Source organism: Cryobacterium sp. Sr3 (assembly GCF_004402835.1).
Classification (GTDB): Bacteria; Actinomycetota; Actinomycetes; order Actinomycetales; family Microbacteriaceae; genus Cryobacterium; species Cryobacterium sandaracinum.
On sequence record NZ_SOFA01000015.1, the window covers coordinates 1 to 49,339 of the forward strand.

Here is a 49,339-nt window from a genome sequence, read left to right on the forward strand (position 1 = left end):
GGCGGCGCCCGCGGCGGCGCCCGCGGCGGCGCCCGCGGTGGGGGCCGACAGCCTGGCCAGGGCGGTGAGCTCCGCCTGCCCGAGCGCGACCGCATCGAACCCGGCCCGGGAGACGTCCGCGACGCTCTCGATGTCCACCCCGACCGGGCCGAGGAAGGTCAGGGCGAACGCGACGCACCCGACGGCGCGACTGAGGCTGACGTGCAGCGGGCTGGTCCCCGTCCCGGCCCCGGACGACACCGCCACCAGCGGCCGGCCGTGGTCCCGGCCGCCGCAGTGCGGACAGTCTCGCTCGATGCGCACGAGGCGCGAATCAACGCCGAGCGCCCAGGCAGCCGCGGCCGCCAGGAACCGCCGGTCGTCGGCATCCGTGGACCCGCGGGGAGCGACAACGATGAAGACGTCGCCGGCTCGCTCAGGGTTCACGACCCCCAACCTACCTTCCCCGCCGGTGCCCGGTCAGTGCGCGAGCCCGCTCAGCGGGCGGCCCGTCCGGTGCGACACTGGTAGCTGTTAGCTAAGGAGAGCGCGCGTGGCACTGATCGACAACGCTGTATATGTGAAGGGCCGCCGGGCCGCGAACCCGACGACGCTCGACGAGACCTATGAGGTGATGAAGGCCCACCAGGGCTTCGCCTGGATCGGGATGTACCGGCCCTCACCCGACGAGGTGCGCTCGGTCGCGGCCGAATTCAGCCTGCACCACCTCTCGGTCGAAGACGCGCTGAAGGGCCACCAGCGGGCGAAGCTGGAACGCTTCGACGACATCCTCTTCGTCGTGCTGCGTCCGGCCCGCTATCTCGACCAGGAAGAACGCGTCGAGTTCGGCGAGCTGCACGTTTTCGTGGGCCCGGACTTCGTGGCCACCATTCGCCACGCCGAGTCGCCCGACCTCGCGCAGGTGCGCGAGCGCATGGAAAAGACGCCGGAGCTGCTGGCCCTCGGGCCGGAGGCCGTGCTCTACGCCATCCTCGACCAGATCGTCGACGAGTATGGGCCGGTCGTCGCCGGGTTGGAGAACGACATCGACGAGATCGAGGACCAGCTCTTCGACGGCGATCAGGCCGTCGCCCGGCGCATCTACGACCTCTCCCGGGAGGTCATCGAGTTCCAGCGTGCGACGCAGCCGCTCGTGGGCATGCTGGAGTCGTTGCAGAAGGGCTTCACCACCTACAACGTCCCCGCGGAGCTCAGCCACCACCTGCGTGACGTGCTCGACCACACCCTTCGGGTTGTCGAGCGCGGCGACGCGTTTCGCCAACTCCTCGACAATGCCCTCACTGTGCACAGCACCCTTGTGACCCAGCGCCAGAACGAGGAGACCCGGCGGTTGTCTGAGACCAGCCTCGTCCAGAGCGAAGAGGTCAAGAAGATCTCGAGCTGGGCGGCCATCCTCTTCGCGCCCACGCTCGTGGGCACCATCTACGGCATGAACTTCACCCACATGCCCGAGCTCACCTGGGTGTTCGGCTACCCGTTCGCACTCGCCCTCATGCTCGCGATGGGCGTCGGCCTCTACGGCGTCTTCAAGAAGAACGGATGGCTGTAGCCGGCGCCGGCTGGGCAGCACGCCAGGCATCGACCTCGGCAGTCAGGGCCGCCTTCTCCCCGTTCGTCAGGAACGACGCCTCGATCCCGTTCCGGGCGAGCAGGGCCAGCCGGTCCGGTCCCAGGCCGAACTCCGCATCGACCGCGGCCAGGTTGTCGTCGATGTAGCCGCCGAAGTAGGCCGGGTCGTCGGAGTTGATGCAGGCGAGCAGCCCGCGGTCGAGCATCCGCACGATGGGGTGGTCGGCGAGGGTGTCGATCACGCGCAGTCGCACATTCGAGAACGGGCAGACCGTGAGCGGGATGCGGTCCCGCACAAGCCGGTCAAGCAGCACCTCGTCTTCCAGGCTGCGGATGCCGTGGTCGACGCGTTCCACCCCGAGTAGGTCGAGGGCCTGCCAGACGTAGTCGGGCGGTCCTTCCTCGCCCGCATGCGCCACCAGGCGCAAACCGTTCTCGCGGGCCAGAGCGAAGACCTCGGTGAAGAGCTCCGGGGGATAGCCGACCTCGGCCGAGTCCAGCCCGATGCCATCGATCGGCACCCCACCGGTGAGAATCTCTCGCAGGATCTGCAGGGCCTCGGCGGGTGGACGGTCCCGGAGGAACGTCACGATCAGCTTCGTGCTGATGCTCCACTCGTCGACCGACCGGTCCAGGGCGTCGCGCACCCCCGCCAGGGCGGTGACCAGCGGGACGCCCCGGCTCGTGTGCGCCTGCGGGTCGAAGAAGAGCTCCGCGTGCCGCACCCCGGCCGTGCGGGCGCGTGCCAGGTAGGCGCGGGTCAGGTCGGTGAAGTCGATCCGTTCGCGCAGCACGTCCAGGGCCCGGTAGTAGAGGTTCAGGAACGACTGCAGGTCGGCGAAGTCGTACTGGGCGCGCAGCTCCGCCAACGACGCCCACGGCAGAGTCACCGCGTTCCGCGCGGCCAGCTCGAAGAGCAGCTCCGGTTCGAGGGTTCCCTCGATGTGCAGGTGGAGTTCGACGAGGGGGAGTTTCATTGCACCATTCTCGCCGAGGCGAGCCGAATCGCTGACGGCCGCACGCGCATCCGGAAGCCCCGTTTTGAGACAATTCGGGGCTGAATCCGCGCAATTCCGGGCCGCCTGCCGCGGAATCGGAGGGATTTGGCTTATGGTGTCGAGTGTGTGGCGCCTCGATAAGAAACTAGATGACGACGGCATCCTGACGGAGATTCAGGATGCTCCGCCCACCGACCCGCACGATTCCGCGGCTCCGCACGCGGTCAGCTTGGGCGATCCGTCCTTCACCGTGGGCAATGTGGCCGACCCGGTCTGGCAGCGCTGGCGCGACGAACTCGCCGAAGTGGGCGGGCGTTCCCCGCTGCTGCACTTCAGCGACGGACCCCGCACGCGGATCGAACTGAGCGCCACCCATCCGGGCGGTCTGCCCCAGTTCATCACCGGCAAGACGGCTCTGCTCTCCAACCTGATCCGCGACGAGCTGGCCCTGCGCAACGCGCGGCTGGCGGCCGGCGAGATCACCCAGAAGGGCATCGAACTGCGCTCCATGCGCGGCATCGAATCGGTGCACCTGGCCATCGGCCTCGCCGAGTGGCGCCACAACGATGTGGACTACAGCGCTCCCGTGCTGCTGCGCCCCCTCGCCATCCGCCGCTACGGCCGCGATTTCGAACTCAAGCTCAAGGGCCAGCCGTTCCTCAACCCGGAATTGGCCCGCGCGCTGAAGGACCAGTTCGAGATCGTTCTGGATGCGGATGCGTTCGTGGCGCTGGCCGTCACCAACGGCGCCTTCAAACCGCAGCCCGTGATCGACCGGTTGCGCGGCCTCACCTCGCACCTGCCCTGGTTCAACGTGGTACCGCGCCTCGTGGCCTCCGTGTTCGCCGACGTCGGCCGCGCTCTCGCCGCCGATGCGGCCAACCTGGACCATCCGCTGCTCGACGCGATCGGTGGCAACACCAACGCCCGGCGCGCCATCGAGACCGCGTACAACCCGGTCGTCCCGCTCGGCCAGGATTCCCGGCCACCGGCCACCGACATCCTTCTGCTTGACGCGGACTCCGAGCAGGAGAACGTCGTCGCGCAGATCGCGGCCGGCAACTCGCTCGTCGTGAAAACCCTTCCCGGCACCGGCGGCACGCAGACGATTGTGAACGCGATCGGCTCGCTTATCGCTCAGCACAAGCGCGTGCTCGTCGTCAGCGCCCGCCGCTCCAGCCTCGACGGTATCGCGCACCGCTTGGTGCAGGTCGGGCTGCCCGGGGTCGCCGTGACCCCCCGCACCCTGCGCCGGGACCTGATCCAGGCGATCACCCGCAACGAGAAGGCCACCCAGCCCATGGTCGGCGACGTCGACGACGCGCTCGTGCGCCTGCGCAAGGTGCTACTCGACTACCGGTCGGCGCTCACCCGCCGCGACCCGGCGCTCGGGGTGTCCGTTCTCGACGCCCTCGGTGAGTTGGCACGCCTCGCGCAGCTGCCCTCACCTCCCTCGACCACGGCCAGGCTCGACCGACGCGCGCTCGAACGCCTGGCGCAGGGTCGGCCGGCCGCCGCCGCCACCCTGATCAAGGCGGCTGCACTCGGTGAATTCCGCTACGGACCGGGCGACTCGCCCTGGTACGGAGCCTCCTTCTCCTCCACCGCGGACGCCTCGGCGGCGCACCAGCTGGCCAAACGGGTCAACCAGATCGAACTCCCGCGCCTGCTCGAGCGTGCCGCCGGACTCGTCGGCCAGACCCGACTGCGACCGTTCGAGACCATCGCCGAGCTCGGCGTCTACCTGCGGCTGCTGCTCGACATCCGGGAGACGCTCGACAAGTTCCAGCCGGCCGTCTTCGACCGGTCCCTGACCGAACTGATCTCCGCGACCGCGTCCCGCCGGGAGTCACCCGAGATGACCGGCGCGAACCGTCGCCGTCTGCGCAAGCTCGCTGTGGAATACCTGCGCCCCGGCGTGCACGTGAGCGACATGAACGAGAGCCTGCGCCGCATCCAGCAGCAGCGCACCCTGTGGCAGCGCTTCGTAGTCGCCGGCGTCACTCCCGAGGTGCCCGTGGGCATCTCGGATGTGCACGTGGCCTACCAGCGCGTCTCGGAAGACCTCGCGAGCCTCGACATTCCGCTCGGAGCGGCCGGAACCACGCGTCAGCTGTCGAACCGCCCGGTGAAGGAGCTCATCTACACGATCTCCGGCCTGGCCGCCGAGAGCGAGGTGCTGGCGAACCTACATGAGCGCACCGCGCTGCTCGCTACCCTGCGCGAACACAATCTCGACCCGCTGATGACCGACCTGGCCCAGCGCCACGTGTCCGAGAGAGACGTCGCCGACGAGCTCGAACTCGCCTGGTGGCAGTCCGTGCTCGAGACCATGCTCAGCGGCGACAAGGCCCTCCTGAACGCCAACACGCAGGTTCTCGACCGGCTCGAGGCCGACTTCCGCCTGGTCGACGAGGCGCACGCCTCGACCACCGGGCAGCTCCTCGCCTGGCTGCTCGCCGAGACCTGGAAGATCGGCGTCGTCGACTGGCCCGAGGAGGCCGACAACCTCAGGCGCCTGCTGCGCGCCGACCGGGCCACCCCCACCCGCCTGCACAAGGCCGCCCCGCACCTGGGCCGCGTGCTCGCCCCGGTCTGGCTGGCCTCGCCCTACGAGGTGGCGGCACTCGCCGACCAGATGAGCTTCGACACCGTCCTGCTCGTCGACGCCGGCGCCACCACTCTGGCCGAGAACGTCGGCGCCATCCGTCGCGGCCGGCAGATCGTCGCGTTCGGCGACCCGGTCACGCAGACACCGTCGTCGTTCGAGACCGGCATCACGGCCGCCGCCGACGACCGCGTCGAGCAGGAGACCAACGTCGACGCCCTGCACGCCGACTCGGCCCTGGCCCGCCTCGGCGAGCTGCTGCCGACCCTCACCCTGACCCGCAGCTACCGCGCTGGCGGCGAAGACCTCGCGGAACTCGTCAACCACCGTTTCTACGGCGGGCGCATCGACTCCCTGCCCTGGGCGGGCAGCTACCTCGGGCACGGCAGCCTCACCATCAACTACGTGGCCGGCGGGCACGGCATGCCCGACGCCGACTCCGGGGCCGTGGAAAGCGTCGACGCCGAGGTGGCCAAGGTCGTCGAACTCGTCATGGACCACGCCGTCAAGCGCCCGAAGGAATCACTCATGGTCATCACGGCCAGCGCGCGGCACTCCGTGCGTGTGCACCAGGCCGTGCTGTCCGCCTTCTCCAAGCGTACCGACCTCTCCGACTTCATCCTGAAAGACCGGGCCGAGCCATTCACTGTGCTCACCCTCGAGCAGGCCGTGGCGCAGAGCCGCGACCGGGTGATCTTCTCCATCGGCTACGGCCGCACCCCGCACGGCCGTCTCCTGACGAACTTCGGTTCGCTCGGTGAACCGGGCGGCGAGCGGCTGCTGGCCATCGGCATGACCCGGGCCCGCCGGGCCATGGACATCGTTTCCTGCTTCCGCCCCTCCGACATCGACGAGGATCGCCAGCGCCACGGCATCCTCGCGCTCTCCCAGGTGCTCAGCGAGACCGAGGCGCGCCGCAACGAGGCCCAGGTTCCCGACGCGAGCGAGGCGATGCTGGTCGACCTGGCCCGCCGCCTGGAACGCCTTGGCCTCACCGTGTCGCTCGGCCACCGCGGCAAGCTGGCCCTCGCCGGCTCGCACGCGGGCCGTGCCGTCGTCGTCGAAACGGATGCCGTCGTCGGCCGGTCGAGCTTGCGCGAGTCCCTGAGGCTCCGCCCCGAAGTGCTGCGCCGCCTCGGCTGGCACTACCTGCGGGTGCACAGCTTCGAACTCTTCAGCAACCCGGACGCGGTGGCCGCCCGCGTGGCGGCACTCGTCGGCCTGTCGGTGCCGCCGGCGGCTGCCGGATCCTCCGCGCATGGCTCGGCCGCGCCTGGTACGACGGGGCGTGGTTCGACGGCGCCTGGTTCGACGGCGCCTGGTTCGTCGGGGCGTGGTTCGACGGGGCCTGGTTCGTCCGGTCCGGTGCGCCGACCTGGTGCCTGAGCGCGACGTACCCGAGCGGGATGGTCTCGACAAGCTCGACCACCGGGATAAGGTCGGCCACCGGGACGCATCCGTCGTTCCCCGGCAGTCCGTCGTCAAATCGGCCGGCACGTCCCGGCGTGCTCGGCTGACGCCCGCGCCCGACACCGACCCCGATCCGCACCCACCGGTTCTGCGCGAGGAGGGCGGCATCGTGCCCGCCGATCCCGCCGGACCGGGCACCCGCGGCGTCAACGACGAACGGCTCCGTCAGGACCGCCCGCCGCACTGGTAGCCGAAGGGACGGAGTCGGTGACTGCCGTGGATGAGTGAGGCCGCATCGTCGTGGGCGATGGGCCCGCCGAGCCCGTGTGTGTGTGTGTGTGTGTGTGTGTGGCTAACTCAGGACATCCGTCGGCCGCATTCACCAGCCGCCGCGGAGCAGTGCGGAACCGGCGCGGATGCCCGACCCGGCCGGACGGATCTCCTGAGTTGGCCACAACCCCTGCCCGCTGTGCAGCAGCGCTTGTGCCGCTCGGTATCCACCACGCGCTCCGCCCGCGGCCCGAACGAATTCGACGGAGATTCTGCCCGTATCGTCCGGAAACAGGCCGAAATCCCGCTCAAACGTCAGAATCTCCGTCGAATTGGTTCGACCCCGGACACGGCCTTCCGCCTGTACTGAGCAGCGTCAACGGGGGCCGGTCAGAATTGGCTTGCCGGGAGCGATAACCAATCGATGAGGCCTCACTCATCTAGAGCGTGTGCTTCGGACCCTGGTCGAGTGTCGCGCCGGCGGCCAGCAGGTCCCGGATCTCGGTCAGGAGGTCGAGTTCCGTTGTGGGGGCGGCGGCATCGGCGGTGGAGGGAATTCCGGCTGCACGGCGACGCTCCTGCGTGTGCTTGAGGTGGTTGAGCGGCATCACGAAGACGAAATAGACGACGGCCGCGACCAGCAGGAAGTTGATGGCCGCGGCGAGGACGAGACCGAACGACAGGCCGCCCCCGCCGGGAAGGCCGATGACCATTGCCTCCGTCAGGCTCTCCGAGTCGAAGATCGCCGCGATCAGCGGGTTGAAGATGCCCGTGACGATCGCGCTGACCACCCCGGTGAACGCCGCGCCGATGACCACGGCGACAGCAAGCTCAATGACGTTGCCGCGCATGATGAATTCTTTGAAGCCCTGGATCATGGTGATACTCCGGTGAGGTCTCGGCGCCGGGACAGGCGAGTGGTGTGCTGAGGTGCTGAGGTGCTGAGGTGCTGAGGTGCTGAGGTGCTGAGGCGGTGAGGTGCTGGGGGCTAGGAGGCCTTCGCGGCGGACGCGGGCGTGTTGCTGGTGCTGGTGCTTGCGACTTTCGTCGGGCCGGAGCTGTCTTTCGCGGGGGCCGCGGACTTCTCGCTGGAGGAGCCGGAACCGGTGCCGGAGCCGGAATCGCCCGACTTCGCGTCTGAGCTCTTATCTGACTTTTTGTCTGGGGTCTTCGACGAGCGCTCGAGCGAGCGCTTCGCATCCGATCGGGCGTCGTTGCTGTAAAAGCCGGAACCGCTGAAGGTCACGCCGATCGACGAGAAGACCTTGCGCAGCTTGCCGCCACAGGTCGGGCACGTGGTGAGCGAGCTGTCGGTGAATGCTTGCTGGATGTCGAACGCGGTGTCGCACTCGGTGCAGCGGTAGGAATAGGTAGGCACTGGAACTCCGATGGGGGACCGGCCCGTGGGCCGGAATCTCCGATTATGAAATGGCTTTCGTTGAACAGGAAGTAGGGGGAGTGCCGATCAGAACGCGATGATGCGCGTGGGGGTGACCAGGCCGTCGACCGGCTGGTCGTGAACCTCACGGGGCACCTCGTCGACGAATTCGTTGTCGAAGACGACGGCATACACCGGCGGGCACTTCTCCATTGAGCCTAGGGTCTTGTCGTAGTAGCCGCGACCCCAGCCCATGCGCAGGCCGGTCGCATCGACGGCGGCGGCCGGCACGATGATGAGGTCAACGTCGTTGATCGCGATCGGGCCCAGCAGGCTGCCGCCTGCCTCGGGCGCGCCCGAGAGACCCTCGAATTCGGTCTGGTCCTCGCCGACGGTCCAGTCGAGGAGTCCGTCATCGCGGGACACCGGAAACAGCACCCGGATGCCCTGGGCCTCCGCCCAGTTCACGAACGGGCGGGTGTCCGGTTCGTTGCGGGAGGACAGGTAGCAGGAGATGGACCGGGCCGACAGATCCAGAGTGATGCTCTGCAGATTCTGAGTGAATCCGGCCGTCGCGGCCTCCCGCTCGACCGAGGTCAGGTTCTGGCGGCGCTCCCGCAGCTCGGCGCGAAGCGCGCGCTTTCGGTGACCGATAACGGAATCCATATATCTCATCCTAGATGCCGATATCGTAGGGACCATGGGGACACCAATTACCAAAGCCGTCATTCCTGCTGCAGGACTGGGCACTCGTTTTCTTCCGGCCACCAAGGCCATGCCGAAGGAGATGCTGCCGGTCGTCGACAAACCGGCGATCCAGTACGTGGTGGAGGAGGCCGTGGCCGCGGGCCTGACCGACGTGCTGATGGTCACCGGGCGCAACAAGAACGCGCTGGAAAACCACTTCGACCGCATGACCGAACTCGAGGCGATCCTGAAGAAAAAGGGCGACCACAGCCGACTGGAGAAGGTCAACCACGCCACCGACCTGGCCGACATCCACTACGTCCGCCAGGGTGACCCGCTGGGCCTCGGCCACGCGGTGCTGCGAGCCAAGATGCATGTTGGCAACGAACCGTTCGCGGTGCTGCTCGGTGACGACATCATCGACGCGCGCGACCCGCTGTTGTCGAAGATGCTCGCCGAGCAGAGCACGCGCAATACCAGCATCATTGCCCTGATGGAGGTGGAGCCCTCACAGATCCACCTCTACGGGGCGGCCGCGGTCGAGGCCACCGACGATCCCGACGTGGTGCGGGTCACCGGGCTGGTCGAGAAGCCCAGCACCGAGGATGCCCCGTCGAACCTGGCCATCATCGGCCGCTACGTGCTACGCCCCGAGGTCTTCGAGGTGCTCGAGCGCACCCAGCCGGGCAAGGGTAACGAGATCCAGCTCACCGACGCGCTGCAGGAGATGGCGCTGAACCCGGTCACCAGCGGCGGCGTGTACGGGGTCATTTTCCGTGGCCGCCGCTACGACACCGGCGACCGCCTCGACTACATCAAGGCCATTGTGCAGCTTGCCGTCGACCGCGAGGACCTCGGACCGGACCTGCGGCCCTGGCTGCACGAGTTCGTCGCCACTCTCGACTAAAACACGCGCGGTAGATTAACGGAACACCATTTCGGCATTGAGTAGACGGGCACACTGTGGCGATCGCAATACCGACGCTTCATGAGGGTCCCGTCACACTGCGACCGATCCGATTGCGCGACGACCGCAACCTCGACCGTTCCCTGATGGAGAACCGGGGCTGGCTGCGCACCTGGGAGGCCACCAGCCCCTATGCGCCGATGTCCTTCGACACCCGCGCCAGCATCCGCAGCCTGCTTGCGCACTCTCGTGCCGGCAGCGGGCTGCCGTTCCTGGTCGAATACCAGGGCGAGCTGGCCGGCCAGCTCAACGTGTCGTCGATCACCTGGGGCTCCCTGTCGTCGGCCACCATCGGCTACTGGGTGGGCGAGGAATTCGCAGGGAAGGCGATCACGCCCACAGCCGTAGCCCTGGCCACCGACTACTGCTTCGGCCAGCTCGGGCTGCACCGCATGGAGATCTGCATCCGACCCGAGAACGTGCCCTCGCTGCGGGTCGTGGAGAAACTCGGCTTCCGCTACGAGGGTCTGCGTCGCCGGTACATTCACATTAACGGCGACTGGCGCGACCATTTTTGCTTCGGGCTGGTGGCCGAAGAGGTGCGCCAGGGCGTGCTGCACCGCTGGCAGTTCGGCCAGGCGCCGGCCGACGCCGCCCGGGTGACGGACGTCGATCGGGCCGCGGCCGCGCATCCGTTGACGGTGAGTGACCGATGAGTGCAAGAATTGCCCGTGACACACCCTCGATAATCATCACCGCATGGCTACGGCCCTCTTACCTTAGAGATTATGAGTAGCGAGATCCTGGGCGGGGGAGTGATGATTGCGGTCGCGGCTGCCCTGTGGGTGACCTACCTCATGCCGACCTGGGCGCGCCGACGCCAGTACCTCACCACCGAGCGCAACGCTGTTCGCTTGCAGCAGACCATGCGCATTCTGGCGGAGACGTCCGAGGTGCCCCAGCAGGTGCGGCTCGAAGCGAATGCCCGAACCGTCCTGACCCAACGCAAGCTGCTGGCCCAGGCCGAAGACGATGCCCGAGCCGAGGCGAAGGCGGTGACGGATGCCGCCGCGTCCGCCCGGCGCTCCGCCGCGGCCCTGGCCGCCACAAACCGCGCCGCTGCCGCCCGAGAGGTCGCTGCCCAGGCTTCCGCAGTGCGTGCCGGCGCAGTGGGCGCCGGGGTCGTGGCCAGATTGCCGGGTCGCGCTCGCGCTCTGCGTCTGCGCCGAGTGCGAGCGCTGACCTCCCTGATCCTGCTCGGGGGCATCCTCTTCTTCGTCTCCGGGGTTCTCGCGGTGGCAGCGGGCGGAGCCTGGACCGCAGTCCTCGCCGGCCTGGCTACGGTCGCGCTCGCTGTCGGGGCGCTGTCGCGCCTCGCCCGCACATCTCGCCGCGCCCACCAGCACGCTGCCGCCGCGAATGGCTCAGAGGTCAGCTACCCCTCCGCCCGTGTCGGGCAGGCCTTCGAGTCCGTGCACCTCGAGGAGACGCCGGTCGTCGCTCCGAGCTGGACGCCGTTGCCGCTGCCTCGGCCGATGCACCTGTCGCGCGGATCCGTCGCCCAGGCGGCGATGGCATCCGTGGATGCCGCCGCCGAGCTGCGGAAGGTAGCCGCAGAGGCGGAACTCGCCCGCCGGGCCGCGGCGCTCGAGGTGGCCGTCACCCCGCTCACGCGTGCGGCGCCCGGTCGCGAGAATGCTCCGGCTGTGCCCGCAGCGAGCCGGTTCGCGTCGATGGGGGTCGTCGGAGACACCGCTCCCGGCATGAGCGACCTCGACGACGTGCTGCGCCGTCGCCGCGCCGTCGGCTGACCGAACCCGGGCACATTCGGGCTCTAGCGGGCGGTTCGGCGAAACTCGGTCGCCGCGCGTGATATTCTGCATAAGCGGTTAGGGGCTATGGCGCAGTTGGTAGCGCGTCTCGTTCGCAATGAGAAGGTCAGGAGTTCGAATCTCCTTAGCTCCACCGAGATAGTGACAATCGTCAGTCGCAGGCCCCTGGGAAACCGGGGGCCTTCTTCTTTCTGTCTTCGTCTTCAGGCCGACGAGCCATTCCGTCGCCGAACTCGGAGATTTCGGTTCATGCGGCGTGGTGCGCCGGGGTGAACAGCGTGTCGCAAAAATCTCCGAAATGGGAGTTTCTGATCCAAGCCGAGTTCACGTGCCGACCTGCGCCGGCCTCAGCCGCCGAGCGCCGATCGGCCGACGAACGTCTCCATGGTGAGCACGGTCGTGCCCTCCACGTCGGTTGTGGACAGCGCCACGCGCACAGCACCGAGCTCGGCCAGGGAAGAAACGTGGGTGCCGCCGCAGGGGATGCGCACGTCGTGTGCCGGCAGCTCACAGACCCAGTACCGGCGGTCGGTCAGCAGTGGGCCGTCCCGGTCGATGCGCACGCTCGCGTCCGTAGCCACCCACCCGGCGAGAGAGGTGTTCAGCATCGATTCGATCTCGGCCAGTTGGTCGGCCAGTTCCTCCGTGACGAAGCCCTTGCGGCGCAGGGATTTGCCGAGCCGGTAGGTGTCCACGGATTCGTTCTCGCCGATGAGGGACACGTCGATCGCGGTGCCGTCGAAGTCGGGGCTGCCGAGAGCGTCGGTGCGCACGTCCTTCTTCCACCGGTTTGCGAGAGCCAGGTTGAGGGCGAGGGAGGCAAGGTGGCACGCGGTGTGGCCCGCGGACATCCGTCGCCGGTAGCCGGTGTCAACGCCGGCGTCGACCGGCTGCCCCTCGATCAGGGCGGCATGGGGCTGCACGATGTGGGCCACGACGAACGCCCAGCCGGGCGTTCCCTTCGGCACCGGGATGTCCCGGCCGAGATGCAGCGCCGACCCGTCCGTTGCTCCGACGACGCAGTCCAGCACCGGCAGCTCGATTCCCTGGGCGCGCAGCACGGCCCGGTCGGGACCCTGGTCGGGCCAACCCGCGTCAACCGGGTGCACGGGGGTGGTGTCGAGGAGCACGGCGAGCAGTCCGGTCGGGAGCGGCTCGACGTGCAGCACCGTCGCGGTGCTCTCGGTCTGCCCGGCCGGGTAGCTCACTTGGGTGTCCATGGTGGGAAGGGTCATCGGCAGGTCCTTTCGGAACATAAAAGGGTGTTGCCGCGGCTAGCGCGGCAACACCCTGAGTTTAATCGTGGAGCAGGCGCTAGGCCTTGCGCGCCTTCTCGGTCGTCTCGTTCGCCTTGGCATGCTTGTCGGCACGCTTCTCCTTCAAGGACTTGCCGGCAACCTTTTTGGATGCGTCCTTCTTGGGTGATTTGTCAGCCATGTGTACTCCTTCGAACCGAGCCCCAGCGGCACCGTGACTTCGACCCTACGCGGGTTGCCGCGAAACGGCACCTTCCCGCTCGCACCGGCACCCGGGCCTGTGCAACTTGCGCGCCCGGCCGTAGGCTGAGACCGACGCGCCCCGCCAGAGAGGCAGACGTCTCCACCCGGAGAAAGGGATCCAAATATGAGCGACACGACCACCTACGAGGCCATTTTCTACGGACCCAATGTGATCGCCGCCGGCACGCCCCGGAAACTCGAGTACGTGAACGGCGAGTACCAGCAGGAGGTCGTGCTCGAGGAGACGGAAGACGGCTCAACCGTGCGCCGCAGTTTCCGGATCGGCCACGAAACCGAGGAACCGATCCCTTACCGCTTCGTTGAGGAGGATACCGAAGACCCGCAGGGCGAAGCGGATATTCCCAACTAGCCGGGACCGCTTGATTCGTCCACCGGGTCAGATCCGGGTGCCGGGGCCGCGGCCGAGCCGAACGGGCAAAGCCATCAGCGGCCCCACGAAGCGGCGCTGCAGCCTGCGCGCCGGACCCCAGACGAACTGCACCACGTACTGGGCGAGGATGGCGCCCGCCGCCAGCGCGGCGGCCACGGCACCTGCGGTCAGCATGCTGAGCAGGCCGTCGATGTTGCCGTCGGACAGCTGCAGCAGGCCGCGGAACAGGATCAGCCCCGGAACGAGGGGGACGAGCGCGGAAACGACGATCACCAGCGGGGGAGTGCGCACGATCCGGGCCGCGATCGCGGCCAGCAGACCGACACCCATTGCGCTGAGAGCCGACGACCAGACCAGGCCGAAGCCGGCGCTCGCCCCACCCAGATAGAGCAGCTCGGCGACGGCGCCGAGCAGGCAGACCACCCAGAACGCCCGCCACGGCACCTGCACGGCGAGGCCGAAACCGGCGACGATGACCATGGCGGCGGCGAGCATCACGGGCAAGTCGGCCAGAGTCGGCGTGAGGTTGGCATCGACGCGCAATTGGAACCCGAAGCGGGCCACCAGCAGTGACGCCCCGGCCACGCCGGTGACCAGGCCGCCCGTGATCAACAGGGCCTCCATCATCCGTGCCGTGCCGGTCAGGTAGAAGCCCGACAGTGTGTCGTGGACCGCGCCGAAGGTGGTGACGCCGGCCAGGAGCATGATGATGGTCGCGATGACGACCAGGGACGGATTCGCCGAGGTGTCGATGAGTGCGACGATCGCGGCGACAATCGGCCCGATCGCCCCGCCCACCACGTTTTGGTAGAAGACGGGAACCTGCCGGCGGTCGAGCGAGGTCGTGATCAGGTCGATGAAGAAGGTGGCGACGAAGGCGGCGACGCAGACGACCAGGCCGCCGCCGATGAGCACGGCGGCCCCGGCTCCGACGAGGCTCCAGCCCAGCCGGCGGTACAGGGCCGGTACCTGCGGCTTGGCGCTGACAATGGTGGCCAGACGTTTGCGGGCATCGGCGACATCCGGCGGCGAGTCGAGGATCTCGGCGATCAGCTCGGAGGTGGCCGCGAGCTTGCTGTAGTTGAGCGAACGGTACTTGACGTTGCGGCTCCGGGTGATGGACTCGTGCGTGGCCGGGTCCTCGTGGGTGAGCGCGATGATCGTGTGCGTGACGTTGGCCTCGGTTCCCCTCAGCCCGTAGGCGCGGGTGATGGCTTCCATGGCGGCCGTGGCGTCTTCGGCTCCGGCGCCAGCCGCGAAGATGACCTCCGCGAGCCGCATGGTGAGGTCGAGGACCGAGCGGGTGTAGGCGGCGCTGTCGAAGACGTTGATCGCGCGGGTGACATCAGACATCGAGCGGACCCAGCCAGGCGGCAGCCACGGTGGCGTGCGCCGATTCGGCGTCGGACGGGTGGAAGAGCCCGGCAAGAACGTCGCGGTACAGTCGCCCGAGCTCGTTCCCGGCAAAGTACGACGAGCCGCCGCTGACCCGCAGCGCCTGGTCGACGACCAGGCGCGCGGTCTCGGTGGCGCGATACTTCAGGCCCGACAGGAGCGGGAACCACCGCGGGCCGTGGTCGGCCTGAGTGGCGAGATCGTGGGCGAGGGCGTCGAGCTGGGGGTACAGGCCATCCATCATCATCGCGGCCTCCGCGACGCGCCAACGGATGTCCGGGTCCTGCGCCAGGGTTCGGCCGTCGTGCTTGAGCGACGTGCGCCGCTTCGCCGCCAGCACGGCCAGCTCGACCGCGCGCCGGCCGATGCCGGTGTACACGGCCGCCAGCAGGATCTCGAAATTGGCGAAGATCGCAAAGATCAGCGGGTCAGGGTTCGGCCCGGGATCCAGCCGCCGGAAGACCTGCTCCGGGCGGGCGGATGCGCCGGTGAGCACCGTGCTGCGGCTCTGGCTGGCTCGCATGCCCAGGGTGTCCCAGTCATTCTTCTGACTGACGCCCGGGTCGCCCCGATCGATGAACGCCCAGACGATTTTCGGGCCGTCAACGGAGTCCCGGTCGATCCCCATGGTGCCGAGCCGGGTCCAGGCCGGGGAGAGCGTGGTGAAAATCTTGGTGCCGGTGAATCGGTAGCCGCCGTCTGGCTGTGGGGTGGCCGTCGTGATCGAATCGGAGAGCACGAGGTCGTTGCCCGGCTCGCTCACGCCGAAGCCGAAGATCTCGCCCGCGGCGGCGCCGTGCAGCATGCAAGCGAGGCTGTCGTCGCCGCGCTGATGCAGGGTGAGAGCCACGCCCGTCCAGACGAGGTGCATGTTGACGGAGAGGGCCGTGGCCGGGGCGTGGGCGGCGAGCCGGATCTGGTCGTCGGCGACCTGCTGCACGCTGCGCCCGAGGCCACCATGGGAGACAGGCACGAGCGAGCGGAGGTAACCGCAGGCGATCAGGTCGGCCAGATCGTCGGCGGGGAACGTATTGTCCCGGTCATGCTTCGCGGCACGAGAACGGATGCGTTCGAGCAGCTCGTCACCGAGCGGGGAGAGTTCGGTAGACGTGTACACCAAATAAGTTTACGCAGGCGTGCGCCGCTTGCGTGCCAACCGGATCACCAGGTAGACGATTGCTGCGACCAGGCCGAGAGCGAGCAGCCAGGGCAGCGCGAAGCCGATGGCCACGATCGCGGTACCGAGGGCTGTCAGGAGGGCGTTCCAGCCGGCCGCGATGGCATCCCAGAAGTCGTCCGGGGTGCCGGGATCCACTGTGCCGGTCGAGTACAGGTCGAGCGTGATGGTCGAGAAATCAACCTGGTCGGACAGGTAGTCCCGCTGCGCCTGCAACCCCTCGAGCTCGCTCTGCCGCTCGGCCAGCGCGTTCTCGACGGCGATCAGGTCGGTCGTGTTCGTGGCGCTCGTCATCAGGGCGAGTAACCGGTCGACCGAGGTCTGCAGCGAGGTGATCCGGGCATCGAGGTCCTGGGTCTGCTGGGTGATGTCCGAGGCATTGAGTGACACGAAGTTGACGGTGCCGAGCTGCTTCAGCTCCGCGAGCGTGCGGTCGAGCTCATCCGAGGGGATGCGCAGGGTGAGGTTCGCGCTCGCCGGCTGGTTGCCGGTGGCGGGGTTCTCGGTGCGGCTGTCGATCCGACCACCGGCCTGCTCGGTGATGGTGACGGCATCCTGCACGGATGCGATCGGGTCCTTCACGGTGATCGACACCATCCCGGTGGTGATCACGTCGCGCTGGCTGGAGGCGATCTCGCCCGTGCTGCCGTCCGGGAAGGTGCGCGAGTCGAGAGACTCGCCGGGTTCGGCGCCGGGTGTGACGGTCCCCGGATTGACGACGCCCGGTTCGGCGAGGCCCGGGGACGTGGCGGGGCCGCCGGAGTCGGTGGAAGCGCCGGGCACGGAGCATCCGGCCAGCAGCAGTGCACTCAGGAGTACCGCGGCGATCGCGGGCAAACGCTTCATGGCCCCACTGTACGACCGCTGTCGCCGGCTCTGGATCACAATCGAGTCTCGGCATGCGGCGCGCGCTTCGCGTGCATGCGCCGCCTACACCGGTCGCTGAATGGATCGGGGACGCCGTTCACGGCGATACTGGAACCATGACCTGGTGGGCGACCCTCTGCGAACGGCTCGGCTGGACACGCCCGCCGCTGCTGCACATCGCAATCGATGAGGGAACCGGTCCGGTCGTGATTCTCGTGCACGGCATCGCCTCCTCCTCGGAAACGTTCCGGGAACTGGTGCCACTGCTTGTGCCCAGGCACCGGGTCATCGCCGTCGACATCCTGGGTTTCGGCGAATCGCCGATCCCCGAAGGGTGCGAGTATCGGCTCGAGGACCACGTCGAGGCCCTGGCCACCACGATCCGGTCGCTGAAGCTCCGCGAGCCGTTCATCCTGGTGGGCCACTCCCTCGGCAGCCTGATCGCGGCCCGGCTGGCGGCGATGCCCCGCACCCGCGCGTCCCGTCGAACCCAGGTGTCCCGGGTGGTGCTCGTGGGGCCGCCGGTCTATCTGTCGCCGACCGACATCGGTGAACGCTGGGTGCGGGCCCGGGTGAACGCCTACCTGCGCGCCTACGATTTCCTGCGGCTGAACAAGGAGTTCACTCTCGCGAACGCGGCCATCATCGCACGGCTGCTGCCGAAGGGCATCTTCGAGCTGACGGAGCGCAACTGGACCCCGTTCGTGAAATCGCTGGAGCACTGCATCGAATCGCAGACCGTGGTCAGCGACATCGCGGCCGTGCGAGTGCCGGTCGACGTGGTCTACGGTGTGCTGGACGCCTTCATCGCGGCCGGCTCCATGACGGTGATCGAACGGATGCGCCACGTCACCATGCACCGCGTCGAAGCGAACGACCATCTCATCCGGCCGCGGCTCGCCCGGGCACTGGCCCGGGTCATCGACGCGGACGACAGGGCCGGGGCCGGGGCCTTGTCCGCGGCTGCTGCCTCGTCGGTCACTGCTTCCACTTTGACTTCCGTGGCTAGGCTGGAGACATGGACACACGAACCCTCGGAAAAACCGGCCGAATCGTCTCCGTGATCGGGTTGGGCACCTGGCAGCTGGGAGCGGACTGGGGTGACGTGTCGGAGGCCGACGCGACTGCGGTGCTCGCGGCATCCGTCGACGCCGGCGTCACCTTCTTCGACACCGCCGACGTCTACGGTGACGGCCGCAGCGAGCAGATCATCGGTCGATTCCTGGCCGGCAGCGCCGCCGCAGCCGGCATCACCGTGGCCACCAAGATGGGCCGACGGGTCGACCAGCTGGCCGAGAACTATACGCTCGCCAACTTCCGGGCCTGGACCGACCGGTCCCGCACGAACCTCGGCATGGACACCCTGCACCTCGTGCAGCTGCACTGCCCGCCGAGCGACGTGATCGAATCCGACGAGGTCTACGACGCGCTCGACACACTCGTCGCCGAGGGAGCCATCGCCGGCTACGGGGTGAGCGTCGAGACCTGCGACCAGGCTCTCGCAGCCATCGAACGGCCCGGCCTGGCCAGCGTGCAGATCATCCTGAATGCGTTCAGGCTGAAGCCGCTCGAGGCCGTCGTGCCGGCCGCGCGCGCCGCCGGTGTGGGCATCATCGCCCGCGTTCCGTTGGCGAGCGGCCTGCTGACCGGAAAGTACACCCGGGAGACAACCTTCGCGGCGAACGACCACCGCAACTACAACCGCGACGGCAGCGCCTTCGACGTCGGCGAGACCTTCTCCGGTGTGGACTATGAGACCGGCCTGGCAGCCGCCGCGGAGTTCGCGGCGCTCGTGGGCTCCCTGACCGAGGAGCTCACGCCCGCGCAGGCCGCGCTGGCCTGGGTGGCCCAGATTGACGGCATCAGCTCGGTCATCCCCGGGGCCCGATCGGTGCAGCAGGCTCGCGGCAACGCCGCTGCCGGTTCGGTCGCCCCGCTCAGCCTCGGGCTCAACGAGGGCGTGCAGGATATCTACGACCGGATGCTGCGCGAGCAGATCCACCGCCGCTGGTAGCACCTGTCCGGTCGGGAGTGCCCGTTCCGCGGGTCGCTCTCGACCGGAACGGGGACTCTCGCGTGGACCTGTGGGGGCGGCATTGTCGCAAGGCACTGCGGCTCCGGCGAACCAATTCGACGGAGATTTTTGGGTTGAAGCCGGTTTCCGGCTTGTTTGGGCGGGATTCGGTCGAAATCTCCGTCGAATTCGTCAGGCGTGCGGAGAGGGGCGCGGGAGAGTGGCGCGGGGCCCTCAGCGCGACCCGCGGGCACCGATCCGGGTCGAGCCGAGATTCAGTCCAGGTCGTCGGGATCTCTGCCGGTGCGCTGGCCGGCGTCGATGGCGGCGATGGCGGCATGGTCGCCGGCGTTGAGTGTGAAGTCGAAGACGTCGAAGTTTTCCCGGATGCGCACCGGTGTCACCGACTTCGGAATCACCACATTGCCCAGCTCGAGGTGCCAGCGGATGACCACCTGTGCGGCCGTCTTGCCGTGCCGGGCGCCGATGGCGTCGAGGGTCTCGTTGCCGATCGCGCGGCCGCGGGCCAACGGCGACCAGGCCTCGGTGAGGATGCCGTGGGCCGCGTCGTACTCGCGCACGGTGGACTGCTGCAGCCACGGGTGCAGCTCCACCTGGTTGAGGACCGGAACGACATCCGTTTCGGCCAGCAGACGGTCCAGGTGGTGCGGCTGGAAATTGGACACCCCGATCGACCGGGCGCGACCTGAGGCGCGCAGCGTCTCGAGGGCGCGCCAGGTATCGACGAAGAGGTCCTGGCGGGGTGCGGGCCAGTGGATCAGAAAGAGGTCGACGTAGTCGAGGCCGAGTTTGCCGAGGCTCACGTCGAAGGCGCGCAGGGTCTTGTCGTAGCCGTGCTGGTCGTTCCAGACCTTCGTGGTGACGAACACGTCCTCACGGGGCAGGCCGGAGCGGGCGATACCCTGGCCGACGCCGGTCTCGTTGTCGTAGAGCGCCGCGGTGTCGATGTGGCGGTAACCGGCCTCCAGGGCGACCTGCACAGCGTCGGCCGCCGCGGCATCCGCGATCTTGTACACGCCGAGCCCGAGCTGGGGGATACCGTGTCCGTCATGCAGGGGAAGTAACGGTGAGAGCGTCATTCCCCCATCTAACCTCGTCCTACTGCGCCGAGGCGTGAAACGACACGATTGAGGGGTGCGCGGGACGCTCAACCCCGCAATTGTGTCGGTTCACCGCGCGATGAGCGGAGGCGGCTAGGAGACCTGCACCTGGATCGGTGCGGTGTCGGGGAGCGGGCTCGCATCGCGGCCGCGCAGGTCGGGGTGCCAGCGCCGGCCGAGCGCGGGGATGATCGTGCCGAGCCCCGCGAAGCCGGCCGCGACCAGGATGGCCGCCGTGGCGCCGCTCTGGTCGATCATGAAACCGGCGATGGCGGAACCCAGGGCGGCGCCCATCAGCTGGCCGGTGCCCACCCAGCCGTAGGCCTCCGCGGTGTCACTGAACTTGACGCTCGCGGACACGATGCCGAACAGAACGGCAAAGGCCGGCGCGATTCCGATTCCCGCCAGCAGCAGGGTGGCGGCCAGCCACCAGAAGCTGAGCCCGAGGGTGGCGAGCCCGAGGCCGACGGTGACGATGAGCATCCGTGCGGCCAACGCCCAAGGGCCGATCGGGGCGTGGCCGAGGGCGAGCCCGCCGATCAGCGAGCCGAGAGCGAAGATGCCGAGCACCCAGCCCGAGTCCGCGCTGCCGTGCCCGAATGCGGCCACCACACCCGCCTCGACCGAGGCGCAGGCGGCGACCAGCATGAAACCGACGATGGTGCTGAGCATGACCGCCGGGCGTTTGAGAACGACGCCGAGTTTGCGGCGGCTACGTGGGATGCGCACCCGGCCGACCTCGGGCAGCACCAGAAACCAGACGCCGCCGCCGATGAGGAAGAGGGCGGCGAGCAGGATGCCGGCGACCGGGCTGACCTGGATGGCCACGAACGTGGCAATCACCGGGCCCAGCACCCAGATGATCTCCTGGGCCGACGCGTCGAGCGAGAACAGCGGCGTGAGCTGGCGGGAGTTGACGATCTTCGGGTAGATGGTGCGCACGGCCGGCTGAATCGGCGGTGTGGACAACCCGGCTATGAGCCCCACGGCCATCAGAACATAAATGGGCATGCTGACCAGAGCCATTGTCACGATGGAGGTCGCGCAGACGACGAGGGTGGCCGTGATCACCGGACGCATGCCCCAGCGGCCCATCAGTCGGCTGGTGAGCGGCCCGGCGACGGCCTGGCCGATGCTCATGGCGCCCAGCACGAGGCCGGCGGCGCCATAGGAGTCGAAGACCTGCTCGATGTGGATCAGGAACGCGAGCGACAGCATCCCAAAGGGGAACCGAGCTGTCAGTTGTGCGGCGATGACGCGAGCAACGCCCGGAGTCTTCAAAAGGGTCCAATAGCTGCTCACTTACTCAAGTCTACGTCCGCCGAGGTAGCGTGAGCGCGTGCGAATACTGATCACGGCCGACGAATTGGCAGCCATGCTTGAGTCCCGAAGCGACGTTCGGGTGCTGGACGTGCGCTGGAAGCTGGGTGGCCCGCCCGGGCCGGACGAATACCGGGCCGGCCACATCCCCGGCGCCGTGTACGTCGACCTGGAGACCGAGTTGGCCCGGCCCGGCGAACCGGCCGACGGGCGGCATCCGTTGCCCACCCGTGCGACGCTGCAGGCAGCCGCGCGCCGCTGGGGGCTTCGTGACGGCGACACGGCCGTGGTCTACGACGACCTGGGCGGGGTGTCGGCAGCCCGTGCCTGGTGGCTGCTGCGTCACGCCGGGGTGCGCGACGTGCTGCTTCTCGACGGGGCGCTCGCCGCCTGGCGCGCCGCCGGCCTGCCGCTCGCGGTCGGCGAGCTGGCCACGACAGAGCTGAGCGCGGAAACGGTCCGTCCGGGCACGATCACCCTCTCCGACGGGGTGCTGCCTGTGCTCGACACGGATGACGCCGCCGCGCTCGCGCAGACCGGCGCGCTCCTCGACGCCCGCGCTGCGGAGCGCTACCGTGGTGACACGGAGCCGATCGATCCTCGTGCCGGCCACATCCCCGGCGCGATCAGCGCGCCCACGGCCGACAACCTCACCCTCGACGGGCGCTTCCTCCCGGCCGCCGAACTGCGCGCCCGGTTCGAGGCGCTCGGAGTCACGGCGGGCGGCACGGTGGGCGTCTACTGCGGCTCCGGCGTCACCGCCGCGCACGAGGCGGCCGCTCTGGCCATCGCCGGGTTCTCACCGGCGCTCTACCCCGGCTCGTGGTCGCAGTGGTCCAACCTGCCGGGCCGCCCGGTCGCGACGGGCGACCCGCGGGCGTGAAATCCGCGCGAAACACGCTTCCGGTCATACTGAGACACGGGGAAGCCCGTCCACGCTCAGTAGGGCTGGCCCAAAACGTTATCTGCGCACGGAATCCGCGTGAGCGTGCTGTTATATGCTCGCTTTTGTCGAATTCCGTTAACGGACCTCAAAGACGAACCAGACACATCCGACAACCACGAAAAAGGTTACGCAATGCGCGCTCAATACCTGCTCCCGGCTCTCGCCGCCGTCACGGCACTCCTGCTCACCGGCTGCGTGGACAACTCCACGGACACCACGGGCGGAGCGATGGCCGACTCCTCCGCCAGTGAGATCGCCGTGGACGACGCCGCCGCCGCGATGCTTCCCGCCGAGGTCGCCGACTCCGGCACGCTCGTCATCGGGACCGACCCGACCTACGCTCCCAACGAGTTCAAGAACGAAGCCGGTGAGCCGATCGGCTGGGGCATCGAGATCGCTGAGGCCGTCGCAGCCAAGCTCGGCTTGGAGCCGGAATTCCAGGTCGCGAAATTCGACAACATCATTCCGAGCGTGACCGGCGGCAAGGCCGATATCGGCGTGTCCTCCTTCACCGACAACGTCGAGCGGGAGAAGCAGGTCGACTTCGTCAACTATTTCGTCGCCGGCATCCAGTGGGCCTCGGCCGTCGGCAACGACGTCGATCCGGACAACGCCTGCGGGCTGAAGGTCGCCGTGCAGGCCACCACGTATGAGGACACCGACGAAGTGCCGGCCAAGAGTGACGCCTGCGTCGCGGCCGGCAAGCCGGCGATCGACAAGCTGAAGTACGACACCCAGGACCAGGCCACCAACGCGGTCGTGCTGGGCCAGGCCGACGCGCTCAGCGCCGACTCGCCCGTCACTCTCTACGCGATCGCCCAGACCGAGGGCAAGCTGCAGCCGGCCGGAGAGACCTTCGATGTGGCGCCGTATGGCATCGTGGTCGCCAAGGACTCCGAGCTGACCAAGGCCGTGCAGGCTGCGCTGCAGTCCATGGTCGACGACGGCACCTACGGTGACATCCTCGACGAGTGGGGTGTCGCGGATGGTGCGATCGAGACGATCACGATCAACGCCGCGTCGAACGGATAACGTATGAGCATCACAACTCCACCGAAGGCGGGCGGGGCAACCCGCCCGCCCGGGGAACCGGCCCCATCGGTGCCGATCAAGGCCATCAAGCTGCGGCATCCGTGGAGGATGGTGTTCGCCATTCTGCTCGTGGTGGTCTTCGTCTCCATCGTCGTCGACGCCGCGCTCCGGCCGGCCTACGACTGGCCCGCCGTCGGCAAGTACCTCTTCGACCGCCGCATCTCGCAGGCGGCCGTCGTGACCCTGCAGCTGACCGTGTACTCCATGGTCATCGCGATCGTCCTCGGGGTGATCCTGGCCGTCATGCGGCTCTCGCCCAACCCCGTGGTGAAGAGCCTGGCCTGGTTCTACCTGTGGATCTTCCGTGGCACCCCGGTCTACGTGCAGCTGACGATCTGGGGTCTGATCTCGCTGATCTACTCGAGCATCGACATCGGCATCCCGTTCATGGACCCGTGGGTGTCCTTCTCGACCAACGCGGCACTGAGCACGTTCACCATCGCCATCATCGGGTTGGCCCTGAACGAAGCGGCCTACATGGCTGAAATCGTGCGCGCCGGCCTCCTGGCCGTGGACAGCGGCCAGGAGGAGGCTGCGACGGCGCTCGGAATGAGCTGGTCGCAGACCATGACGCGGGTGATCCTGCCGCAATCGATGCGCGTGATCATCCCGCCGACGGGCAACGAGGTCATTTCGATGCTGAAGACCACGTCGCTCGTCACCGCCGTGCCGTTCAGCTTCGAGCTGTTCACCCGGTCGCGGGATATTTCCGCGGAGACGTTCAACCCGATCCCGCTTTTGATCGTGGCCTCGATCTGGTACCTGTTCTTCACGTCCATCCTGATGGTCGGCCAGTACTTCCTCGAAAAGCGGTTCGCCCGCGGCGTGGGCGACCGGCAGCCGGATCGCAAGGATGCCGTCGGCACCGGAACGGGAACCCTCACCGGGGTCGTCCCCGTCATCGGTTCCGGGCAGCCGTCGGTGATCGCACCGCCGCGCGAGAACGATCCACCAGCCAACCCCGGAGGCGTGAAATGACCGACGTGAACACGCAGGCCGGGGCATCCGTCACGATTCCTCCCATGGTTCTGGCCGAGCAGGTATCGAAGAGCTTCGGCTCGAACGAGGTGCTCAAGAGCATCTCCCTCGAGGTGAAGCGTGGCGAGGTGATGTGCCTGGTCGGGCCCAGTGGGTCGGGTAAGTCCACGTTCCTGCGCTGCATCAACCACCTCGAGGTGCTTTCCGCCGGTCGGCTCAGCGTCGACGGCGAGCTGATCGGCTACCGGGAGACCAACGGCAAGCTCTACGAGATGGCACCCAAGGAAGCGTCCCGTCAGCGACGGGACATCGGCATGGTGTTCCAGCGGTTTAACCTGTTTCCGCACATGACGGCGCTAGAGAACGTGATGGAGGCGCCGATCCGGGTGAAGGGGCTGCCGAAGGCCCAGGTGGAGCGGAGCGCTCTCGATCTGCTGGCCAGGGTGGGTCTGGCCGAACGCGCCGACTACTACCCGGCGCACCTGTCGGGTGGGCAGCAGCAGCGGGTGGCGATCGCCCGCGCACTCGCGATGGAACCCAAGCTCATGCTCTTCGACGAGCCGACCAGTGCGCTTGACCCTGAGCTCGTCGGCGAGGTGCTCGACGTGATGAAGGGTCTGGCCAAATCGGGCATGACCATGATCGTGGTCACCCACGAGATGGGCTTCGCCAAGGAGGTCGCCGACTCGCTCGTCTTCATGGACGGCGGTGTGGTCGTCGAAGCGGGCGACCCGGACGAGATCCTGACGAACCCGCAGCACCGCCGCACGCAGGCGTTCCTGTCGAAGGTGCTCTAGAAATGGTGCTCTAGAAATGCTGCTCTAGGAAAACCGCAGCGACCGTCGCCGTTTGTGCCGAGAGTCCCCGCCGTTGCGGCGACTCTCGGCACAAACGGCGACTCTCGTTCGGGCCGAGCAGTGTGACGCCGAGCCTGCCCTACGCCGGGCGGCTCTGCGGTGCGGTAGCAGCGGTCATCGCGGAATCGTGCTCCACGACGTCGCCGAGTACCTCGTCGATCTGCCTCATGCTCTCGGCCGGGATCTTCACTCCCGCGGCCTCGACGTTCTCGCGCACCTGCTCGGGGCGGGAAGCTCCGACGAGGGCTGCTGAGACGTTGTCGTTCTGCAACACCCAGGCCACGGCCAGTTGCGCCATCGACAGGTTGAGGTCGGCGGCGATCGGCTCAAGCTTCTGCACCCGGGTGAGCACGTCGTCGTTCATGAAGCGGCTGATCATGTCGGCGCCGCCCTTGAGGTCGGTGGCGCGCGAGCCGGCCGGCGGGGCCTGGCCTGCCTTGTACTTGCCGGTGAGCACACCCTGGGCCACGGGGGACCAGACGATCTGGCCGACGCCGAGCTCGCGCGAAGTCGGCACGACCTCGTCTTCGATGACGCGCCACAGCATCGAGTACTGCGGCTGGCTCGAGATCAGGCTGAAGCCCAACTCCTGGGAGAGGGCGTGGCCGGCTCGCAGCTGCGCGGCGGTCCACTCGCTGACGCCGATGTAGAGCGCCTTGCCCTGCCGAACGATGTCGGCGAAGGCCTGCATCGTCTCCTCCAGTGGGGTCTCGGTGTCGAAGCGGTGGGCCTGGTAAAGGTCGACGTAATCGGTCTGCAATCGGGTCAGAGAACCGTTGATCGACTCCATGATGTGCTTGCGGGACAGCCCGACGTCGTTGTGGCCGCGCGGGCCGGTCGGCCAATAGACCTTGGTGAAGATCTCGAGGCTTTCGCGGCGGTGGCCCTTGAGGGCGTCGCCGAGAACGGACTCCGCCTTCGTGTTGGCGTAGACGTCGGCGGTGTCGAAGCTGGTGATCCCCACGTCGAGCGCGGCATGCACGCACTGCGTGGCGATGTCGTTCTCGACCTGCGAACCGTGGGTGAGCCAGTTGCCGTAGGTGATTTCGGAGATTTTCAAGCCTGATGAACCGAGATAGCGGAATTCCATGCCTACAGCCTAAGCGGAGCGGTCCCACTGTCGCTGGGTGAAAAAGCGAACGCATGTCGAGCCTGTCGAGGCCAGGGGCCAGGGACCCCCTATCCGTTTTCCCGTTCGGCCGCGTCCGTCATTCGGGGGCGGGACTTGGTCTCGTTCCGCCATTTGCGGGCCCCGGTCTCCAGCCAGGGTGGTGCCATGATCTGCACGGCGCCGCGGACCATCCGGATTGCCCAGCCGGAGGCGGCGAGGTAGCGGTGATGTCACCAGCACAAACAGACGCCGTTGCCCAAACATCGTTAGTGTGACCCCTATGGGAAACGTCAGATCAGCCGCGATTTACGCCCGCATCTCCAGCGACCAAACAGGAGAGCGACTAGGCGTACAACGACAGCTTGAGGACTGCCGCAAGCTCGCCACCGAGAAGGGGTGGTCGGTTGCCGGAGAGTACATCGACAACGATATCTCCGCGTACAAGGGGAAGGCGCGACCGGAATACACGCGCATGCTTGCGGATATCGAGGGCGGGCGCGTGGACGCCGTTGTCGCGTACCATCAGGACCGGTTGACGCGACGCCCGACGGAGTGGGAACAGTTCGTGGAGCTGTGCGACCAGGCGGGCGTGCAGCAGCTCGCGACTGTTACGTCAGATATCGACTTCGGCAACGATAACGGGATGCTCGTCGCCCGCATCACGGCCGCGGTAGCAGCGAACGAGTCTGCGCGGAAGTCGGCGCGCATCAAGCGCAAGATCCAGCAGAACGTGGAGCAGGGCAAGCCGAACGGCGGTGCGCAGCGCCCTTTCGGTTACGAGGCCGACAAGCTGACGGTCCGGGAGTCCGAGGCCGAGATCATCCGTGCGCTGGTTGATCGTTTCTTGGCGGGCGAGTCGGTGCGTTCTCTTGTGTCGTGGATGATCAAGGAGGGTGTGCCGACGACTGCGGCCGCGGAGAGTTGGGGCACGCCGACGCTCCGGCAGATTCTTCTCTCCGGCCGTATAGCCGGTCTCCGCGATCATCACGGGGAGGCAGCGGGGCCGGCGGCATGGCCGGCCCTGATTAGCGAGGCCAAGCATCAGCAGATCCTCGCCATGTTCCAGACGAAGAAGGTCTCGGGACGCCGAGCGCCCCGCAGTTATCTGCTCTCTGGGATGCTGCGCTGTGGCAAATGTGGCAACCGCCTCTACAGTTCGATCCGGGGGGATCGACGTCGGTACGTGTGCGCGTCTGGGCCGGATCACGGTGGCTGCGGACGCCTAACGATCGTGGCTCAGCCTGTCGAAGAGTGGATCGCCGCGGCTGTGCTGATGCGCCTGGACACTCCCGCGATGGATGACGCCCTCGCTGGGCGCGCCGACGCCAACGAGCGACAGGTTGCTTTGTTGGCCGAGTTGCAGAGTGCACAGTCGAAGATGACCGAACTCTCCGAGATGTGGGCAGAGGGCGAGATTTCACGGCCCGAGTGGAAGGCCGCACGCATGCCCTTGGAAGCGAGGGTGGACAACGCCCAGAAGCAGCTGGACCAGATCGCCGGAACGAACACCCTCGACGCCCTCGTTGGCCAAGGTGAGAACCTGACCGCCAGTTGGGACACCCTCAACCTCGACCGACAGGTCGCAATCGTTCGGGCTGTGCTGGACACGGCGACGATTCTCCCGGGCGTTCTAGGATCCCGGAGCGTGGACTACAACCGGATCCTTCCCAGCTGGCAGCTGTGAGGGGCGGGCGTTGCGGTCGCCGCTCCGCGGCAGCCCCGCAACATCCCGCCCTCTCAGCAGCACGCCAACCCGGGAAACGACCCCGATATCAGTCACCGCGACCGGTACTCCTTGAAGCGCGCAGGTGGCCTCGAGCCATGCGCGCAGTGCCGCCCTATCGATCACGGCTCACCGGCCCCACTGCGCCCAGATGCAGGGCGGTCCCTGCCAGTCCTCAACCGAGGCCGAAGACCATTCGACAGACGGCTGGGAGTTCAGCGCAGCTGACGCCTGCCTGAGTACGTCTTCTGATGAGATCCCAGAGAGGGCAACCGGGCGCGGCCGAAAGTTCTGGGCAACGTCGTACCGATGAAGACCGAGGACGCGGACAGTCGGATCAGCGAACGACTTCGCGACATATTTGGACAGGTAGCCTGCCGCTATGCGGGCTTCCGACAGGTTCGTTGACCCAACGGGGAGGTCGCCCAACAGCTTGATATGCACGAAGCCGTGGCCCCAGGCCGCTTCAATGTGCGAGCGCTTGATGAACCGGCCGACAGCGAAGTGCGCATGCAGGCCGTGGCCGGTCTTGTGCCACTCCGGCACCCACGCGTAGGGGAACGCGCCGCCACCGAGCAATGCACGAAGCGAACGGAAGAACTCGCCCAGATACAGGCGCAGCAACTCGGGATCGTGGCATCCCGCCCCGCGGAACGTGAGAGTGCCCAGCCGATTTAGGCGATTCGCGGAGCAGTACCGCCGCAAGGTCGCCCGCGCACGCCGCCCCGCTTCGGCCGCGGAACGCTCCGGATCCTTTGCGAAGCCGCGCGAGACGTAACTCGGAACCCGACGCGCAGACGAGTGGAACGACCCGCCTCCCTCACCCGCCTCCGGATACAGGGTGAAAGTCCACCCAGCATCCGGTCGCCCCAGAGGAGCTAACGACGGCTGAATTTGTAGTCCCACAACCTGGGACTCTAGTACAGATCCAGGAGCTAGTCCCGCAAACTGGGACTATTCGGAGGGTTCAGCCTTGGCGGGAGACTCCGCCTGGAGAAAAGTCTCCACATCAAGAACGACTCCGGGGAATCGATACACGTCCGGATGCTCGCCGAACACCTTGCGGAAGAGTGCGATCCGGCGATAGACAGCGGATCGACTCATGCCCAGATGTGTCTGCAGCCCCTCGAAGCCGCCGAGCAAGTGCCACGACATCCAGAACCCCAGCAAGTCGAACGTCGCACCGCGCGCCATGGGCATCAGCAGCGGGGCGAGGCGCTTGGACAACGGATCAGTCACCGGCCGAACGGCACGATAGTAGGAATCCCAAGCCTTCTCTAGTCGCCCCTTGGCAATTCCTTGCCCATCGGGTGACGGCATGCGCTGTGATCGAAAGTCAGTCATGAACGCTCCTAGTCCCAGAAATCGAGACTACAGGAACCAGAGCCACGCGCGCCATCCAGTCAGAAAGAAAGACCGCTGCCGCGGTTTTGGCCGTCCTGCGGACGACCAAAACCTTGCCCTCGATCGCCCTACCGGGCTCCCGAGTTACGTTGCTTATTCAAGTAAAGCCGCGGCTACGCCGCGTAGCTATTCAATCGCCGGAAGAACGCCGCGGACATCAAGCCTGTGCGCGTTCGCTCGAGCAAGTACCTTTCCGACGCTCGTGACCTGCACCGCTTGTGGAATCTGATCCCACCAGACCTCGATCTGTTGTAGTGAGGAATGAAGGCGAAGCCTTTCAAAAAATGGGTCGAGCAACGCGTCATCAACGGGTCCGAACCCCAATGTGACTTTCGCCTTTTCAACGATGGCGGCGCGCTCGTCGGGCGAAATCCGCGCAAGCGTCGAATCCAAGGTCAGCTCTTTTGAGGCTGCAAGACGCACGCTACCTGGCTTCAACTCGTGGGGGATGACGAGATCGGGGATTTCAATTTCGTGGCCAGCAACTTCAACCAGCCAAGGGACACCGTTCAGTTCCGCACCGCTGGCTAAGTACCCTGGCTGCGTGCTGGGGTAGAACTCGCGAAATGGCTTCAGGGTGTTGACCTGGTTTATCCGGATGGCGTCCAAGATGTCCAGGTGATCGAGCCAGTCACTGCCGAGTGGGAGCGGTCCGTCTAGTAAATCGTTGAACAGCTGACCCATGGCCTCGAGCCCGTGTTCAAGCCCAGGTGCCAATGGGCTGTATTGCTGAATGGCCTGAAACACGGTTAGGCCGCGAAGTGCATCCTGGTCTATCTGATCGACAATTTCGATTGACCTCTCGATGCCCGCACGCACCAGTCTGTCTGGGCCGCGTTCCGCGCGGTCTGTCAGGAGTGCTGCGAGTAGTTCGTAGTCGTCCTCACGGTCTGAAACGGCGGCACCATTCTGCGCTTTCTTGTAAGCCCGTTGAAAGCCGGGATCTGCGAAAACCGAAAGTCTGCCAGAGCGTATCAAGGACGCGATCACGCGGTCGTCAAGCTTTATGATCCGTTCTTGTATCTGGTAAATACTTTCATCGGTATATTCCGCGACAACGGAGCGTGCCGTAACTTCGGCGATTTCTCTCGCTCGGGATTCAGAAATCCCTATAACGACGTCTCCAGAAGCTTGAACTTGCGTCGAGTTGGCCCCAGCGGACTGGGATTGGCGATTCACTTCACCCCTCTTATGTCGCGACCAGCCTGAAACTGCGTCGATTCATCCCCGCCTCGCTGCCTCTGCGACTGGCGTTTGACCAACACTTTCCACGTGACTGCGCTCCCGCCAGCACCGCCGATTATCAGACCAATTACCAACGTGCCAAGACCGTCGAAAAACCACTCCATGACTACCCCCTGTGAATACGCTCAATGTGAGTAGATTACCGGCAGGGGAAGACACCGGACCCGATCACCGCGCAGCCGAGGTTGTACCAGCAACTTGTGCCGTTGTCCGGGCGCGCGTGTACACGGCGTGGTTCGCGCCTTGGATCTCTCAACCTGTCACAATCCGAACATGGATCTCGTGGCAATGACCAGCCTTTATGTGTTGCTCTTCTCAGTGGTTGGCGCGTGTCTCGCTCTCCTGCTTCTGTACGGGATCATCCGAGTCGCCGTCGCCCGAGGCATGCGCGATCATTACCTGTGGCTTGAGAAAAATCGCCCAGCTGGACGTCAGATGCCTCCTGCGCGAGAAACGATCGGGCAGTATCTCGGATTCTCGAATGGCCCGATCACTCCGGAGCGGTCGAGCCTGAACGAATAGCCGAAGCGCGGGTCGTACTCTCAGCCGGATTCCTCCGTGCAACGCGCGAGCTTCGATAAGGGGTCGTATTGCTAACTTGTGCCGTTGTCGGTGTGCGTCGGTCCGCCCTCGGAGTGCGGGATCACGTGGTGAACCTCGGTCATCCCGGCCGGGATTTTGCAGCCTGGGATCATGCAGGTGCCGTCGCGGAGCTGAATCGCCCGGCGTTGCGCGGCGGTGAAGCACCGTTCGGGTGAGCCGAGGGCGATGATGCGTCCCTCGTCGGTGATGACGACTTTCTGCTGACCGCCGTTGCTGATCAGGTCCGTGACGGCGCTGATCGAGATCGGGGTTTCGACGCCGTCGATCCAGCCGACGCCGCGGCCCTGACCGAAGTCCGCGTTCAGGTCCTGTTCCCGCACACTGACCAGAACCGTGGCCGGGGCGCCGCCGATGGTCGGGGCCTCCCCGGCCCGGGAGACGACGTCGAGGATCACGGCGAGCACGTCGTGGCGCCGCTGGTCGGGACCCGTCGGGCGCGAGCACGGCCCTCCAGACCGCACCCTGCAACCGGATCTCATCCGCCGGCACCGACGCCGGCACCGACGCCGGCACCGACGCCGGCACCGACGCCGGCACCGACGCCGGCACCGACGCCGGCACCGACGCCGGCACCGACGCCGGAACCGGGGTCTCAGAAATGGTGCCGGTGGCCGAGGCGACCAGCTCGCTCTCGGCTGCCTGCACCGAGTCCAGGTCGGTGTACCGCAGCGTCGGCGTCAACGCGGTGAGGATCGCGTCGGCCGTGTCGACGCCGATCGCCCCGGCGGCCAGGCCGATGGCCGTGGCGGGGAAGGTGGGCGGCAGTGGTTCGCCACCCCAAGGAGCGGCCGGTGCGCAGCTGCGTGCCCAACCGCATCTGTCGCCCCGCGGTCGGCCCGGAGACGAGCGTCAGGCGCTCGAGTAGTTCTCCGGCGGTGCGGCAGCCCCGCTTCGCCGAGAGCTGCCCGGTGCCGAGCTCGGGCCGGGACCGGTCGGCGACCTCCGCCGCGGCCGCCACCCGCAGCGCGTCGACCCGCCGGCCGAGGACCTCGACCGCCGTGGTCACCTGCAGGAGGCCGTCGTCGTCGAGACCGCGCACCGCCAAGCACCGCAGGGATTCCCCGAGCCCCGCCGCGAGAGCATGCAGCCCCGCGACCGCCCGAGCCGCCGCGGACAGGCCGTGCGCGGCATTCGCTTCGGGCTGTTCCAGGAGGTTGATCACCAACCCGAGTTTATCTCATTGTGAACAAATAAACCATGTAAGCCTAGAAAAAACTAAGGATTTATCGTAGTTATATACGCCTTCCAAGGGAGCCCCGCCAGGAGCCCAGCCCGGAGCCCCGCCAGGAGCCCCGCCAGGAGCCCCGCCAGGAGCCCAGCCCGCACCCGTATCGATGAGGGATCGTTTGGAGGACCACCTCAACGCTGACTTCAAGCAGGTGGGCTACCGATGATCCAGCGCAGCGGTGCCGGATACCGAGAACGACGGAGACCTCAGCCGGTCAGGGCCTTGTGGATCCGCTGGAGGGAAACGGGCTCCGCGGCCTTCAGTTCCTGGGCGAAGAGGCTGATCCGAAGTTCCTCGATCAGCCAGCGCGCACGCACCAGGTTGGCGGCCGCGTTCGCCTGCAGGGGGATCGTGCCGCCGGCATCCTCGAACCGGCCCGTGGCTGCCTGGCTCTCATTCATCCAGACCCGGTCGCGGCTCGGATTGTCGCTGAGCTTCACGATGCGCGCGGTGATGCCGCCGAGGTATCGCGGCAAGTGCCGCAGCTGCACGAGTCCCGTGGCGCTCACGAAACCGGGGTAGACGAGCCCGGTCAGCTGCGCGCGGGCATCCGTCAGGGCCGGGAGCAGGGCCATGCTGGTGGACGCCTTGAGCGCCTTGTCGGCGGCGCGCGCGGCGGCGAGGATGCGGGCGACGAGGCCCACCGTATCGAACATGGAATCCATCACGACGCCGGACACCCGGTCCCGGATGGTGTCGAACTCGGCGTGCATGAACACCTGGCCGCCGGGCTTCACCCGGAAAAGCACGTCGTCGACGCTCGCCGCGAGGCAGTCGTCGAACAGCGCCTGGGTGGTGCGATACGGGCTGGTGGCCAGGCTGAGCTTCTCTGCCCCGGTGAGGTGCTGCTGCACGTAGGCCACCGGGGAGGGCGTGGCGAGCAGCAGCAGGCGACGCACGCCATCGGGCAGGGTGCGGGCCTGCTCGGCCTCCGTGCTCATCATGCGGATCGCCACCGACGCACCCTCGTCGACGAGGGTCGGGTAGCCGCGGATGGTGTTGTCACCCTGCCTGGTGTCGAGGAACCGGGGCAGCTCCGGGAAATCCCAGGTGGTGAGTCCGGTGCGCTCGATCGCATTGGTGGGGGTGGCAGCGGATGCCGCGGCCACGCTCTCGCGGGCCTGGGTGCCGAGCCGGCGCTGCAGTTCCAGGAGGTCCTTGCCGGAGGCGCTCGGGCGACCGCGTTCGTCCACGACACGGAACGTCATGCGAAGGTGGGCCGGAACCCGGACCAGCTCGAAGTCGTTCGCCTTCACGGACACGTAGGTGAGCTTCTGGATCAGGGCGGCGAGCGTCTCGGTGAAGGGGACATCGTCGCGGTCGAACATGGAGCCGCGGGTGGCTTCGCCCAGGCCCGACACCCCGACCGAGACCTCGCCCGGCGCCGGCGGCAACTCGTTCAGCAGTCGCTTGGCCCAGTCCCCCGCCGGCACCACGTTGCGACGGATGCTCTTGGGCAGCGACTTGATCAGTGCGGTCACCAGGTCGGCGCGGAGGCCCGGTACCTGCCAGTCGAAGCCGGTGGGAGAGAGCCTCGCGAGCAGGGCCAGCGGGATCTGCACGGTCACGCCGTCGTCGTCCGCGCCGGGCTCGAACCGGTAGCTGAGCGCGAACTTCTGGTCGCCCTGGCGCCAGATCGGCGGGAACACGGCCTCGTCGATCTCCGGCGCGTCCTCGGGCACCAGTGCCTCGGCGGTCATCGTGAGCAGATCGGGCGTCTGGGTGCGCGCCTGGCGCCACCAGGTTTCGAACGTGCGCGATGAGCATACGTCGGCGGGAATGCGTTTCTGGTAGAACTCGAACACGGCCTCGTCGTCGAACAGGATGTCACGGCGCCGCGTGCGCTCCTCGAGTTCGGCGAGTTCCTTGCGCAGGCTCGTGTTCGCCCGGTCGAAGGCCGTGACGCGCTGGTCGATTCGGTCAAGGTCCCATTCACCCTCGACGAGCGCGTGCCGGATGAATAGGTCGCGAGCGTAGGCCGGGTCGACCCGGGAAAACTGGATCCGGCGGCGCGGCACGATCGGCACCCCGTACAGGGTGACCCGCTCGTAGGCGACGACCGCGCCCTGCTTCTTCTCCCAGTGCGGCTCGGAGTAGCTGCGCTTGCAGAGGTCGCCGGCGAGCGGCTCGGCCCACGCGGGGTCGACGACCGCGTTCATCCGGGCGAACAGGCGGCTGGTCTCGACCAGTTCCGCGCTCATCACGGCGTTCGGTTGCTTCTTCGCGAGCGCCGAGCCCGGGAAGATCACGAAACGCTGCTGGCGCGCGCCGATGTAGTCCTTCTTGGCGGTGTCCTTGAGACCGATGTGGGAAAGCAGACCGGCGAGGAGCGAACGGTGGATCCCATCGGGATTCACGCTGGGATCCCCGATGTGGAGACCGAGCGGCTTGGCCATCTGGCGCAACTGCTTGTACACGTCCTGCCATTCGCGCACGCGCAGATAGTTGAGGAACTCGTTCTTGCAGAGGCGTCGGAAGGCGCTGGAACCGAGCTCCTTCTGCTGCGTCTCGAGGTAGTTCCAGAGGTTCAGCAGGCTCAGGAAGTCGCTCGTCGGGTCGGTGAACCGGGCGTGCTGCTGGTCGGCCTGCGCGCGGCGCTCGAGGGGCCGTTCGCGCGGGTCCTGGATGGTGAGCCCGGAGACGATCACCATCACCTCGCGGCTCACCGCCTGCGTCTTCGACTCGATCACCATTCGTCCGAACCGAGGATCGATGGGCAGCTTTGCGAGCTGCTGGCCGATGCGGGTCAGTGTGGAGATGCCGGGCTTGGAGATGCCGGGCTTGGAGATGCCGGATTTGTGGCCGGCGGTGAGCGCAGCCACCGCGCCGAGCTCGGCGAGCAGGTCGAGGCCGTCCTTGATGCCGCGCGAGTCGGGCGGGGTGAGGAACGGGAACGCGGCGATGTCGCCGAGGCCCAGCGAGATCATCTGCAGGATGACCGCGGCCAGGTTCGTGCGCAGCACCTCCGGCTCGGTGTACTCAGGCCGGCGGGTGAAGTCCTCCTCCGAATAGAGGCGGATGGCGATACCGTCGCTGGTGCGGCCGCTTCGGCCCGAGCGCTGGTTCGCGGAGGCCTGCGAGATGGCCTCGATCGGCAGCCGCTGCACCTTCGAGCGCACGCTGTACCGGCTGATCCGGGCGGTCCCGGCGTCGATGACGTAGCGGATGCCCGGCACGGTCAGGCTGGTCTCCGCCACGTTCGTCGCCAGCACGATGCGGCGTCGCACGCCGGCGACCTTAGACGGCTGGAACACCTTGTGCTGGTCGGCGGAGGAGAGCCGCCCGTACAGCGGCAGGATCTCGGTGGGGCTGGTGCGCCCCGAGGAGGCGTACTTGCCCTGCAGGGCGTCCGCGGCGTCCCGAATCTCGGTCTCACCGCTGAGGAAGACCAGAACATCGCCGTTGGACTCCCGTTCGAGCTCATCGAGCGCGGCGGAGATTCCCTCGATGTAGTCCCTGTCCACCGTGGGCGCGGCATCCGTCGTGTCGTCGTCGTCGCCGTCCATCGCCTCGACGACCAGCGGCCGGTAGCGGATCTCCACCGGGTAGGTGCGCCCGGAGACCTCGATGATCGGGGCCGGCGTGCCGTCGGGCGTGGCGAAATGCTCGGCGAAGCTCTGCGGGTCGATCGTCGCGGAGGTGATGATGAGCTTGAGGTCGGGGCGCTGCGGCAGCAGCTGACGCAGGTAGCCGAGCAGGAAGTCGATGTTGAGGCTGCGCTCGTGCGCCTCGTCGATGATGATCGTGTCGTACTTGCGCAGCAGACGGTCGCGGTGCATCTCGTTGAGCAGGATGCCGTCGGTCATCAGCTTGATGCGGGTGTCCGGGCCGACCTGGTCGGTGAACCGCACCTGGTAGCCGACCGTCTGGCCGACTTCCTGTCCGAGTTCCTCGGCGATGCGTTCAGCGATCGTGCGCGCGGCGAGACGGCGGGGTTGCGTGTGGCCGATGTTCTCCCGGCCCAGCTCGAGGCAGATCTTCGGCAGTTGGGTGGTCTTGCCGGAACCCGTCGCGCCGGCGACGATGACCACCTGGTTGTCACGGATGGCGCGCGCGATATCCTCCCGGCGCTGGCTGACCGGAAGGTCGGGTGGGAAGGTGACTTCGACGGGGATCATGAGCCTTCCATCGTATGACCTCGCGGTGAACGACGGATGCTGCCCGGGTTCGCCTGTGATCGGCCCGACGGCTGTGGCTGTATCGGCGCGTTTTTAACCGCACGATGTTAGCATCAAAGAATGATCAACGACGAAGGGACGGGGGACCGGCACGCCGCCCTTGCCTCCGACGCGCGCCGCCAGGTGCTCGACCTCCTGATGGGATCGGCCACCCCGCTCGACGCCGCCGCGGTCGCGGCGCGCATCGGACTGCACGTGACGACCGCCCGGTTCCATCTCGATCAGCTCGAGAACGCCGACCTGATCCGGCGCGCCGTCGGGCGCGCGGGGACGCGTGGCCGCCCGCGAATCCTCTTCACCGCTGGACCCGCCGCCCGGGAAGGCGGCGCCCAGCACGATCTGAGCCGGGTGCTGGCCACCGCGCTCGCCGAGGACGCCGACAGCGGGCGGGCCCGGGCAATCCGCGCCGGTGAGACCTGGGCCGAGAGCTACGCCGACGAGCTGCGGGGGAGCGCCGCGGAGGGCATCGCGCCGCTGCTGAGTATCCTCGACCGGCTCGGCTTCGATCCGGAGCTGGTTTCGGCGGTGGAGCCGGCTCCGGCTTCGGAAGCCGAGTCCGCGGCGGACGACGGTGCCTCCGACGGTGTCGCCGACGTTGCCGCCCCGCTGATCACCCTGCTGGCCTGCCCGTTTCGCGCCGATGCGCGGGACGCCCCCGACGTCATCTGCTCGGTGCACCTGGGCCTCGTGCGCGGGGTCGCCCGCGAGCTCGGCCACGACCCGGACCAGGTCGGGCTGCGCCCGTTCGTGGGTCCCGAGCTGTGCCATTTGCACCTCGGAAGCGAGTGGGCCGAGCCGAGCCCGCCGGCCGGGTGAGCGCGCAGCCCGACGACGTGAACTGACGCGCTCCGCCTCGCGCGGTCTCGTTCCGCCCTGCCGCCACCGGGAATAACAGCCCGGGAGGAGGGTTAGGTTGGGTAGGGCGGGAACCGCCCGGCGAGGAAGATGACGGATGAACCCGATCGAGTGGCTTTTCGACGCACAGCTGCAGATCGGAACCCAGACCATTCTTTGGCGCGAGATCATCGGCAACGCCTTCGGCATCCTGAGCGCCGTCGGCGGGATGCGCCGTAAGGTGTGGGCCTGGCCGATCGGAATCGCGGGCAACGTGCTGCTGTTCACGGTGTTCCTCGGCGCCGTGTTCGGCACGCCCAACCCGGTCAATCTGCTCGGCCAGGCCGGACGGCAGATCATGTTCATCGTCGTGTCGATCTTCGGCTGGGTCCAGTGGTCCACCCATCGTCGGGGGAGCGCGCAGGCTGCCGTGGCCCCGCACTGGGCCGGTGCTCGCGCGCGCATCCTGCTCGGATTCGGGCTCGTCGCGGGCACTCTGGTGCTCACGCCGGTCTTCCGTGCGCTCGGCTCGTTCGAGCCCGTCTGGGCCGATGCCTGGATCTTCACCGGCTCGTTGCTGGCCACGTACGGCATGGCGAAGGGCTGGACCGAGTTCTGGCTGATCTGGGTGGCGGTCGACATCGTCGGGGTGCCGTTGCTGCTCAGCGCCGGCTACTACGCCTCGGCCATCCTCTACATCTTCTACGGCGCGTTCACCCTCGCCGGCTTCTTCGTCTGGATGAGCGTGCAGCGCCGCGCCCGCAGGGCCCTCGCGGTCGACCTGGTGGCCGCCCGGCTCTGACCGGCCCTGACCTGCTCCGCTCAGGTTCGTTGAGGAAATACGCAGGGAGCGTCGGCCCGGGGACAGCGGCACAATGGAGGCATGTCCAATCACCTCGACGACGCAATCAGCCCCTATCTGCGCTCGCACGCCGACAATCCCGTTGCCTGGTTCGGCTGGGGTTCGGAGGCTTTCGTGGAGGCTCGGCTGCGGGATCTGCCCGTGCTCGTCTCGATCGGCTACTCGACCTGCCACTGGTGCCACGTCATGGCCCGGGAGAGCTTTAGCGACCCGGAGCTCGCCGATTACCTGAACCGGCACTTCGTGAGCATCAAGGTCGACCGGGAGGAGCATCCCGAGGTCGACGCCAGCTACCTCGCCGCGGCCAGCGCCTTCGTGGGCGGGCTCGGCTGGCCGCTCAACGTGTTCGTCACCCCCGACGGGCAGGCTTTCTACGCCGGCACCTACTTTCCGCCGCTGCCGTTGCCGGGGCATCCGTCGTTCCGGCAGGTGCTTGAAGCGGTGACGGATGCCTGGACGAACCGCCGCGCCGAGGTCACCGCGAGCGCGTCCCTCGTCGCCGAGACGCTCGCGGCCGCCGCCGCACGACAGGGTGCCGGCGGAGCGCTGCCCGGCCCCGCCGCGCTCGACCGGGTCCAGGCCGAACTCGTGGGCCTGGAAGACCCCCGCTTCGGCGGATTCGGCGGCGCGCCCAAGTTCCCCGTAGCGCCGGTGCTGGGGTTTCTGCTCGGCCGGCCGGGTGCCGTGGGACAGGTTCCGGAAGCGCAGGCCCTCGCCTTGCGAACCCTACAGCGCATGGGTGCCTCGCCCCTGCGCGACCCGGTGGAGGGCGGTTTCTTCCGCTACGCCGTGAACCGGGACTGGAGCGACCCGCACTACGAGCGGATGCTCTACGACAACGCGCAGCTGCTCGACCTCTACACCCAGGCCTGGCAGCTCACCGGCGAGAAATGGGCGCAGACGGTCGCGGAGGGTGTCGCCGGGTTCCTCACGACCGTGCTGCGCCTGCCCGGCGGCGGGTTCGCCAGCGCCCAGGACTCCGAGAGCACCGTTGCCGGTCGCCGCGTCGAGGGCTTGTACTACGCCCTGGACGAGGACGCCCGGCGGCAGGAGGAGCCGCCCGCGCTCGATGAAAAGGTGCTCACCGGCTGGAACGGCCTTGCCATCAGAGCCCTGGCCCGCGCCGGGTTCGCCCTCGCCGATCCCGACCTCACGACGGCGGCCGCGAGGGCCGCCGACCACCTGCTCACGCGTCACCTGCGCCGGGACGGCAGCCTCGTGCGGGCCTCCATCGCGGGGCGCACGTCTGCCGCTCAGGCCACCCTGGAGGACTTCGGGATGTGTGCACAGGGTCTCCTCGAGCTTGCTCTGGCCACGGGCGAGGTGCGCTATGCCACGGCCGCGCGCCGCCTCATCGACGGCACGCTGGGGGGAACGGATGCCAAAACGGTGCCGTCCGCCACCGACATCCCCGGCTCCGGCACTCCCGGTACCAATGCCCCCACCGACGCCGCCGGCACGGCCGGCACTGTCGCCGGCGGGATGCCGTTTCGCGCTCCCGACGGGCCCGACCCGGTGCTTGCCGCGCAGGGACTCGCCCTGGACGTCGACCCGTCGGAGGGGGCCTACCCGTCCGGGATCACGGCGACCGCAGAGGCGGCGAACCTGCTCTACCTGCTGACCGCCGACGACCGCTACCGCGCGGCCGCCGTTGCCGCGATGGCGGCCCTCGCCGAGCGCGCACTCGACCGCCCGCTCGCCTTCGGGGCGGCCCTGCGACTGTCCGGCATTCTGACCGGCCCCGTGGAACAACTCGTGGTGGTCGGGGCGGACGTGGTCGGGCCGGGGGCAGGGCCGGACGCGGCCGCCCCCGAGCAACCCGCCGCACTGCTCGACGCGGTGCGCCGACGCGGGAGCGGGCTCGTCGCATCCGTCACCGAGGTTCAGGCGCAGGCCTTCGCCGACGCCGGCTTCGAACTGTTCCGCGGCCGGGTCGCACACCAGGGTCTGCCGACGGCCTACCTCTGCCGTGACTTCGTCTGCCGCCTGCCCGTCACCGATCCCGCCGACCTGCCGATGGCCTGACCCGGACGGAGGCTGGTCGGCCCGGTGGCCGCGCCGGGAACAGAATGGACAGATGGGCATACAGATCAAGCGGGTCTACGACGAACTTTCCGCGAGCGACGGGACCCGGGTGCTGGTCGACCGGCTGTGGCCGCGCGGAGTCTCGAAGGAGGAAGCCCGGCTCGACGCCTGGCTGAAGCAGATCGCGCCCAGCCCGGAGCTGCGCCGGTGGTGGAACCACGACCGGGCACTTCTGGATGAGTTCGCGGTGCGCTACCGGGCCGAACTCGACACCGCACCCGAGACGACGGCGGCCGTGCAGGAACTCCGCACGCTCATCGCCCGCGACGAGGAGAAGCAGACGACAACCACGCTGGTCTACGGCGCTCGGGACCCGATGGTGAACCACGCCAGGATCCTGGCCGAGTATGTGATTGACAGGGCCTGACCCGTTCGCCTGACCCGATACCTGAGCGGAAATCGCGCCGGCCGTCGGGCCTCCGAAGTGACTACAAGCCGGTAACCTCAAGCCGGCAACCTCACGCCAGCCGACCTCATCGGTCTGCGCCGACGACCGAACGGACTCCGGCGATGGTTCCCGAAATCACCATCGGGGCCGTACTCCTGGCCACCGCGTCCAGCATGGTCGTCGGCGCGATCGGGTACTCGCAGCTGGCGTTCGGTACCTCCTGGATGACAGCCGTCGGCCACGACGAGGAAAGCCTGCGCACGGGCTCGACCGCGATCACCGGGCGGTCCCGTCACCGCGGCGAGCGGGGGACGCAGAAGACGTAGAATAACAACGGCGCCACCGCGTTCCGCCGGCTGCTTCGCTCCGGTCTCTGAACCGGTCGTTGCTGTCCGGCATCAACGGACGCACTCTCCCCGGCACTGCGTGTGGTTGCCCCGTGAATGAGTGTTCCCAATTCTTCTCGAGGAGGACCATGGCCACGTTCGATCGCCCGGAAACCGAGCGTCGCTCCTCGAACGAACCGGCAGACAACCTGCCCGTGCTGACGCTGAGCCAGGAACCCGAGCTCGTGCTGCTCTCACCCGACCCGCGCACCCGCCGTTTCGACCGTGATGACGTGGTCGTGCGCAAGGGCGAGATCAACTTGATCAACGGTCACTTCACCCCCCACGAGTCGATGGTCAAGGACCTCCTCGCGGTCCGCGACGCGCTCGAACGGGCCGGCATCGACTTCCTGCTCGTGCGCGGCGACGGGGACCGCCCGGTGATCGCGGTCGACCGCAAACGCCGCAAGAACCTCACCCGCATCCTTGCGGAGGCTTTCGCGAACGAGCCCTTCTACGCCAAGCCCCTCGACGGGAATCTGACCCCGGCCCTGCTCCTGGCGGACGGCGCCCTGACGACGCTGCGCAAGTCATCCGTCTTCCGGGTCTACCGACCGCGCATCGAGCCGATCGGCCGCCTGCGCTACGGCGCCGAGACGGCCTTCCAGTTCGAGCTCTGGCACTTCGGCGACGATGAGATCGTCGCGCCCGTCGAGAACTCGCTGATGCGGGCACGTCTGCCGCGTTCGGAGGCCCGCGAGACCACGATCGACCTCTTCGGGCGCACCTGGCGCACCCTGCAACACATGTTCGACGACCTGGCCAGCGACGTCAGTTTCGACATTGACATGGTCTTCTCCTGGGTCGACGGCTCGTCCAGTGATTTCCAGCGTGAACGGGCCAAGCGCATGCAGGCCTATGTCGTCGGAGACGGCGACGATTCGGATGCCCGTTTCCGCCAGATCGACGAGCTCAAGTACGCCCTCCGCAGCGTCTACATGTTCGCGCCCTGGGTGCGCCGCATCTTCATCGCCACGGATTCGCCGGCCCCGGTGTGGCTGGCCGAGCACCCGCGCGTCACCATCATGCGCAGCGAGGATTTCTTCCCCGACCTGAGTGTTCTGCCCACGCACAACTCGCACGCCGTGGAGAGTCAGCTGCACCGCATCCCCGGACTGGCCGAGCATTTCCTCTATTCCAACGACGACATGTTCTTCGGCCGCCCTGTCGGACCGGAGCTGTTCTTCTCTCCGGGCGGCGTGACCAAGTTCATCGAGGCATCCACCCGGATCGGCCTCGGCGAGAACAACACCAGCCGCAGCGGGTTCGAGAACGGCGCCCGGGTCAACCGCGCCCTGCTGCGCGATCGGTTCGGCAAGGTCACCACGCGGCACCTCGAGCACACGGCGGCGCCGCTCCGCAGGAGTGTGATGCAGGAACTCGAAGCGGAGTTCCCCGGCGATTTCGCCCGCACTGCGGCCAGCCAGTTCCGCTCAGCGACTGATATCTCGGTCACGAACTCGCTGTACCACTACTACGCGCTGATGACCGGGCGGGCGGTCGAGCAGACCCAGGCGCGCTCACTGTACATCGAAACCACGCTGAAGCTGGCACTGCGTCAGATGAACGCCCTGCGCAAGCGCCGCGACCAGGACATGTTCTGCCTGAACGACGGAAGCAACCCGGAGATCTCCGACGAGGTTCGCCGCGCGGCCGTGACCGACTTCCTCGAACGTTACTTCCCGATAGTCGCCCCGTGGGAACGCGAGAACCAGCTCGTTCCCGGCCAGGCCGGGCACACGCCGCCGTCTAGTGCAGAACCGGGATCGGTGTGGTCATCGGGGGTTCGCGGAACGTTGGCAGAGTACCCGCGGGCATGATCCGGATGTTGTCGCCGGCGAGCCGTCGCGCACTTTCCGTCGCGTCGACGTAGTCCAGCGCCGGGTAGTCACCCAGCGGAACGACCGAGTGCAGTATCGTGTCAGCGAACACATGCACGAGGTTGAAGGTGCGTGCCCCGTCGCGGCCCCGCGTGCCGCCGACCGGAACATTCAGGTCCTGGGTGTAGCAGGTGGCCGACGCCACCGACACCGGAATGCCCGCGAACGTCGCGGTCGAGGAGTAGTGCAGGTGCCCGGCGAGGATGCTGCGCACATCCGAGCCGCGCAACACCTGTGCAAGACGGGCCTGGCCGCGCAACTCGACCGACACGGCCAGGTCGAGCACGCTCGGCACGGGCGGGTGGTGCATGGCCAGAATGGTGCCGTCCGGCGCCGGAACGCTCAGCTGGCCGGCCAGCCAGCGCAATTGGTCGTCGGTCACGGCGCCGTGGTGGTGGCCGGGAACGGAGGTGTCGAGCGTGATCAGGCGCAGGCCGCCGATGTAGTCGACGTGGTCGATCGGCTCGGTGGTCGCCGGCTCGTTCAGCAGCGTGCTGCGGAACGCCGCCCGATCGTCGTGGTTGCCCATCACCCAGAAGACGCGGGCACCGAGCCGCGCCGCGGCCGGCTCGACGATTAGTTGAGCGGCCCGGTAGGCATCCGGTTCGCCCTTGTCGGCCAGGTCACCCGTGATGATGATGGCGTCGGGTCGGCCGGAGGAGGCTTCGACCTCCGCGAACAGCTGCGCGAGATGGGCGGTGCTGTCGACCTGGTCGTACAGGCGCCCGCCGTTCGCAAGCAGGTGGGTGTCGCTGAGGTGGAGTAGAAAATGATCCGGCTTGGGGTATTCGGCCGTTCGAATGTTCACGGAGCATCCATTCGTTGGGGCTAAGAGCTCTTCGAAGAGTTGGCTGACTCTACTCTGATTATTTGAGCAGCATGAGCTGAACCTTAGGTGAATGCCAGGCGAACACGGTGAAGAACCCGGGTGTTTCGCCTCCGGGCCCGTCGTCACCGCGAGATCAGGACGTGGTCTCCTTCGTACCCTCTTGCGCCTGCAACGGCTGCTCGGCCGAGGTGGCTCACCGAGGGATGGGTCAGGCCCGAGGTCCGAACGGAGTCAACCGCGCCGCCGCGTGCGAAGCTAGAGCGTGCGCACCTCTTCGTCGATCAGCCCCGTTCGCTACCTGGTGGGGGCGTTCGTCGCAATCATCCTGTTCGCCGGGCTCTACCTCTACTTCGTGCGCACCCTCTCCGGCCAGACCATGGACCAGCTCGCCTTCGACGGCGCGGAGTTCGGACGCCGCAGCGTCACCCCGCTCGCGCAGGAGCTGCTGGATGCCGTTCCGCTGGTCTCCGTCATCGCCGGACTGCTGCTCACCGGGGTCGTGACCGTCGTTCGGCGCAACGGCAGGACCCTGATCGTGGCCTGCGGGGTAGCGCTGGCCGCCGTGTTGAGCACTCAGCTGCTGAAGATCATGCTCCTGACCCGGCCGGACCTCGGGGTGGAGGGCTACGACGGCAACTCGTTCCCCTCGGGACATACAACGGTGGCGGCGGCATCCGCTCTCGCCGTTTTCCTGGTCGCGAGTCCCCGCACGCGCGGCCTCGCCGCCCTCGGCGGTTCCGGCTTCGCCATCCTGGCCGGGGTCGCCACGCTGGCGAACGGCTGGCATCGGCCCAGCGATGTCATCGCGGCTCTGCTCGTCGTGGCGGTCTGGGGTTGCGTGGCCGGCCTGGTGCTGACCCGCGGCCCGTGGTCGATGGGCGGTGCACCGCGCGGCGGGACGAACGCCCGCCCGCCCAGAGTCGACCGCCTGCAGCTGCGCATCCTGATCCCGTTCGCCGCGGTCGCGGTCGCCGCGTTCCTGGTCACGTACTTCCGTGCGTTCGGCGATACCCCGGGAACCCTCATCGCGTACATCGGCGGCGTCACCGCGATCGTTGCCGCGGGGCTCGGGATCGGGTTCACGGGCATCCGTTTGTTCGCCCCACTGCCCTGATCTGACGGCATTTACGGGGGTGTGCCGGGCCGTGCCCACGTGTAACACTTGGGCTATGCCCGTCACTCTTAGAGCGCTCCAGACCGTGGTCCCCCCGACAGTACTGATTCAGGATCAGGTGCGCGACATCTTCGCGGCCCAGCCGGGACTCAGCCGCCTGGCCCAGCGCCTGGTGACCGCGTCGTTCAACCTGTCCGGGATCGACACCCGGCACACCGTCATTGACGAGCTCACTCTCGACAAGGCGTCGTCCGATCCCCAGTTCTTCGACGCCGCCACGCAGGAGCTGCTCAAGCCGAGCACCCGGGTGCGCAACGAGCTCTACATCGTGGAGGCGACGAAGCTGTTCGTCGAGGCCGGGCGACGGGCCCTCGAGGCGTGCCCCGGCATCGAGGCCTCGGACATCACGCATGTGGTTACCGTGTCGTGCACCGGGTTCTACGCTCCGGGACCCGACTACATGCTCGTGCGCGAGCTGGGCCTGAACCCCGCGACCCAGCGCTACCACCTCGGCTTCATGGGCTGCTACGCGTCGATGCCCGCCCTGCGCACGGCGAAGCAGTTCGTCGACGCCGACCCGAACGCCGTCGTGCTCGTCGTCAGCGCCGAGCTGTGTTCGCTGCACCTGCGCACCTCGGACGACCCGGACACGATCGTCGCCTCCTCGCTGTTCTCGGATGGAGCTGCGGCTGGGATCGTCAGCTCCCGCGCCCCCGCGGCGGGCGAGAACGCCCTCAACCTCGACCTGTTCGAGACCGTGATCACGCCCATCGGCGAGGGGGACATGGCCTGGAAGATCGGCGACGAAGGGTTCGAGATGATCCTCAGCACCTACGTGCCGCACATCATCGACCAGCACATCGAGGGGGCGCTGGCACCCCTCTTCGCGCGGGACGTCGCGCTCAGCGCAGTGTTGGCGCCGGCGCTTGTGCCTTCCAAGGTGCCGTCGCTCCTGCCTGCCGGGGTGCCGGAGGGTGTCTCGGCCGGGTCGGTCGCAACCCTGGTCGCACCGGTTGACGTCGCGCCGGTCACCACACCGGCCACCGCGATCGCGCACTGGGCGATCCATCCGGGCGGGCGCAGCATCCTGGACAAGACCGAGGCGAAGCTCGGGCTGAGCGAGGCGCAGCTCGTGCCCTCGCGGGAGACTCTCCGCACCTACGGCAACATGAGCAGCGCGACGATCCTGTTCGTGCTCAAGGCCATCCTCGACTCCCCGGCCACGGATGACGGCGAGCGGGTCTGCGCGATGGCGTTCGGCCCGGGGCTCACGGTCGAATCCGGGCTGATGACCGTCACCGCCGGGTAGCGGAAGTGGGCATCCCGTCGATGCATTTCCCTTCGGCGCGCCGATCGTCGCGGAGTCGTCCCTTCCTGGGCGTCTCGTCGCTGGGCGTTCCGTCGCTGCGCCGGCGCGCGAGTGACGCCGTCGAGCTCATGGACGACCCCGACTGCGACCCCGTCAAACTCGCCAGCACCTACGCGAACTTCCGGTTTGTGAACGGCGTGGTGTCGGGGTGGCGCGGGATGTACCGCCGCGATATCCGGCCATTGCTGTCGAGCACTCGGGAGAGCACCCTGCTCGACGTCGGCTGCGGCGGCGGCGACGTGGCGCGGGCGCTGGCCCGCTGGGCCGCCCGGGACGGCCTGCGGCTGCGCATCACGGCCGTTGACCCGGATGCCCGCGCGCACGCCTACGCGATGAGTCTGCCCCCACTGCCCGGACTGACGTTTCGGCGGGCGCTCAGTTCCGATCTCGTCGCAGAAAGGCGCCGGTTCGACGTCGTCGTCTCCAACCATGTGCTGCACCACCTCACCGGCGAACAGCTCGGCGGACTGCTCGCCGACTCGGAACGGCTCGCCGCGCATCGGGTGCTGCACGCCGACATTGAACGCAGCCGGTTCGCGTACCTCGGCTTCGGGCTCGGCACCTGGCCGCTCTTTCGCCGGTCGTTCATCCGCGACGACGGGCTCACCTCCATTCGCCGCAGTTTTACGGCGGCCGAGCTGCGCGAGGTGGTGCCGCCCGGGTGGCAGGTGACGCGGGAACATCCGTCGCGCCTCGTGCTGCGCCGGGTGGTGCCGACCGGACCGGCGTCTGCCGGGCTCGCGTCGGCTGTGTCGGCGTCGGCTGTGTCGGTTCTTGCTGGCACGGCGTCGGCTGTGTCGGTTCTTGCTGGCACGGCGTCGGCTGGGTCGGTTCTTGCTGAGACGGTGCCGGCGAGCGTGTCCTTTCCGGTCAAAAGTGACCGGCGCAACGGGCACTCTCGACCGGAAAGGGAACCTGAACGCGTGCACGTGCACGAGCGGGGGCAGGCGAACGACAGCGGGGCACGGGTTCGGGACGTGATCGTGGTCGGCGGGGGACCGGTGGGCATCCTGCTCGCTGGACTGCTGGCGGTGCGCGGTGTCGACGTGGAGGTGGTCGAGCAGCGAGCCAAGCCGTCGCTGCGATCCCGGGCCATCGGCATCCACCCGCCGTCGTTGCGGGCTCTGGAGCAACTGGGCGTGGCAGAAGAGGTGCTCGCCCGGGCGGTGCGCATCCGCGGCGGTGTGGTGCGCTCGGACGGGCGCACGCTGGGCCGACTGGCGTTCACCGAAACCGTCGACCGGATGCAGAGCGTGATCTCTCTGCCGCAGTTCGAGACCGAGGCCGTGCTGCGCGCGCGCTTCGCCGAACTCGCGCCCGGCCGGCTGCGCGGCGGCGTAACGGTGACCGGGGTGTCCGAGCGCGGTGGTCGGGTCGCGGTCGAGACGGCTAAGACAGTCGAGACGGCGAAGCCAGGCGGGACGCACGGGACGGTCGAGGGGATCGGGACGGGCGGGACGGGCGAGGGGGGCGTGTCTGCCGGCGAAACTCTCGAGGCTCGCTACGTGGTCGCCGCCGACGGCGCCCGCAGTCTCGTGCGCGACCTACTCGGCATCCGCTGCACCGCGCGCACCGGCGGCGAGACGTATCTGATGAGCGACTACCCCGACACGGGGGAGCATCTCGGGGAGGCCGTGCTCTTCTTCGAGCGGGGTGGTGTGGTCGAGTCGTTCCCGTTGCCGGGAGGCCGACGCCGCTGGGTGGCCATGACCCCGACCCTGCAGGCCGATGCGACGTCCGACGACCTGGCTGCGCTCATCCGTGCCCGCACCGGCACGCAGCTGCCTCCGACGACCGCGGAGGCCAGCGCCTTCTCGGTGCAGCAGCGCCTCGCCACGAGACTTGTAGCGGGACGGGTCGTGCTCATCGGCGACGCGGCGCACCAGATCAGCCCGATCGGCGGGCAGGGCATGAACCTCGGGTGGCTCGACGCGCTGCAACTGGCCCCGGCGCTGGAGCGGGCGCTGCGGGATCCGGAGGCCGCTTCAGGCGTGCTCGGGGATTACGACCGCCGCCGCCGGCGCAGCGCTCGGATGGCCGCCCGGCAGGCCGACTTCAACATGGCGATGGGCGGACCCGTGCAGGGGCTTCGCCTGCGCGCGCGGAACGGCCTCGTGCGCGCCCTCGCGGCGCCGCCCGCCAGCGCCGTGCTCGCCCGCGCCTTCACCATGCGCTGGCTGTAGCTCGCCGCCGCCGGCGCGCCCGCTCGACTCGATCGGCCCGGTGCGCTGGGGCTAACTCAGGAGAAACGTGCGGATGGTGTGGCCGACTCGCAGAACTCCGCGCAAACATGCGAAAATCTGCGGGGGCGCGGCCGCCGCTCGCCGGAATCTCCTGAGTTGGCCACGACGTGTGCGCGGCTGCTGCTGCTGCTGCTGCCCGATTCGGGGTGCAGGTCGGTCCGTGCGCACAACTCCTCCAATTCGGCGGAGCTGCGGCACGGATGCCCGGGACGCCTGGGCGGTTCCGGGCACTCACCGGAATTGGCAGGAGTTATGCGCCGGGGCGATGGATGACCCGGGCCGGCCGGGTGGTGCGGGCTGGGCGGGGCTGGCCCGGTCGGGCAGGTCGTTGGGGCTAACTCAGGAGAAACGAGCGCACGGTGCGTTCGGCCCGCAGAATCATGCGACACTTCGCGGGGCTGGGACCGCTGCTCGTGGAATCTCCTGAATTAGCCACGGAATGGAAGGCTCAGCTGGGTGTGCACGGTGAGATGGGTCGGCCGACGGGCCGCGGCGAGCCGGGCCGGCCGACGGGCCGGGCCGACGGGCCGGGCCGACGGGC

At 67.9% G+C, this 49,339-nt stretch carries 43 protein-coding genes, 1 tRNA gene and 1 pseudogene; 25 read left to right on the forward strand and 20 right to left on the reverse strand.

Annotated elements, in window-relative coordinates; translation table 11 throughout:
- Positions 1-426 (reverse strand): annotated as a pseudogene (locus tag E3N94_RS03875) (hypothetical protein); the annotation flags it as partial.
- Between the two features lie 106 nt (positions 427-532).
- On the opposite strand from E3N94_RS03875, the gene E3N94_RS03880 reads away from it, so the two are divergent.
- Positions 533-1,549: a magnesium and cobalt transport protein CorA gene (locus tag E3N94_RS03880; RefSeq protein ID WP_104099581.1), complete on the forward strand. Its 1,017-nt coding sequence runs from the start codon at positions 533-535 to the stop codon at positions 1,547-1,549.
- Here E3N94_RS03880 and E3N94_RS03885 read toward each other — a convergent pair.
- Complete coding sequence (locus E3N94_RS03885; protein WP_134569848.1) at positions 1,527-2,546, reverse strand: adenosine deaminase; 1,020 nt, start codon at positions 2,544-2,546, stop codon at positions 1,527-1,529. The two genes, E3N94_RS03880 and E3N94_RS03885, sit on opposite strands and share 23 nt — an antisense overlap.
- A 133-nt stretch (positions 2,547-2,679) precedes the next feature.
- On the opposite strand from E3N94_RS03885, the gene E3N94_RS03890 reads away from it, so the two are divergent.
- Together E3N94_RS03890 and E3N94_RS03895 are read left to right on the forward strand one after the other, a co-directional pair.
- The gene (locus E3N94_RS03890; protein WP_241987059.1) at positions 2,680-6,561 is read left to right on the forward strand and encodes an AAA family ATPase; all 3,882 of its coding nucleotides are present in this window, start codon (positions 2,680-2,682) and stop codon (positions 6,559-6,561) included.
- Positions 6,554-6,835: a hypothetical protein gene (locus tag E3N94_RS03895; RefSeq protein WP_104099579.1), complete on the forward strand. Its 282-nt coding sequence runs from the start codon at positions 6,554-6,556 to the stop codon at positions 6,833-6,835. The genes E3N94_RS03890 and E3N94_RS03895 overlap by 8 nt, the downstream gene beginning before the upstream one ends.
- A 460-nt stretch (positions 6,836-7,295) precedes the next feature.
- Here E3N94_RS03895 and mscL read toward each other — a convergent pair whose 3' ends face one another.
- The 3 genes from mscL to E3N94_RS03910 all read right to left on the reverse strand — a co-directional run bounded on the left by mscL (position 7,296) and on the right by E3N94_RS03910 (position 8,899).
- Positions 7,296-7,733 carry a large conductance mechanosensitive channel protein MscL gene (mscL, locus tag E3N94_RS03900; RefSeq protein WP_104099578.1) on the reverse strand — a complete coding sequence of 146 codons (438 nt, stop codon included), beginning with the start codon at positions 7,731-7,733 and terminating at the stop codon, positions 7,296-7,298.
- A 110-nt stretch (positions 7,734-7,843) separates the two neighbouring features.
- Positions 7,844-8,233 carry an FmdB family zinc ribbon protein gene (locus E3N94_RS03905; protein WP_104099577.1) on the reverse strand — a complete coding sequence of 130 codons (390 nt, stop codon included), beginning with the start codon at positions 8,231-8,233 and terminating at the stop codon, positions 7,844-7,846.
- Between the two features lie 87 nt (positions 8,234-8,320).
- Positions 8,321-8,899 carry a 5-formyltetrahydrofolate cyclo-ligase gene (locus E3N94_RS03910; RefSeq protein ID WP_104099576.1) on the reverse strand — a complete coding sequence of 193 codons (579 nt, stop codon included), beginning with the start codon at positions 8,897-8,899 and terminating at the stop codon, positions 8,321-8,323.
- Positions 8,900-8,933: 34 nt separating this feature from the next.
- Between E3N94_RS03910 and galU the strand changes: the two genes are divergently transcribed.
- The 4 genes from galU (at position 8,934) to E3N94_RS03930 (ending at position 11,792) form a co-directional block, all read left to right on the forward strand.
- Positions 8,934-9,827 carry a UTP--glucose-1-phosphate uridylyltransferase GalU gene (gene galU / locus E3N94_RS03915; protein WP_104099575.1) on the forward strand — a complete coding sequence of 298 codons (894 nt, stop codon included), beginning with the start codon at positions 8,934-8,936 and terminating at the stop codon, positions 9,825-9,827.
- A gap of 56 nt (positions 9,828-9,883) precedes the next feature.
- Complete coding sequence (locus E3N94_RS03920; RefSeq protein WP_104099574.1) at positions 9,884-10,543, forward strand: GNAT family protein; 660 nt, start codon at positions 9,884-9,886, stop codon at positions 10,541-10,543.
- Positions 10,544-10,615: 72 nt separating this feature from the next.
- On the forward strand, positions 10,616-11,638 hold the full coding sequence (locus tag E3N94_RS03925; RefSeq protein ID WP_104099573.1) for a hypothetical protein: 1,023 nt from the start codon (positions 10,616-10,618) through the stop codon (positions 11,636-11,638).
- Between the two features lie 81 nt (positions 11,639-11,719).
- Positions 11,720-11,792 (forward strand) — tRNA-Ala (locus tag E3N94_RS03930).
- A gap of 214 nt (positions 11,793-12,006) precedes the next feature.
- Here E3N94_RS03930 and E3N94_RS03935 read toward each other — a convergent pair.
- Positions 12,007-12,894 (reverse strand): metal-dependent hydrolase, encoded by an 888-nt coding sequence (locus tag E3N94_RS03935; protein WP_134569849.1) that lies wholly within the window; start codon positions 12,892-12,894, stop codon positions 12,007-12,009.
- Positions 12,895-12,973: 79 nt separating this feature from the next.
- Positions 12,974-13,096 (reverse strand): hypothetical protein, encoded by a 123-nt coding sequence (locus tag E3N94_RS17455; protein WP_255408599.1) that lies wholly within the window; start codon positions 13,094-13,096, stop codon positions 12,974-12,976.
- Positions 13,097-13,282: 186 nt separating this feature from the next.
- On the opposite strand from E3N94_RS17455, the gene E3N94_RS03940 reads away from it, so the two are divergent.
- The gene (locus E3N94_RS03940) at positions 13,283-13,528 is read left to right on the forward strand and encodes a hypothetical protein (protein ID WP_104099571.1); all 246 of its coding nucleotides are present in this window, start codon (positions 13,283-13,285) and stop codon (positions 13,526-13,528) included.
- Positions 13,529-13,555: 27 nt separating this feature from the next.
- On the opposite strand, the gene E3N94_RS03945 is transcribed toward E3N94_RS03940, so the two are convergent.
- From E3N94_RS03945 to E3N94_RS03955, 3 genes are read right to left on the reverse strand one after another with little or no spacing between them, the layout of a single operon-like run.
- Entirely contained in the window at positions 13,556-14,902 is a 1,347-nt protein-coding gene (locus tag E3N94_RS03945; protein WP_104099570.1) for a threonine/serine exporter family protein, read from the reverse strand.
- Positions 14,895-16,061, reverse strand: a complete 1,167-nt coding sequence (locus tag E3N94_RS03950) for an acyl-CoA dehydrogenase family protein (RefSeq protein ID WP_174776117.1) — start codon at positions 16,059-16,061, stop codon at positions 14,895-14,897. The genes E3N94_RS03945 and E3N94_RS03950 overlap by 8 nt, the downstream gene beginning before the upstream one ends.
- 9 nt (positions 16,062-16,070) lie before the next feature.
- Positions 16,071-16,967 carry a DUF4349 domain-containing protein gene (locus E3N94_RS03955; RefSeq protein ID WP_104099568.1) on the reverse strand — a complete coding sequence of 299 codons (897 nt, stop codon included), beginning with the start codon at positions 16,965-16,967 and terminating at the stop codon, positions 16,071-16,073.
- A gap of 137 nt (positions 16,968-17,104) precedes the next feature.
- Between E3N94_RS03955 and E3N94_RS03960 the strand changes: the two genes are divergently transcribed.
- Both E3N94_RS03960 and E3N94_RS03965 read left to right on the forward strand, forming a co-directional pair.
- The gene (locus tag E3N94_RS03960) at positions 17,105-18,052 is read left to right on the forward strand and encodes an alpha/beta hydrolase (RefSeq protein ID WP_104099567.1); all 948 of its coding nucleotides are present in this window, start codon (positions 17,105-17,107) and stop codon (positions 18,050-18,052) included.
- Entirely contained in the window at positions 18,007-19,002 is a 996-nt protein-coding gene (locus E3N94_RS03965) for an aldo/keto reductase (RefSeq protein ID WP_104099566.1), read from the forward strand. The genes E3N94_RS03960 and E3N94_RS03965 overlap by 46 nt, the downstream gene beginning before the upstream one ends.
- Positions 19,003-19,277: 275 nt before the next feature.
- On the opposite strand, the gene E3N94_RS03970 is transcribed toward E3N94_RS03965, so the two are convergent.
- The gene (locus E3N94_RS03970) at positions 19,278-20,102 is read right to left on the reverse strand and encodes an aldo/keto reductase (RefSeq protein WP_134342422.1); all 825 of its coding nucleotides are present in this window, start codon (positions 20,100-20,102) and stop codon (positions 19,278-19,280) included.
- A gap of 114 nt (positions 20,103-20,216) precedes the next feature.
- A complete protein-coding gene (locus E3N94_RS03975) occupies positions 20,217-21,425 on the reverse strand; it encodes an MFS transporter (RefSeq protein ID WP_134342423.1) in 1,209 nt (402 codons plus the stop codon).
- Between the two features lie 37 nt (positions 21,426-21,462).
- Here E3N94_RS03975 and E3N94_RS03980 point away from each other — a divergent pair, with 37 nt between their 5' ends.
- The 4 genes from E3N94_RS03980 (at position 21,463) to E3N94_RS03995 (ending at position 25,256) form a co-directional block, all read left to right on the forward strand.
- A complete protein-coding gene (locus E3N94_RS03980) occupies positions 21,463-22,326 on the forward strand; it encodes a sulfurtransferase (RefSeq protein WP_134569851.1) in 864 nt (287 codons plus the stop codon).
- A 195-nt stretch (positions 22,327-22,521) separates the two neighbouring features.
- Positions 22,522-23,421 (forward strand): ABC transporter substrate-binding protein, encoded by a 900-nt coding sequence (locus tag E3N94_RS03985; protein ID WP_134342425.1) that lies wholly within the window; start codon positions 22,522-22,524, stop codon positions 23,419-23,421.
- Between the two features lie 108 nt (positions 23,422-23,529).
- Positions 23,530-24,459 (forward strand): amino acid ABC transporter permease, encoded by a 930-nt coding sequence (locus E3N94_RS03990; RefSeq protein WP_233191170.1) that lies wholly within the window; start codon positions 23,530-23,532, stop codon positions 24,457-24,459.
- 44 nt (positions 24,460-24,503) lie between these two features.
- Positions 24,504-25,256, forward strand: a complete 753-nt coding sequence (locus tag E3N94_RS03995; RefSeq protein WP_104099586.1) for an amino acid ABC transporter ATP-binding protein — start codon at positions 24,504-24,506, stop codon at positions 25,254-25,256.
- A 139-nt stretch (positions 25,257-25,395) separates the two neighbouring features.
- Here the strand turns inward: E3N94_RS03995 and E3N94_RS04000 are convergent, their stop codons facing one another.
- Complete coding sequence (locus E3N94_RS04000; RefSeq protein ID WP_104099560.1) at positions 25,396-26,406, reverse strand: aldo/keto reductase family protein; 1,011 nt, start codon at positions 26,404-26,406, stop codon at positions 25,396-25,398.
- A 301-nt stretch (positions 26,407-26,707) separates the two neighbouring features.
- On the opposite strand from E3N94_RS04000, the gene E3N94_RS04005 reads away from it, so the two are divergent.
- The gene (locus tag E3N94_RS04005; RefSeq protein ID WP_134569852.1) at positions 26,708-28,111 is read left to right on the forward strand and encodes a recombinase family protein; all 1,404 of its coding nucleotides are present in this window, start codon (positions 26,708-26,710) and stop codon (positions 28,109-28,111) included.
- Positions 28,112-28,279: 168 nt separating this feature from the next.
- Here the strand turns inward: E3N94_RS04005 and E3N94_RS04015 are convergent, their stop codons facing one another.
- From E3N94_RS04015 to E3N94_RS04025, 3 genes are all read right to left on the reverse strand, one after another.
- The gene (locus tag E3N94_RS04015; protein ID WP_241987060.1) at positions 28,280-28,774 is read right to left on the reverse strand and encodes a hypothetical protein; all 495 of its coding nucleotides are present in this window, start codon (positions 28,772-28,774) and stop codon (positions 28,280-28,282) included.
- A 330-nt stretch (positions 28,775-29,104) separates the two neighbouring features.
- Positions 29,105-29,494, reverse strand: a complete 390-nt coding sequence (locus tag E3N94_RS04020) for a hypothetical protein (RefSeq protein ID WP_134569854.1) — start codon at positions 29,492-29,494, stop codon at positions 29,105-29,107.
- Between the two features lie 186 nt (positions 29,495-29,680).
- Entirely contained in the window at positions 29,681-30,733 is a 1,053-nt protein-coding gene (locus E3N94_RS04025; protein ID WP_134569855.1) for an LPO_1073/Vpar_1526 family protein, read from the reverse strand.
- Positions 30,734-31,072: 339 nt separating this feature from the next.
- Here E3N94_RS04025 and E3N94_RS04030 point away from each other — a divergent pair, with 339 nt between their 5' ends.
- Complete coding sequence (locus E3N94_RS04030) at positions 31,073-31,321, forward strand: hypothetical protein (protein ID WP_134569856.1); 249 nt, start codon at positions 31,073-31,075, stop codon at positions 31,319-31,321.
- 71 nt (positions 31,322-31,392) lie between these two features.
- Here E3N94_RS04030 and E3N94_RS04035 read toward each other — a convergent pair whose 3' ends face one another.
- The 3 genes from E3N94_RS04035 to hrpA form a co-directional block, all read right to left on the reverse strand.
- Positions 31,393-31,881 carry an HNH endonuclease signature motif containing protein gene (locus E3N94_RS04035; RefSeq protein ID WP_134569857.1) on the reverse strand — a complete coding sequence of 163 codons (489 nt, stop codon included), beginning with the start codon at positions 31,879-31,881 and terminating at the stop codon, positions 31,393-31,395.
- Positions 31,882-31,994: 113 nt separating this feature from the next.
- Positions 31,995-32,564 carry a hypothetical protein gene (locus tag E3N94_RS04040; protein WP_134342428.1) on the reverse strand — a complete coding sequence of 190 codons (570 nt, stop codon included), beginning with the start codon at positions 32,562-32,564 and terminating at the stop codon, positions 31,995-31,997.
- Between the two features lie 272 nt (positions 32,565-32,836).
- Complete coding sequence (gene hrpA / locus E3N94_RS04045; protein WP_134420191.1) at positions 32,837-36,748, reverse strand: ATP-dependent RNA helicase HrpA; 3,912 nt, start codon at positions 36,746-36,748, stop codon at positions 32,837-32,839.
- A 120-nt stretch (positions 36,749-36,868) separates the two neighbouring features.
- Here hrpA and E3N94_RS04050 point away from each other — a divergent pair, with 120 nt between their 5' ends.
- The 6 genes from E3N94_RS04050 to E3N94_RS04075 all read left to right on the forward strand — a co-directional run bounded on the left by E3N94_RS04050 (position 36,869) and on the right by E3N94_RS04075 (position 43,183).
- Positions 36,869-37,624, forward strand: coding sequence for a helix-turn-helix domain-containing protein (locus E3N94_RS04050; RefSeq protein ID WP_134342430.1), 756 nt, complete (start codon positions 36,869-36,871; stop codon positions 37,622-37,624).
- A gap of 136 nt (positions 37,625-37,760) precedes the next feature.
- Entirely contained in the window at positions 37,761-38,444 is a 684-nt protein-coding gene (gene pnuC, locus E3N94_RS04055; RefSeq protein ID WP_134342431.1) for a nicotinamide riboside transporter PnuC, read from the forward strand.
- Positions 38,445-38,525: 81 nt separating this feature from the next.
- Positions 38,526-40,529: a DUF255 domain-containing protein gene (locus tag E3N94_RS04060; protein WP_134569858.1), complete on the forward strand. Its 2,004-nt coding sequence runs from the start codon at positions 38,526-38,528 to the stop codon at positions 40,527-40,529.
- 52 nt (positions 40,530-40,581) lie between these two features.
- The gene (locus tag E3N94_RS04065) at positions 40,582-40,956 is read left to right on the forward strand and encodes a DUF488 family protein (protein ID WP_104099553.1); all 375 of its coding nucleotides are present in this window, start codon (positions 40,582-40,584) and stop codon (positions 40,954-40,956) included.
- 143 nt (positions 40,957-41,099) lie between these two features.
- Positions 41,100-41,303 (forward strand): DUF1761 domain-containing protein, encoded by a 204-nt coding sequence (locus tag E3N94_RS17070; RefSeq protein ID WP_134342433.1) that lies wholly within the window; start codon positions 41,100-41,102, stop codon positions 41,301-41,303.
- Positions 41,304-41,452: 149 nt separating this feature from the next.
- Positions 41,453-43,183: a stealth family protein gene (locus tag E3N94_RS04075; RefSeq protein ID WP_104099552.1), complete on the forward strand. Its 1,731-nt coding sequence runs from the start codon at positions 41,453-41,455 to the stop codon at positions 43,181-43,183.
- Here the strand turns inward: E3N94_RS04075 and E3N94_RS04080 are convergent.
- Positions 43,113-44,051, reverse strand: coding sequence for a phosphodiesterase (locus E3N94_RS04080; RefSeq protein WP_174720204.1), 939 nt, complete (start codon positions 44,049-44,051; stop codon positions 43,113-43,115). The two genes, E3N94_RS04075 and E3N94_RS04080, sit on opposite strands and share 71 nt — an antisense overlap.
- A gap of 283 nt (positions 44,052-44,334) precedes the next feature.
- Here E3N94_RS04080 and E3N94_RS04085 point away from each other — a divergent pair, with 283 nt between their 5' ends.
- From E3N94_RS04085 to E3N94_RS17555, 3 genes are read left to right on the forward strand one after another with little or no spacing between them, the layout of a single operon-like run.
- Complete coding sequence (locus E3N94_RS04085) at positions 44,335-45,186, forward strand: phosphatase PAP2 family protein (RefSeq protein ID WP_134342434.1); 852 nt, start codon at positions 44,335-44,337, stop codon at positions 45,184-45,186.
- 55 nt (positions 45,187-45,241) lie between these two features.
- Complete coding sequence (locus E3N94_RS04090) at positions 45,242-46,495, forward strand: type III polyketide synthase (RefSeq protein WP_241986133.1); 1,254 nt, start codon at positions 45,242-45,244, stop codon at positions 46,493-46,495.
- A gap of 20 nt (positions 46,496-46,515) precedes the next feature.
- Positions 46,516-48,738 (forward strand): FAD-dependent monooxygenase, encoded by a 2,223-nt coding sequence (locus E3N94_RS17555; RefSeq protein WP_347232688.1) that lies wholly within the window; start codon positions 46,516-46,518, stop codon positions 48,736-48,738.
- The last annotated feature ends 601 nt before the right edge of the window (positions 48,739-49,339 follow it).

Coding starts and splice junctions, on each gene's coding strand:
- E3N94_RS03885 (WP_134569848.1), bottom strand. CDS start 2,546: ATGAAACTCCCCCTCGTCGAACTCCACCTGCACATCGAGGGAACCCTC.
- E3N94_RS03890 (WP_241987059.1), top strand. CDS start 2,680: ATGGTGTCGAGTGTGTGGCGCCTCGATAAGAAACTAGATGACGACGGC.
- mscL (WP_104099578.1), bottom strand. CDS start 7,733: ATGATCCAGGGCTTCAAAGAATTCATCATGCGCGGCAACGTCATTGAG.
- E3N94_RS03910 (WP_104099576.1), bottom strand. CDS start 8,899: ATGGATTCCGTTATCGGTCACCGAAAGCGCGCGCTTCGCGCCGAGCTG.
- galU (WP_104099575.1), top strand. CDS start 8,934: ATGGGGACACCAATTACCAAAGCCGTCATTCCTGCTGCAGGACTGGGC.
- E3N94_RS03925 (WP_104099573.1), top strand. CDS start 10,616: ATGAGTAGCGAGATCCTGGGCGGGGGAGTGATGATTGCGGTCGCGGCT.
- E3N94_RS03935 (WP_134569849.1), bottom strand. CDS start 12,894: ATGACCCTTCCCACCATGGACACCCAAGTGAGCTACCCGGCCGGGCAG.
- E3N94_RS17455 (WP_255408599.1), bottom strand. CDS start 13,096: ATGGCTGACAAATCACCCAAGAAGGACGCATCCAAAAAGGTTGCCGGC.
- E3N94_RS03940 (WP_104099571.1), top strand. CDS start 13,283: ATGAGCGACACGACCACCTACGAGGCCATTTTCTACGGACCCAATGTG.
- E3N94_RS03945 (WP_104099570.1), bottom strand. CDS start 14,902: ATGTCTGATGTCACCCGCGCGATCAACGTCTTCGACAGCGCCGCCTAC.
- E3N94_RS03955 (WP_104099568.1), bottom strand. CDS start 16,967: ATGAAGCGTTTGCCCGCGATCGCCGCGGTACTCCTGAGTGCACTGCTG.
- E3N94_RS03960 (WP_104099567.1), top strand. CDS start 17,105: ATGACCTGGTGGGCGACCCTCTGCGAACGGCTCGGCTGGACACGCCCG.
- E3N94_RS03965 (WP_104099566.1), top strand. CDS start 18,007: ATGGACACACGAACCCTCGGAAAAACCGGCCGAATCGTCTCCGTGATC.
- E3N94_RS03970 (WP_134342422.1), bottom strand. CDS start 20,102: ATGACGCTCTCACCGTTACTTCCCCTGCATGACGGACACGGTATCCCC.
- E3N94_RS03985 (WP_134342425.1), top strand. CDS start 22,522: ATGCGCGCTCAATACCTGCTCCCGGCTCTCGCCGCCGTCACGGCACTC.
- E3N94_RS03990 (WP_233191170.1), top strand. CDS start 23,530: ATGGTGTTCGCCATTCTGCTCGTGGTGGTCTTCGTCTCCATCGTCGTC.
- E3N94_RS03995 (WP_104099586.1), top strand. CDS start 24,504: ATGGTTCTGGCCGAGCAGGTATCGAAGAGCTTCGGCTCGAACGAGGTG.
- E3N94_RS04000 (WP_104099560.1), bottom strand. CDS start 26,406: ATGGAATTCCGCTATCTCGGTTCATCAGGCTTGAAAATCTCCGAAATC.
- E3N94_RS04005 (WP_134569852.1), top strand. CDS start 26,708: ATGGGAAACGTCAGATCAGCCGCGATTTACGCCCGCATCTCCAGCGAC.
- E3N94_RS04020 (WP_134569854.1), bottom strand. CDS start 29,494: ATGACTGACTTTCGATCACAGCGCATGCCGTCACCCGATGGGCAAGGA.
- E3N94_RS04030 (WP_134569856.1), top strand. CDS start 31,073: ATGGATCTCGTGGCAATGACCAGCCTTTATGTGTTGCTCTTCTCAGTG.
- E3N94_RS04035 (WP_134569857.1), bottom strand. CDS start 31,881: ATGAGATCCGGTTGCAGGGTGCGGTCTGGAGGGCCGTGCTCGCGCCCG.
- hrpA (WP_134420191.1), bottom strand. CDS start 36,748: ATGATCCCCGTCGAAGTCACCTTCCCACCCGACCTTCCGGTCAGCCAG.
- E3N94_RS04050 (WP_134342430.1), top strand. CDS start 36,869: ATGATCAACGACGAAGGGACGGGGGACCGGCACGCCGCCCTTGCCTCC.
- pnuC (WP_134342431.1), top strand. CDS start 37,761: ATGAACCCGATCGAGTGGCTTTTCGACGCACAGCTGCAGATCGGAACC.
- E3N94_RS04060 (WP_134569858.1), top strand. CDS start 38,526: ATGTCCAATCACCTCGACGACGCAATCAGCCCCTATCTGCGCTCGCAC.
- E3N94_RS04065 (WP_104099553.1), top strand. CDS start 40,582: ATGGGCATACAGATCAAGCGGGTCTACGACGAACTTTCCGCGAGCGAC.
- E3N94_RS17070 (WP_134342433.1), top strand. CDS start 41,100: ATGGTTCCCGAAATCACCATCGGGGCCGTACTCCTGGCCACCGCGTCC.
- E3N94_RS04075 (WP_104099552.1), top strand. CDS start 41,453: ATGGCCACGTTCGATCGCCCGGAAACCGAGCGTCGCTCCTCGAACGAA.
- E3N94_RS04090 (WP_241986133.1), top strand. CDS start 45,242: ATGCCCGTCACTCTTAGAGCGCTCCAGACCGTGGTCCCCCCGACAGTA.
- E3N94_RS17555 (WP_347232688.1), top strand. CDS start 46,516: ATGCATTTCCCTTCGGCGCGCCGATCGTCGCGGAGTCGTCCCTTCCTG.